At 64.1% G+C, this 57,671-nt stretch carries 47 protein-coding genes and 1 pseudogene (2 of these 48 only partly in view); 35 read left to right on the top strand and 13 right to left on the bottom strand.

Translation table 11 applies throughout. The annotated features are described in order from the left end of the window. From QFZ70_RS03995 to QFZ70_RS03985, 3 genes are all read left to right on the top strand, one after another. A protein-coding gene (locus tag QFZ70_RS03995) for an iron ABC transporter permease (protein WP_307094203.1) crosses the window boundary here: on the top strand, nucleotides 1-1,135 show its 3' portion. It extends 455 nt beyond the left edge of the window; 1,135 of the gene's 1,590 nt are visible here — the last part of the coding sequence; its start codon lies off the left edge, out of view; the stop codon is at nucleotides 1,133-1,135. Beyond that, nucleotides 1,132-2,289, top strand: a complete 1,158-nt coding sequence (locus QFZ70_RS03990) for an ABC transporter ATP-binding protein (RefSeq protein WP_307094202.1) — start codon at nucleotides 1,132-1,134, stop codon at nucleotides 2,287-2,289. Before QFZ70_RS03995 ends, QFZ70_RS03990 begins: the two co-directional genes overlap by 4 nt. 85 nt (nucleotides 2,290-2,374) lie before the next feature. Further along, entirely contained in the window at nucleotides 2,375-4,432 is a 2,058-nt protein-coding gene (locus QFZ70_RS03985; RefSeq protein WP_307094201.1) for an acyltransferase family protein, read from the top strand. A 118-nt stretch (nucleotides 4,433-4,550) separates the two neighbouring features. Here QFZ70_RS03985 and QFZ70_RS03980 read toward each other — a convergent pair whose 3' ends face one another. Beyond that, nucleotides 4,551-6,572: a multicopper oxidase family protein gene (locus tag QFZ70_RS03980; RefSeq protein WP_307094200.1), complete on the bottom strand. Its 2,022-nt coding sequence runs from the start codon at nucleotides 6,570-6,572 to the stop codon at nucleotides 4,551-4,553. Nucleotides 6,573-6,754: 182 nt separating this feature from the next. Between QFZ70_RS03980 and QFZ70_RS03975 the strand changes: the two genes are divergently transcribed. The 3 genes from QFZ70_RS03975 to QFZ70_RS03965 all read left to right on the top strand — a co-directional run bounded on the left by QFZ70_RS03975 (nucleotide 6,755) and on the right by QFZ70_RS03965 (nucleotide 12,204). Further along, on the top strand, nucleotides 6,755-8,659 hold the full coding sequence (locus tag QFZ70_RS03975) for a cytochrome c oxidase assembly protein (RefSeq protein WP_307094199.1): 1,905 nt from the start codon (nucleotides 6,755-6,757) through the stop codon (nucleotides 8,657-8,659). Between the two features lie 117 nt (nucleotides 8,660-8,776). After that, the gene (locus QFZ70_RS03970; protein WP_307094198.1) at nucleotides 8,777-9,565 is read left to right on the top strand and encodes a YcnI family protein; all 789 of its coding nucleotides are present in this window, start codon (nucleotides 8,777-8,779) and stop codon (nucleotides 9,563-9,565) included. 722 nt (nucleotides 9,566-10,287) lie between these two features. Further along, nucleotides 10,288-12,204: a fibronectin type III domain-containing protein gene (locus QFZ70_RS03965; protein WP_307094197.1), complete on the top strand. Its 1,917-nt coding sequence runs from the start codon at nucleotides 10,288-10,290 to the stop codon at nucleotides 12,202-12,204. Nucleotides 12,205-12,966: 762 nt separating this feature from the next. On the opposite strand, the gene QFZ70_RS03960 is transcribed toward QFZ70_RS03965, so the two are convergent. Continuing rightward, nucleotides 12,967-14,418, bottom strand: coding sequence for a sensor histidine kinase (locus tag QFZ70_RS03960; protein WP_307094196.1), 1,452 nt, complete (start codon nucleotides 14,416-14,418; stop codon nucleotides 12,967-12,969). Further along, nucleotides 14,415-15,596 (bottom strand): BTAD domain-containing putative transcriptional regulator, encoded by a 1,182-nt coding sequence (locus QFZ70_RS03955; protein WP_373461525.1) that lies wholly within the window; start codon nucleotides 15,594-15,596, stop codon nucleotides 14,415-14,417. The genes QFZ70_RS03960 and QFZ70_RS03955 overlap by 4 nt, the downstream gene beginning before the upstream one ends. Before the next feature lie 539 nt (nucleotides 15,597-16,135). Here QFZ70_RS03955 and QFZ70_RS03950 point away from each other — a divergent pair. From QFZ70_RS03950 to QFZ70_RS03940, 3 genes are all read left to right on the top strand, one after another. Next, nucleotides 16,136-17,671 carry a cell wall metabolism sensor histidine kinase WalK gene (locus tag QFZ70_RS03950; protein WP_307094195.1) on the top strand — a complete coding sequence of 512 codons (1,536 nt, stop codon included), beginning with the start codon at nucleotides 16,136-16,138 and terminating at the stop codon, nucleotides 17,669-17,671. After that, nucleotides 17,668-18,366, top strand: a complete 699-nt coding sequence (locus QFZ70_RS03945) for a response regulator transcription factor (protein ID WP_307094194.1) — start codon at nucleotides 17,668-17,670, stop codon at nucleotides 18,364-18,366. The genes QFZ70_RS03950 and QFZ70_RS03945 overlap by 4 nt, the downstream gene beginning before the upstream one ends. A gap of 79 nt (nucleotides 18,367-18,445) precedes the next feature. Then, nucleotides 18,446-18,925, top strand: a complete 480-nt coding sequence (locus tag QFZ70_RS03940; protein ID WP_307094193.1) for a hypothetical protein — start codon at nucleotides 18,446-18,448, stop codon at nucleotides 18,923-18,925. A gap of 75 nt (nucleotides 18,926-19,000) precedes the next feature. On the opposite strand, the gene lepB is transcribed toward QFZ70_RS03940, so the two are convergent. Beyond that, nucleotides 19,001-19,492 carry a signal peptidase I gene (lepB, locus tag QFZ70_RS03935; protein ID WP_307094192.1) on the bottom strand — a complete coding sequence of 164 codons (492 nt, stop codon included), beginning with the start codon at nucleotides 19,490-19,492 and terminating at the stop codon, nucleotides 19,001-19,003. Between the two features lie 878 nt (nucleotides 19,493-20,370). Between lepB and QFZ70_RS03930 the strand changes: the two genes are divergently transcribed. The 11 genes and pseudogenes from QFZ70_RS03930 (at nucleotide 20,371) to QFZ70_RS03880 (ending at nucleotide 28,562) form a co-directional block, all read left to right on the top strand. Further along, nucleotides 20,371-20,784: an Hpt domain-containing protein gene (locus QFZ70_RS03930; protein WP_307094191.1), complete on the top strand. Its 414-nt coding sequence runs from the start codon at nucleotides 20,371-20,373 to the stop codon at nucleotides 20,782-20,784. A 183-nt stretch (nucleotides 20,785-20,967) separates the two neighbouring features. Further along, nucleotides 20,968-21,324 carry a hypothetical protein gene (locus tag QFZ70_RS03925; RefSeq protein ID WP_307094190.1) on the top strand — a complete coding sequence of 119 codons (357 nt, stop codon included), beginning with the start codon at nucleotides 20,968-20,970 and terminating at the stop codon, nucleotides 21,322-21,324. Further along, entirely contained in the window at nucleotides 21,309-21,761 is a 453-nt protein-coding gene (locus QFZ70_RS03920) for a glutamate-cysteine ligase family protein (RefSeq protein ID WP_307094189.1), read from the top strand. Before QFZ70_RS03925 ends, QFZ70_RS03920 begins: the two co-directional genes overlap by 16 nt. Before the next feature lie 96 nt (nucleotides 21,762-21,857). Continuing rightward, a complete protein-coding gene (locus tag QFZ70_RS03915; protein ID WP_307094188.1) occupies nucleotides 21,858-22,589 on the top strand; it encodes a GAF and ANTAR domain-containing protein in 732 nt (243 codons plus the stop codon). A 3-nt stretch (nucleotides 22,590-22,592) separates the two neighbouring features. Continuing rightward, nucleotides 22,593-22,889 (top strand): hypothetical protein, encoded by a 297-nt coding sequence (locus QFZ70_RS03910; RefSeq protein WP_307094187.1) that lies wholly within the window; start codon nucleotides 22,593-22,595, stop codon nucleotides 22,887-22,889. A 51-nt stretch (nucleotides 22,890-22,940) separates the two neighbouring features. Next, on the top strand, nucleotides 22,941-23,687 hold the full coding sequence (locus QFZ70_RS03905; protein WP_307094186.1) for a GAF and ANTAR domain-containing protein: 747 nt from the start codon (nucleotides 22,941-22,943) through the stop codon (nucleotides 23,685-23,687). A gap of 105 nt (nucleotides 23,688-23,792) precedes the next feature. Continuing rightward, nucleotides 23,793-24,473 (top strand): annotated as a pseudogene (locus QFZ70_RS03900) (ABC transporter ATP-binding protein); the annotation flags it as partial. Beyond that, a complete protein-coding gene (locus QFZ70_RS03895) occupies nucleotides 24,470-25,441 on the top strand; it encodes an iron-siderophore ABC transporter substrate-binding protein (protein ID WP_307094185.1) in 972 nt (323 codons plus the stop codon). The pseudogene QFZ70_RS03900 and the gene QFZ70_RS03895, both read left to right, overlap by 4 nt. A gap of 12 nt (nucleotides 25,442-25,453) precedes the next feature. Beyond that, nucleotides 25,454-27,601, top strand: a complete 2,148-nt coding sequence (locus QFZ70_RS03890) for an iron ABC transporter permease (RefSeq protein ID WP_307094184.1) — start codon at nucleotides 25,454-25,456, stop codon at nucleotides 27,599-27,601. An 88-nt stretch (nucleotides 27,602-27,689) separates the two neighbouring features. Beyond that, a complete protein-coding gene (locus tag QFZ70_RS03885; protein ID WP_307094183.1) occupies nucleotides 27,690-27,857 on the top strand; it encodes a hypothetical protein in 168 nt (55 codons plus the stop codon). A gap of 54 nt (nucleotides 27,858-27,911) precedes the next feature. Next, nucleotides 27,912-28,562, top strand: coding sequence for a metalloregulator ArsR/SmtB family transcription factor (locus QFZ70_RS03880; protein WP_307094182.1), 651 nt, complete (start codon nucleotides 27,912-27,914; stop codon nucleotides 28,560-28,562). A gap of 267 nt (nucleotides 28,563-28,829) precedes the next feature. Here the strand turns inward: QFZ70_RS03880 and QFZ70_RS03875 are convergent, their stop codons facing one another. Together QFZ70_RS03875 and QFZ70_RS03870 are read right to left on the bottom strand one after the other, a co-directional pair. Then, entirely contained in the window at nucleotides 28,830-29,567 is a 738-nt protein-coding gene (locus QFZ70_RS03875; protein ID WP_307094181.1) for a hypothetical protein, read from the bottom strand. A gap of 579 nt (nucleotides 29,568-30,146) precedes the next feature. Continuing rightward, on the bottom strand, nucleotides 30,147-33,323 hold the full coding sequence (locus QFZ70_RS03870) for a chitobiase/beta-hexosaminidase C-terminal domain-containing protein (RefSeq protein ID WP_307094180.1): 3,177 nt from the start codon (nucleotides 33,321-33,323) through the stop codon (nucleotides 30,147-30,149). 444 nt (nucleotides 33,324-33,767) lie between these two features. Here QFZ70_RS03870 and QFZ70_RS03865 point away from each other — a divergent pair, with 444 nt between their 5' ends. Next, nucleotides 33,768-34,949: an acyltransferase gene (locus tag QFZ70_RS03865; protein ID WP_307094179.1), complete on the top strand. Its 1,182-nt coding sequence runs from the start codon at nucleotides 33,768-33,770 to the stop codon at nucleotides 34,947-34,949. 209 nt (nucleotides 34,950-35,158) lie between these two features. Further along, on the top strand, nucleotides 35,159-37,315 hold the full coding sequence (locus tag QFZ70_RS03860; protein ID WP_307094178.1) for a VCBS repeat-containing protein: 2,157 nt from the start codon (nucleotides 35,159-35,161) through the stop codon (nucleotides 37,313-37,315). Nucleotides 37,316-37,394: 79 nt separating this feature from the next. Here the strand turns inward: QFZ70_RS03860 and QFZ70_RS03855 are convergent, their stop codons facing one another. Next, nucleotides 37,395-38,126: a GAF domain-containing protein gene (locus tag QFZ70_RS03855; RefSeq protein WP_307094177.1), complete on the bottom strand. Its 732-nt coding sequence runs from the start codon at nucleotides 38,124-38,126 to the stop codon at nucleotides 37,395-37,397. 176 nt (nucleotides 38,127-38,302) lie between these two features. On the opposite strand from QFZ70_RS03855, the gene QFZ70_RS03850 reads away from it, so the two are divergent. Next, nucleotides 38,303-39,052, top strand: coding sequence for an SDR family oxidoreductase (locus QFZ70_RS03850; protein ID WP_307094176.1), 750 nt, complete (start codon nucleotides 38,303-38,305; stop codon nucleotides 39,050-39,052). 123 nt (nucleotides 39,053-39,175) lie between these two features. Beyond that, nucleotides 39,176-39,988: a GAF and ANTAR domain-containing protein gene (locus tag QFZ70_RS03845; protein WP_307094175.1), complete on the top strand. Its 813-nt coding sequence runs from the start codon at nucleotides 39,176-39,178 to the stop codon at nucleotides 39,986-39,988. 63 nt (nucleotides 39,989-40,051) lie between these two features. Here the strand turns inward: QFZ70_RS03845 and QFZ70_RS03840 are convergent, their stop codons facing one another. Next, a complete protein-coding gene (locus QFZ70_RS03840) occupies nucleotides 40,052-40,543 on the bottom strand; it encodes an Hpt domain-containing protein (RefSeq protein WP_307094174.1) in 492 nt (163 codons plus the stop codon). 199 nt (nucleotides 40,544-40,742) lie between these two features. On the opposite strand from QFZ70_RS03840, the gene QFZ70_RS03835 reads away from it, so the two are divergent. The 7 genes from QFZ70_RS03835 to QFZ70_RS03805 all read left to right on the top strand — a co-directional run bounded on the left by QFZ70_RS03835 (nucleotide 40,743) and on the right by QFZ70_RS03805 (nucleotide 49,629). After that, nucleotides 40,743-40,994, top strand: coding sequence for a hypothetical protein (locus QFZ70_RS03835; protein ID WP_307094173.1), 252 nt, complete (start codon nucleotides 40,743-40,745; stop codon nucleotides 40,992-40,994). A 269-nt stretch (nucleotides 40,995-41,263) separates the two neighbouring features. Then, nucleotides 41,264-41,413 (top strand): hypothetical protein, encoded by a 150-nt coding sequence (locus QFZ70_RS03830; RefSeq protein ID WP_307094172.1) that lies wholly within the window; start codon nucleotides 41,264-41,266, stop codon nucleotides 41,411-41,413. A 493-nt stretch (nucleotides 41,414-41,906) separates the two neighbouring features. Further along, nucleotides 41,907-42,584: a spherulation-specific family 4 protein gene (locus tag QFZ70_RS03825; protein WP_307094171.1), complete on the top strand. Its 678-nt coding sequence runs from the start codon at nucleotides 41,907-41,909 to the stop codon at nucleotides 42,582-42,584. A 105-nt stretch (nucleotides 42,585-42,689) separates the two neighbouring features. After that, entirely contained in the window at nucleotides 42,690-43,541 is an 852-nt protein-coding gene (locus QFZ70_RS03820) for a CAP domain-containing protein (protein ID WP_307094170.1), read from the top strand. Nucleotides 43,542-43,993: 452 nt separating this feature from the next. Continuing rightward, nucleotides 43,994-46,477, top strand: coding sequence for an OpgC domain-containing protein (opgC, locus tag QFZ70_RS03815; RefSeq protein WP_307094169.1), 2,484 nt, complete (start codon nucleotides 43,994-43,996; stop codon nucleotides 46,475-46,477). A gap of 331 nt (nucleotides 46,478-46,808) precedes the next feature. Further along, nucleotides 46,809-48,116 carry a glycoside hydrolase family 26 protein gene (locus QFZ70_RS03810; protein WP_307094168.1) on the top strand — a complete coding sequence of 436 codons (1,308 nt, stop codon included), beginning with the start codon at nucleotides 46,809-46,811 and terminating at the stop codon, nucleotides 48,114-48,116. Between the two features lie 250 nt (nucleotides 48,117-48,366). Next, nucleotides 48,367-49,629, top strand: coding sequence for a PP2C family protein-serine/threonine phosphatase (locus tag QFZ70_RS03805; RefSeq protein WP_307094167.1), 1,263 nt, complete (start codon nucleotides 48,367-48,369; stop codon nucleotides 49,627-49,629). A gap of 56 nt (nucleotides 49,630-49,685) precedes the next feature. On the opposite strand, the gene ppk2 is transcribed toward QFZ70_RS03805, so the two are convergent. Both ppk2 and QFZ70_RS03795 read right to left on the bottom strand, forming a co-directional pair. Further along, nucleotides 49,686-50,618, bottom strand: a complete 933-nt coding sequence (gene ppk2, locus QFZ70_RS03800; RefSeq protein ID WP_307094166.1) for a polyphosphate kinase 2 — start codon at nucleotides 50,616-50,618, stop codon at nucleotides 49,686-49,688. Between the two features lie 84 nt (nucleotides 50,619-50,702). Continuing rightward, the gene (locus QFZ70_RS03795; protein ID WP_307094165.1) at nucleotides 50,703-51,821 is read right to left on the bottom strand and encodes a glutamate--cysteine ligase; all 1,119 of its coding nucleotides are present in this window, start codon (nucleotides 51,819-51,821) and stop codon (nucleotides 50,703-50,705) included. Nucleotides 51,822-51,992: 171 nt separating this feature from the next. Between QFZ70_RS03795 and QFZ70_RS03790 the strand changes: the two genes are divergently transcribed. The 4 genes from QFZ70_RS03790 (at nucleotide 51,993) to QFZ70_RS03775 (ending at nucleotide 55,097) form a co-directional block, all read left to right on the top strand. Beyond that, complete coding sequence (locus QFZ70_RS03790; protein ID WP_307094164.1) at nucleotides 51,993-52,844, top strand: SGNH/GDSL hydrolase family protein; 852 nt, start codon at nucleotides 51,993-51,995, stop codon at nucleotides 52,842-52,844. Between the two features lie 255 nt (nucleotides 52,845-53,099). Next, complete coding sequence (locus QFZ70_RS03785; RefSeq protein WP_307094163.1) at nucleotides 53,100-53,669, top strand: TetR/AcrR family transcriptional regulator; 570 nt, start codon at nucleotides 53,100-53,102, stop codon at nucleotides 53,667-53,669. Nucleotides 53,670-53,772: 103 nt separating this feature from the next. Further along, a complete protein-coding gene (locus QFZ70_RS03780; RefSeq protein WP_307094162.1) occupies nucleotides 53,773-54,294 on the top strand; it encodes a carboxymuconolactone decarboxylase family protein in 522 nt (173 codons plus the stop codon). Between the two features lie 197 nt (nucleotides 54,295-54,491). Next, entirely contained in the window at nucleotides 54,492-55,097 is a 606-nt protein-coding gene (locus QFZ70_RS03775) for a hypothetical protein (RefSeq protein ID WP_307094161.1), read from the top strand. A 370-nt stretch (nucleotides 55,098-55,467) separates the two neighbouring features. Here QFZ70_RS03775 and QFZ70_RS03770 read toward each other — a convergent pair whose 3' ends face one another. From QFZ70_RS03770 to QFZ70_RS03760, 3 genes are all read right to left on the bottom strand, one after another. Next, nucleotides 55,468-56,310 (bottom strand): SGNH/GDSL hydrolase family protein, encoded by an 843-nt coding sequence (locus QFZ70_RS03770; protein WP_307094160.1) that lies wholly within the window; start codon nucleotides 56,308-56,310, stop codon nucleotides 55,468-55,470. Nucleotides 56,311-56,320: 10 nt separating this feature from the next. Beyond that, nucleotides 56,321-57,553 carry an acyltransferase gene (locus QFZ70_RS03765; RefSeq protein ID WP_307094159.1) on the bottom strand — a complete coding sequence of 411 codons (1,233 nt, stop codon included), beginning with the start codon at nucleotides 57,551-57,553 and terminating at the stop codon, nucleotides 56,321-56,323. Between the two features lie 95 nt (nucleotides 57,554-57,648). Beyond that, nucleotides 57,649-57,671: the 3' portion of an MBL fold metallo-hydrolase gene (locus QFZ70_RS03760; RefSeq protein WP_307094158.1), read on the bottom strand. 793 nt of this gene lie beyond the right edge of the window; the window shows 23 of its 816 coding nt (coding positions 794-816); the start codon falls outside the window, past its right edge; it ends in the stop codon at nucleotides 57,649-57,651.

Raw genomic sequence — 57,671 nt, 5'->3', positions numbered from 1 at the left:
GCTCGTGTACATCCCGGCCGCCGCCACCCTCAGCCGGCTGGACCCGGCCATTGAGCAGTCGGCAGCGGCGCTGGGTCTGGGCGCCTGGCGGACGTTTTTCCGGGTGGTGCTCCCCCAGCTGCGGATCGCCATGACAGGCGGCGCCCTGCTGGTGGGCCTTCATCTGTTGGCCGAGTACGGGGCGTTCGCAATGATCCGCTTCGACACTTTCACCACCGCGATCATGGTCCAGTACCAGTCCACGTTCAACGGCGCCGCCGGGAACATGCTGGCCAGCGTCCTGGTGTTCTTCTGCCTCCTCCTGCTCCTCGCCGAAGTCCGCAGCCGCGGGAACGCCAGGTACGCCCGCATCGGATCAGGCGCACAGGCCAAGGCGCTGCGGCTGCCGCTGCGCGGTTATCAGGTACCGGCGCAGCTCTTCCTGCTGGCGCTCACGGCGCTGGCCTTCGGGCTGCCCCTGTTCTTCGTGCTGCGCTGGACAGCGGCAGGCGGGGCGGACGTATGGGCTGGGGATGAATTCCTGCCCGCCCTCCTGACCACCCTCGGCTACGGCATGGCAGGAGCCGTGGCCACTACTGTGGTGGCTTTCCCCCTGGCCTACCTAGCCGTCCGCCATCCCGGCTGGTTCAGCAAGTCCCTGGAACTTTCCAACTACGTCACCAGCTCACTGCCTGGCATCGTGGTGGGCCTGGCCTTCGTAACTGTCAGCATCCGGGTGGTCCCGGGGATCTACCAGACGGCGGGGGTGCTGGTGGCTGCCTACGTCCTGCTGTTCCTCCCCAGGGCCCTGGTAAACCTGCGGGCAGGGCTTGCCCAGGCGCCAAAGGAACTCGATGAGGCCGCGCAGGCACTCGGCAAGCCGCCGCTGCTCTCCTTCATCCGGGTCACCCTGCGGCTCACGGCGCCCGCGGCTGCGGGCGGAGCTGCCCTGGTGTTCCTGGCCATCGCCAACGAACTCACTGCCACCCTGCTGTTGTCCCCCAACGGAACCCGCACGCTGGCCACCGAGTTCTGGAGCAAGAGCAGCGAAATCGACTATGCGGGAGCCGCCCCCTACGCACTCCTGATGATCCTGCTCTCGGCCCCCATGACCTACCTCCTCTTCCAGCAGTCCAAGAAAGTAGCCGGCCAGTGACCGAACAATCCCCTCCCCGGCTGCCGGAACCGCGGATCGCCCCGTCCGTGGCGACGTCCACCAACAGCCACCTGGAGATCACCGAGCTCACAAGGAATTTCGGCACGCAGGCTGTGCTGAAGGGCGTCAACCTCTCCGTCGCCAAGGGCGGAACCACCGCCATCGTTGGTCCCTCCGGCTCGGGCAAAACCACCTTGCTCCGACTGATTGCCGGGTTTGAGCACCCGGCTACCGGCAGCATCTCACTCAGCGGAAAAAAGGTGGCGGGCGATGGGGCTTGGGTTCCGGCCCATAAACGGCATATCGGGTACGTGGCCCAGGACGGCGCCTTGTTCCCGCATCTCACTGTGGCAAAAAACGTGGCATTCGGACTTGACCAGGCCAAGCTGGACGGCGGCCGGCGGGCGGTGGCGGACCGGGTCCGCGAGCTCCTGGAGATGGTGTCGCTGGATCCGGCCATGGCCAAGAGGCGTCCCCACCAGCTTTCCGGGGGCCAGCAACAGCGCGTTGCCCTTGCCCGCGCCCTGGCCCGTGAACCGGAATTGATGCTCCTGGATGAGCCGTTCTCCGCGCTCGATGCCGGACTCCGCGTAGCCACCCGCAGGGCGGTGGCCAAGGTCCTGAACCAGGCGGGTGTTACCACCATCCTGGTGACCCACGACCAGGCCGAAGCGCTCTCCTTCGCCGACCAGGTAGCGGTGATGCGCGGCGGAAAGCTTGCACAGATCGGCAACCCGTTTGTGGTGTACACCCGCCCCGCGGACCGCGCTACCGCCGAATTCCTGGGCGACGCCGTAATCCTGGACGCCTGGATGGAAGGGTCCTTGGCGACGTGTTCCCTTGGCGGGATCCCCGTCCGCCGGCCACCCGCGCAGGGCCGGGTGCAGCTGATGCTCCGGCCCGAACAGATCCGGATCGCCGAGGACGGCCCCATTCGCGGGGTGGTGGTGGAGACCGACTACTTCGGCCCTGAAACCACTGTGCGGCTAAAACTTGCGGTTCCGCCCGAACTGGCCAGCAGAGCCGACCACCGCTATCCGGGCGGCGGCGAGGTCATCACCATCCGGCACTGGAACGCCTCCCTCGCCCGGCCAGGGATGGAGCTTTGCCTGCGCGTTGTGGGCGAAGGCGTGGCGTTTCCATCTGAATCCTGACCGGCCGGAGGGCGTTCCAGCTTCGTAACGGCGGTATCATCGAGGGTTGCCCCGATCCAGCGGCGCCCGCCCCGAGAGGTATGTAGTGTCAGTCGAGATAGTCTCTTCATCACCCCGCCGCGCCTACCGGGCTGCCCGAACACCGGCAAAAACACCGTTCAGGCCAGAGATCCAGGGACTCCGTGCGCTGGCGGTGCTTATGGTGGTGGCCTACCACGTGTGGCTGGGCCGCGTTTCGGGTGGCGTGGACGTTTTCCTGATGATTTCGGCGTTCCTGATGACCCTGCAGTTCACAAACAAATTCGACCGGGACCAGTCGATGGACCTCATCCGTCACTGGCTGCATCTCTTCAGGCGCCTGTTGCCGGCCTCGGCGGTGGTCATTGCGGCGACCTTGTTGGCCACGTTCCTTTTCGTGCCAAGGATCCGCTGGCTCGGCATTGTGGAACAGGGTTGGGCTTCGCTGCTGTACTTCCAAAACTGGCTGTTGAAGGCCCAGTCAGTGGACTACTACGCCGAGGACCGCGGCCTGGCCAGCCCGTTCCAGCACTTCTGGTCGCTTTCCATTCAGGGGCAGGTCTTCATCCTTTGGCCCCTGATCTTTGCCGCTGCTGCGGTAGCCGCTAAGGCCTTCCGGTTAAGGTACCGGGTTCTTCTGACCTATCTGTTCGGCGGCATCTTCGTGGGCTCGTTGATCAATTCGGTCTTTTACACGTACTCCAACCAGGCGCAGGCCTACTTTGACACCGGGGCACGGCTCTGGGAGTTCGCGCTCGGCTCGCTGGTGGCGTTGGTTCTGCCCGGCCTGGCTCTCTCGCGGATGGTTCGCGTGGTGCTGGGTTGGGTAGGTGTGCTGGCGATGCTCGGCTGCGGTTTGGTCCTGCAGGTCCAGACCGCGTTTCCCGGATTCATCGCGCTGTGGCCGACGCTGGCCGCCGCTGCCGTCGTCGTGGCCGGCCAAAGTGGAAGCCGCTTCGGAGTGGACAGGATCCTCAGCTCGCGGTTCCTCATCCGGTTGGGCAATAATTCCTTTGCGTTGTATCTCTGGCATTGGCCTGTTCTTGTCATTTACCTCATCTGGTCCGGAAAGGACCACGCCGGTTGGCTCTCAGGCAGTGCTGTTGTCGCCGCCTCCCTGGTCCTTGCCTTTCTGACATCGCGGTTTGTGGACGCGCCGGGGCGCCAGTGGAAGTGGCCGGAGGTCAGGCGCCGCCGGGCTGCCATCGCCATCGTGGCGATAACAGCAGTGGCGGCCGTCCCGCTCGCCGGGTGGCGGTATGCCCTGGACGAGGAAAACCGGGTCCTGCTCAGTGAAGCGCAAAGGAACAACCCGGGTGCGAAAGCCCTTCTCCCCGCCTATATCGACACGACAGATCCCGACGCCGGAATCCTCCCGACCGCAGCAAAACTCTCCAAAGACTGGGCGAACCTTGATATTCGCTGCAAGGGCGAGATGGCACCTGGGCCGGGAGCACTCGAAAAAAACTGCATGCAAACACTGGAGATCGAGCAGCCGGACAAGAAAGTACTGGTTGTAGGCAATTCCCATGCCCAACAGTGGACGGGGGCGCTGAAACCCATTGCCGAGCGGCACCATTGGCAGCTGTATTCACTGCTCAGGGGTGGCTGTGTTTATGCGGCTCCCGGGGCCGATGTCAGCGAGGTGTGTGCCGCCTTCAACGCAGAGGTTGACCAGTACCTTAAAAAGCACAAACCGGATGCAATCTTCACAGTAGCCACGTCAGCAAGTCCATCCTCGCCCAACGAAAGGCTGACTTCCGGTTTCGAAGCGATGGCCCGTGCGGCCACCGCCCAGGGGATCGACGTCATTGGCATTCGTGACAACCCGCGGTTTCGCAGCAGCATGTCAAACTGCGTTGTGACCAAGGGCCCCCATGACCCCGCCTGCAACCCACCCAGACAAAGCGTCCTGCCGGACCAGCCCCCTTTCACCCCACTGGTGAACCAGATTCCGGGGCTCTCGCTACTGGATATGTCTGACAGCATCTGCACCCAAACCACATGCCCGGGCCAGATCGGCAACATGTTCGTCTACCTGGACAACAACCACCTCAGCGCGACTTATGCCGCAAGCATGTCCGAAGAGTTGGAAAGGAAGCTGATGGCCGCGACAGGCTGGTGACCGACCAGCTGATTCCAGCTCAACCGGCCATCCCGGCCACTGTTGTTTGAAGGCGACTATGCCAATACCCTCCGGCGAGTGCCGGAGGGTATTGGGCTGTAGCGGGTTCCTGTGTCCGTCAGTCCGTGCGCACCTGGGAGGTGGCCGTGCCGCCGCGGCTGGATTCGACCGTCACTGCGGTGATCTGGTAGGTCGGGCCGGGCTTGGCCGTCAGGGACCAGTTACCGAGCGAGTTGATCATGACTGTTCCCAGCTTGGTCTTGGCACGTCCGAAAGACACATCGTAAATGGTGACCGACGCCGAACCGGACGGGACGGCCCCGCCGACCCTGGAGGTGCCCGCAATGGCCAGGTCCTTCCGGAGGCGGTGCCGTGCGGTGGTGATGCTAAGGACTTCGGTCTGCGCGGCCGGGGCTTCAGCCGTTGCGGTCGGGGTGGGCGTTGCGCTTTGGGTGGGGGTTGCGGTGTCCGTTGGCTCAGGCGAATCGCTTGAGTCATTACCATCAGCAAGTTCAGTATTTACGGGTGCCGGTTCCTCCGCCACCACCGGGGTGATCGGGTGCGGCCGCGACGCCTCGATGGGATCGTTGGGGTCGGGGTCGTTCTCGTCCATGCCAACGCTGAACTGGGCCATCATGTCGTGATCCTCGTGCGGGAGGTTGTGGCAGTGGATCATGTACCGGCCACGGTGGTGCTCAAACTTCATGAGCAGCCGGACTGTCTCGCCCTCGCCGACGTAGACAACGTCCTTTGGCCCGCGCTCGTAGTTGAAGGGTGCTTGCCCGTTGCGGCTGAGAATCTGGAAGTCCACCAGGTGAATGTGGACCGGATGGAACCAACCACCCGAACTGTTTTCGATTTCCCAGATTTCCACGTCATTCAGGTCAGGGTCTGCCAGGACTTTCCGGTAGCCGCTCTCCACTACCTCGTCCCATGTCATGCCGCCGATGGTCCATACGTCGCCGTCCCGCTTCACGCGCATACGCCGGGTCTTCACCGACTCGGAAGTCTTCAAGCTCATGGTGGTGCTTGACGTGAGCAGTTTCGGCATCACCTTTGCGGCCGGTCCGGACGTGTCCACCGGTTCATCCGTCACATCAAAGGCCATGACCCTGCCGGTGTAGTCGTAGTCAATGTTGTTCTTGTTGGACGCGTTGCGCAGTTCCACGCGCTTTCCTGCGGGGTACTTGGAGAAGTCGATGAGGATCTCATAGCGCTCCGCGCTACTGTGCCGCCATGACGTCACCTGCTGGGCCGAGGGCATCAGGCCACCATCCGTGGCGACCATTGTCACGGGATCCCCGGTGCTCAAGGAGAAACGGTAGGAACGTGAAATGGAGGCGTTAAGGACGCGGAAGCGGTAAATCCGCCGCTGGACCTTCATGACCGGCCAGGGAGCGCCGTTGACCAGGATGACGTCACCCCAAAGGCCGGAGTGGGTGTTGTCGTCGTAGCCCAGGGAGCCGTCAGCGGCGAACATGGCATCGGAAACGGTCAACGGTACATCGAACTTTCCTTGCGGGAGCAGGCTCCGTTCCACCTCGTCGTGCAGGTGGTAATGGCCCGCCAGCCCGGAATAGACACTTTGTGCTGTGTTGTGGACGGCATGGTCGTGGTACCAGAGAGTCCGCGCCGGCTGGAAATTGGGGTACTCGTAGTCCTTGCAGTAGCCGAGGCCGGTCAGATCGTTGGCGTACCCGTCGAATTGGGGCAGTGAAGCGGAACCGTGCAGGTGGGTGGAGGTATCGAGCCGGTACCCCCACTGGGGATGGAGCAGCGGCAGCACGTTGTCCATCATGAGAGTGATGCGGTCGCCCTGATTCACCTTGATCGTGGGGCCCGGGAACGTCCCGTTGTAGCCAAGGATGGGCGTGCTCAGCCCCGGCACAATGTTGGCCGAGCTGAGCTTCTGCTGAATGCGGTAGTGGTGCCTGTTATGGCCGTCGGCATCCACCGTTGTTTTTGAGGGCACAAGCACCTTGGGGACGGTCAAATAACGCTGGTAGGGCTTGGGCATGTTGCCGAAAGCCAGCCGGCTTGCTGACTTTGCCTCGACTGATCCCAGTGGGACGGCAAGCCCAAAGGCGCCGATAATTCCGATACCACCTATTTGCATTGCCTGCCGGCGTGAAATGGACATGCACACAGAGTGGGGGGAGGACATTGCGAAAACATTGGGGAAATCCGGGGACCCGTGATGCCAAGGATTTCCCAAGCGGGTTACACCAAGCTGGCATGACGTAAAGGGCCGCATTGCCGTGAAAACGGGATCAGGGCCAGTAGAGCGGCGGAAGGGGCGCAATGTCGCTAAGAACTCGGGTAATGGCATGTCTGGCCCTGCTGGTGGGCGGGACGCTGTCGCTGGTCTGGGCCTACACGTACGGCAGCAGCGCGAACCCTGGCTTACTGGACAGGACGGGCCCGGCCGTGACCTGGGGCTTGCCCACCGCCAAGCTGGTGTTCAACCTCGCCAGTGCCGGCACTATTGGCGCCTTGGTGCTGGCAATCTTCGCACTCCCCCACAGTGGAACCCCGTATCAGCGGGCACTCCGGCTTGCTGGTTGCTCGGCGGCGGTCTGGGCCGTGGCCGCTGCGGTACACACATCCGCAAGCTTCCTGCTCCTTGCCAACCGGGCACTTACGGAGGGCTTCGGTGATGAATTCCTGACGTACCTGACCAGGATTGACGCCGGCCGTGCCGGCGCACTCAGCACTCTCATAGCCGCGGCCGTGACACTGATGTGCTTCCGGCTCAAGAGCCGGCGCACTCTTGCCGTCACCGCCGTCGCGGCTTTCGCCGGACTGTTGCCGCTGGTCATGAAATCCCACGCGGCCGGCGGCATCGACCACGCGGACAGCACCACCGCCCTGTTCGTCCACGCGGCCACCGCGGCGGTCTGGCTCGGCGGCCTCCTTGCGCTGGTAGTGCTGCGACCAGTGCTGCCGGCCGGCCAGCTGGGCGTCACGGTACGCCGGTACTCGACCCTGGCGCTGATCAGCTTCATCGCCCTCGCAGTCTCAGGATTCCTGGGCGCCCTCACCAGAATCAGCACGGTGGAGTCCCTGCTGAGCCCCTATGGTGTGATCGTCCTGGCCAAGGCCGGAGTCTTCGTCATCCTCGGGCTGATCGGTGCACTCCACCGGCGCTGGTCGGTGGGACGGATTGAAAAGAACCCGGACCGGGGCGGCAGGCACTTCACCGGCCTCGCCGTCGTCGAACTCGCAGTCATGGGCGCCGCCTCCGGGATGGCTGCGGCACTGGCCCGAACAGAACCCCCGCCGGCCGCCGGATCCGGAAAGACGTCCGCCGGGGACTTCGCCGCAGGGCTGCCCGAGCCCGGCCTTTGGGAATACCTATCCCGCTGGGCCCCTGACCCGTTATGGATCCTGGCCTGCGGCTTCGCCGTGGTTGCGTACCTGGCCGGCGTGCGGCGCCTCCGGGCCGGGGGCCGTTCCTGGCCCCTGCACCGCACGGTGGCGTGGCTTGCGGGAATGGCTGTCCTGTTCGTGGTTACGAACGGGGGCGTGCACATCTACCAGGGCTACCTGTTCAACGCCCACGTACTGACCCAGATGATGCTCACTGCCGTGGTGCCGTTACTGCTCGTCCCGGCTGCCCCGCTGACTTTGGCCAAAATGGCCATCACGGCCAGGACTGACGGCAGTACCGGAGTCAGAGAATTCCTGGATCGGTCCGTGGAACCGGTACTGGGAGCGCTGCGCAGGGATCCAATCCTGACCATATTTATCCTCGCCGCGTCCTTGCTCGTCATCTACTACACCCCTCTGCTCGAATGGGCGGCCGTGGGACAAATTGGCTACAGCACCATGACCCTGCTCGCCCTGCTCACCGGCTCCCTCGCCACCGCCGCGCTCACCACGGCCCCGGACCAAGGCACCAGCAGCTCCCGCAGCCGGCTGATCGTCCTGGCAGGCATGGCCGGCGTCTACGCATTCGGCGGGTTGAAACTTCTGGAGCAGGCTCCTGCAATGGAGATGCCCTGGTTCACATTGGTAGGCCAACCCTGGGGGTTCTCTCCGGCTGCTGCCGCGGAACTGGGCGGCCCCATCATGTGGTCCATCGCCGCCGTAGCACTCGCCATTACAGCCGCCATGATCATCGTTCGCCGCGGCCAGAGCCTGCAGAACCAGGATCCGGGGCCCGCGGACAGCACGGCCCGGGAGTCCGCGGCTGTACATGAAGAACTCGCCACTCCCTCTGCCTGAGCGGGAGCGGCTCGCCGGTTCCCTAACACAGCCCGGGCTGCAAGGTATTTTCCGGGATAGTCCCGGCAGGCCATGCGGCGTCCGTTCCTGACCGATGCACTTTGAAAGGCACCCACCGTGAAGACCTCCATCCGCCGTACCCTCAAAATCACCGGGGCCGCCGCGCTCACTGCTGTCCTCCTGGCCGCCGGCGCGGCCGCAGCTACTGCCCACGTAACCGTCGATCCCTCCGTAACAAAAGAGGGCGGGTTTACCAAGCTGACGTTCAGCGTTCCTAACGAATCCGCCACAGCCAAAACCAGTCGGCTCGAAGTGAAGCTGCCCACCGAGACCCCGCTGACATCCGTCTCAGTCAAGCCCATCGACGGCTGGAAAGCCCAAGTCATCACCACAGACCTGCCCAAACCTGTGGAGGTCCAGGGCACGACGGTCACAAAAGCCCCTACCAGCGTGGTCTGGACCGCGGATTCCGCCCATCAGATCGGGCAAAACGAGTTCCAAACCTTCACCATTTCCGTAGGCCGCCTCCCTGTTGCCGGCACCACGGTGGTCCTGCCCGCAGCGCAGGGCTATACGGACGGGACAACGGTCAACTGGGCCGACACGGAGGTTGCCGACCACGACCATTCAGCAGCAACGTCCTCCGCAACGGCATCAACAGCACCCACTGGAGCTGAGCCGTCCCACCCGGCACCGTCCTTCTTGACGACGGCAGCAGAATCGGATGCGGCCCACACCAGGACGGCCGCCGCAGCCGCAGAGGCGGCGCCCGCCGCGCCGGTTGCCGCTGCTTCTTCATCAAACGGTGGGGACACTGCCGGCTGGTTTGGGCTCGCCGCAGGCCTGATCGGCCTCGCCACCGGTGGGACGGCACTGGCACGCAGCCGCCCCGTCAGAAACAACTAGGTAGCCGCTTCCCGCGGAAATACCGCCGGGACTTACACGCGCGGGTTCCTCCGCTCCGCCCCACCGGTGGTGCTGCCGCTTGGCACGTCATACGCAGCAGCGCCAGCCGCAAAAAACAAAACCCTGGCTTTAGTAGCCAAACCCCTAAGATCCGCCAAGGCCGCCCCTGACGGCTTCCGACCGGAGACCACCGGGCCCAAAGCCACGGCTGGTTGAGGTAGAGACCTCAAGGTTGTCTGGGTCAACGTAAGCCGCCTGTCTGGTCCAACATTCCTTGGGCACCCTGCCCTTATCCGAGGTTTCCACAAGGTGCCCCCCAAGACGCTGGTGTTGTTCGGAATGAGCTGTGACTCATGAACCACTGATCCTGGATGTCAGCCGCTGATTGAACAACCGCCGGGTCCGGCGTCGGGGGACGTCGCCGCGGTATAAGCGGCACAAGGCCGCCCGCCCTCGTGAAAGTTTTTCCTGCACCCCACTTATGGGAAGGCCTCGCGTTTTTGCCCCGAACCAGCCTTCGACAAGGTTTTTGCAACAAGGGTTCTAACGTTTCTCCAACTCGGGTTCATGAAAGTGGTTGTTATCTCGCAGGCGTCAGTCCTGCAGCTGAACTATTCCGGGGCCTGAGAGCTCCGTTAAGGAAAGGACCCGTAATGAGCTTTCGAAAGCTTGTTTCTCCCGGTTCGCCTGGTAACTCGTCCTCACGCAGACTTGTCACTGGCTTGCTCGCAGGAACCACCACGCTGGCACTTGTGGGAGCTGGTGCGTCCGTTGTGATGGCGGCGAACCCCCCGGTCGGCCCTGGCAACATTGAAATCTTCACCAAGCGCGACATGGTAGCTATCGAGGGATACGCTGCACAGGCGGGACAGGACGCAACCATCCGCGTGTCCCGGGGCGGTAGCCTCATCGGCGTCGCACGCGGCGTAGTGGATAGCACAGGCTTCCTTGAGGTCAATCACCCCGGAGGTGTCTGCTGGGATCTGGTCACACCCAACATCTCAGGAGGCGACGACGTCACGGTCGAGTTTGAGGACGGCAGCTCAGACGGAGCGATAGCAGGCACGGCGGTCATCACGAACGTCGACTCTGTTGACGGGTCTCCCACTCCGGACGCCGGTGATGTCGAGGGCAAGGTTGTAGTCAAGGGCACGTACGGCGCGGACGTCGACATCGCCCGCATGGCCGTGGAAATCGTCAACCCTGACATGAGGGACATGGGCATCGGCGAGCGGGCAATCGGCTGGCCCGACGATGAGACACCTGCCGGCTACACGGTCGAGGGCAGCGCTGGGAACGGCGAGTTCACCGTGACGTACGGTTTCTTCTCCGAAGCCGAGCGGGATGCCGCTCTTGCTGGTGACCCGTCCGTCGCCAGCTGGCAGGCAGAGCCGGTTGGCGTCGAGGCCCAGCTCGGCCTGACCATCTCCGAGTTCAAGGAGATCGACGGCCCAGGCTTCGGCGGATGCCCCGCGGGGCCCTCCGGGCAAGCACCCAACCAACCAACTGAGGTTTTCGCCAGCACGGCAGGCAACAACAGCATTACCGCCACATGGGCAGCCGCCACCGTTCCCGCGGACGCTCCTGCCATCACCGGCTACGAGGTAATCGCAGAGGATACTGTTCTCGACCAGGAAGTGAGCATCAAGGTCGGAGCCGAAGCAACAAGCGCAACCATCCGCGGTTTGGTGGACGGTCAGGCGTACCCGGTCAAGGTAGTGGCCTTGAACGGACAGTCGAGTAACCCCGCGGCGGCCGGCACGGTTAGCGTGACGTCTGCCGAGCAGCCCCCAGCGGCCTCCGCACCCGCGGCTCCGGGCAACGTGGCCGTGAAAGACGGTTCCCTGCTCGGTTCAGCGGATGTCACGTGGACCGCGGCCGCCGCCAACGGCTCGGCTGTAACCGGGTACACAGTTCAAGCGCTGTCCGGGAATGAGGTAGCCGCTACGGCTGATGCCGGCAGCGGTGCCACTTCAGCCAAGCTCGAAGGGCTCACACCAGGAACGGAGTACAGCTTCGTCGTCACTGCTAACAGCGTTGCGGGCAACACTGCAGCTGAACGTGTGGCCTTCTCCGTGAAGGCAGGGGCACTGACTGCACCTGCCGCTCCCAACGTGGTTAGGGTAACCACCGGCAACGGCGGCGCGACTGTCGAATGGCAGGCTGCAGCCGCCGGCAATACACCGGTTACCGGTTACGTCCTGACGGCTACCCCGGCATCCGGAACAGCTGTCACGGTGAAGACGGACGCGGCAGCGCGTAACGCCGCGCTGAGCGGGCTTACCAACGGCACCACCTACACCCTCAAGCTGGTCGCGACCAGCGCAGCAGGCGAGAGCGCTCCGGCAACCTTTGGTACCGGCGCTTCGGCAACCCTGACTCCCGCGGACCAGCTCACGGCCACGGCCGAGTTCCGCGCTGACAAGCGGGAATGGCGGATTGGTGGAAGCGCCAGCATCACCACCGGCAACACAATCACGGCAACCAACTCCAGCGGTGCGCGGATCGGCACTGCGACGGTCGCTGCTGATGGTAGCTGGACGATCCGCGCTCGTAACTCGACCGCGGCAGTGACGCCAACCATCAAGGTGACGTCCTCCGCGGGCGGATCCATCACGGTAGCCGCCACGACAAGGTAGCCGAATTCACTGAAGAAGGCGGATCTTTGAACTGCTCCCCGAAAGTTGGACTGAAATTTCAGGTCTGACTTACGGGGAGCAGTTTCATGAGTGAAGCAGTTGCACGGCGGCAGTCGCTCCGCTACCGGCGGCACCTGAAGCCTGCGGCGGCGTCATACCGCCGCCGGCACCACCACCCCGGCTCTCTGTAGATCGAATTCCACCTGGGAGGCACCGCCGGACCGCAGGCCACCACGAATACGTAATTCCACCCATAAATGAATAGCCCCACCGTAGCCCGGTGGCTCCCGGTAAACACCCGGAAGCCACCGGGCTTCGGCTTGTGCCGCGATGATTACATCGCCGGCGGGGCCCGCGGAACTTACGACGGCGGCAGGTTGCCCTTTCTCAGCAAGGTAACCGGCCGCCGTCGGACCTTCAACGAAGTGAACGTCGAGAGTCGCTGGCAGTGCTCCTGATGGTCCTTCGTGCGGCTGAAGGAAGGACCACTAAGCGCCGGACTGCGCTCAGTGACCTCCCGCAATGATGCTGCTGGACGGGAGCGCTGGGACCCAAGCAGCGGCATCTCCAACTCATGGGCAGGATCGATCGCTGAGTGGCCGATGCTGGTACGGGATCAGCTGCGGCTGACCCTGTCAGGGGTGCGGCGTTCTTCCCAGGGGTTAACGCACGAACGAGGGCCTCCTGGCCTTGAGGTGAGTATGGTGACTCAAACCAATGCCCGGGGGCCCCCGCGCTACGTATCTGACCTATAGATCGAACCTAGGTGGCCTTCAACACCGCTGTGTCCCGGCTGGAAGATTTGGCAACAAGGTGCCGCCCGGCGAAACGGAGGGCGGGAGCGGCCACGCCGAACGCTGCGGTGACAGAAGTTCCGGCTCCCGGTGCTGAGCGGACTTCAAAGGTGCCGCCGGCCTGCCGGATCGTGTCCCCGAGTATCCTCAGACCAAAATGACCTTCGGTGCGGGGTTCGCTCGGGTTGAAGCCCACGCCATCATCGGAAACTGTGAGCTGTGTCCTCTGGCCGGTTTGCCAGATCCGGATTCCCACCGATTGCGCGGAGGAATGCTTGCTGACATTAACCAGGGCCTCCCGCGCCACCCGGTAGAGCAGAACTGCCCGGTCCCGGTCGAGCACGAGCTTGTCCGGGATCTCAACCGTAAGGTCAATTCCGCGCTCAACCAGGGGTGCCTCCAGCCTTGTCAGGGAAGCCTGGAGCCCGAGCTCCTCGAGGTCAGGGGGATAAAGTTCACTGGTCATGGCCCGCAGGGTGCGGATATTGTCCTGGAGCATCGTCCGGGCGTTGACAAACACGGGCTGCAGTTCCAGCGGACCGCGGCGCTCCTCCGATTCCAAGGCGTAGGCGAGCCCGGACAAGTCCTGGATCACCTCGTCATGGAGTTCGCTGGCAATCTGACGGCGCTCCTGGTCCGATGCCTCGATGGCGCAGCGCAGCATTGCGTTGCGCGCCGCCTGATGGACCTGCATCCTCCGTGCCAGGCGGACGGCCGGAATCAGTTGTGTCAGCTGGAGGACCGCCAATGACAGCGCCATGGGCGGAACCATTCCCATCAGGACTGCTTGCTGTTCGCGGCGGACTCCCTCCCCCGTGCTGTACGTCTCGAAGATCATCGGCGCCCCATTCGCGGAAGCGGAGCGGGCATAGACTTCCACGAGCTCGCCGGAGTCCGCCTCAAACTCATTCTCTGCTTCAGTCTGGGATTCAAAGGTCGCCGTCGCCGGCCCGCCTTCAAGGAGCTCGCGTGCCCATTCCTCCTCTTCGAAGTCCTGCCCGATGAGCGACTCAACGTCGGAGTAGACCACGCGGAAGTGCTCGTCCCATACCTTAATCCTGGTCACGCCGCTCTCAGCCAGCCACGGCGCCAGTCTCCGGTCGAGCAGTTCTATCGCGGCGGGGTCTTGGGCCAGGAGCTGGTCCGTTATCAAGGGCCCCACCACGTTATCGGCCAGGCGCTGGGTGATGTCCCTGGCGTTGGCCAGGGCGTGCCGTTCCGCTTCGGCACCCACCCAGAAGGAGATGGGGACGGCAACCAGGACGAGGGCCGCGAAACCGGCAGTGAGGAATCTGGCAACGGCTGCCCTGACCTCGCGCCGCTCGGCGGCGTCGCGGCTAACGGTGGCGGCGTGGCCAACGGTGGCGGCGTGGGTGGACTTCCCCGCAAAAAGTTTGCGCACGGTGATTCTGCCGGTCACTTCCCCAAAGGTCCCGATGCGGAGGGGACGGTGCTGCCCCACCTTGCCACCAGGGACGGATTCACGATCATGTTGCCGGCATGGGCGTGCCTCAGGGTGTCCAGCATGACTCCCAAAGCGCCGTCCTTCGGAAGGAACCCGCAGATGCCCATGCGCGCGGCCTCACGCAGCGCCTCCTGCGACGGGTTGCCCGTCAGCATTACGATCCGGGTTTCCGGCGCTTCGGCGAGGATACGCTCGGCAGCGTTGAGCCCGGAGCCGTCAGGAAGGTACAGGTCCATGATGACGACGTCGGGCCCAAGGTCCCGGAACATCGTCACCGCGGATGCCACGGACTTCGCCGCTCCCACACTTTGCAGGTCCGGCTCGCGGTCCAGCGCACCGGCCAGCAGGTCGGAAAACGTGGTGTGGTCATCAACGATCAGGATCCGCAGGCGTCCCGTTTCCTGCCGGGTGACCACATCCGGGTCTGTCATCAGGGCAATGGAACCACCATCCGTGAACCCGTGGCTGGGGCGATGGGGTTCCGCTGGCCTGGAAGTTGCCGCGGTGCTCCTCAGAAGCCTGGTCTGCGCCTCCCGCAGCGCCGGACCCGGGGCACAGCCCAGTTCCTGGTCAATGGTCCTGCGGCAACGGTCATAAGCCCGCAGGGCTTCAGTGTTCTCGCCGTTCTGCTCAAGGCCAAGAATCAACGCGGTCCAAGCCCGTTCGTTGAGGGGATCCTCCTTTGCCGCGGCACCGCCCCACGCAATTGCCTTGCCGACTTCCCCTACCGAGAGCGCGGTTTCTGCGGCCATGACGCGGGCCAGGCTGACCTGGGCTGCGTGGGTAGCCCGCTCCTCCTCTGCCCAAGCGGGCAGCAGTTCGTCCCCCAGCAGCGGAGCGGATGCCAGGTCAAGTGCTTCTGTCAGCAGTTCCAGCGCCGCACCTGGCTCCGCCTGGCTGGCCATTTTGGTCAGTGTCTCGAACCGGTCCAGGTCCAGTTCCACCAATGACCGGTCGATGGTATAGCCCCCCGTGACGGTTCGCAGGGGGCCTGTTCGTCCGGTGCCGGGCTGCAGGTGGCGCCGGAGGACGCTGACGTAACTTTCAAGGGTAGGCAGGGCAACGGCCGGGTGGTTCCCGCCCCACAGCAAATCCATAAGCCGGGTCTTCGACACTGCAGTGCCAAAATTCATCAGCAGAATTTCGAGTACCTGGCGGGGCTTGGGTCCGCCAAGGTCGTTGGCGCTCAGCTCGATGTCGCCGCGGCGGATGGTCAGGGGGCCGAAAACTGAAATCTGAAGCGCCGGCGCCTGCTGGCGACACTTCGCTTACAAGTCCTGCCGGCCCGGTGCTATCTGCCAGTTCCAAGGTAATCACGAAGGTTCCCCCCAAAGTAGTTCGGTGGTGCGTGGTTCTCATTGAAGGGGGCGGGCTATTACCGAACAACAGTGGTCAGTACTCACATCTGAAACCGCGCTGCACTTGGTCCCACGTGGGGTACGTGGGACCCCTGCCGCGGAAACCTCAGCGGTTCCCCGCGGGCAACAAGCGGCGGGAGACGTTTCCGCAGGTGAACCCGTGGAACAGGGATTCGAGGCAAACGTTGGGAAAAGCCTAGGTGGCACAACGTAAGGGTTGATTCCGCCACCAAAGCTTTCCCCAAGCAGGCCTACGTAATTTTGTAGAAAACAGGTACCGCCGTGGTGATGGCACCAATATGACGGGATTCAGGATGAGACCGCCGATCGCAATGACGGACAGAGTTTCCGCCGGCATGCGCGCTTCGCCGCTGGCCCAGGGCTGGCACGGCTTCCGCGCAGAACTGCGCACCGTGCGCTTTCGGGTACTGGCCACGGTCCTGGCTTTCCTGGCGGCCGGCCTAATGGTTACCGGCATTACCACCCTCATCCTGGACCTGCGCACCCTCAACAGCCGTGTCAACGAAGAGCTCCTGCTGCAGTCCGCCCGGCTTCAAAACGTTGCGGCGCAGGGCGCCCCGGGCGGCGGGCCGTACACGTCACTCGACCAGCTGTTCACCGTTTTCCTTCAGGGTGACGCTCCCGGCAGGTACGAATCGGTGATGGCGACGGTAAACGGCGGCAATACATTCCTGCCCGCCGGAGGGCAGCCCACCGATCTCGCTGATCCTGAATTGCTCGAGGCAGCCCGCGCCCAGCACGTTGAAAATCAGACTGTCTTCCATGACTTGCCGCTGGAAGCGCGGACGGTGCGCTTGGCTATAACCTCCGTATCGCTTGGAGACGGAGACGGAGGCCCCGGCGGGTTGCTGGTCGCAGCAAGCGAAGTCGGCTGGCAGCGGGAGCAGATGATCGGGTCCTTCGGCACCTTTGCAATCGCGTCGCTGGCCACGCTGCTGCTGGCTGGCGCGGTGGGCTTCGCAGTGACAGGCCGCCTGTTTGTTCCCATCAGGCGGCTTCGCCAGGCCACCGGATCCATCACGTTTGAGGACCTGAGCACCCGAGTGCTGGTCCCAGCCGGTGACGACGACGTTTCGCAACTGGCAACTGACTTTAACCGGATGCTGGACAGGCTGGAAAAGGGCATCGCGGACCAGCGCCAGTTTGTGGACGACGCCAGCCATGAACTCCGAACACCACTGACCATCATCGGCGGCCATCTCCAACTGCTGCAGGCGGAAGATCCCAAGGACGTCAGCGAGACCCAGGTGCTGCTCCTGGAGGAACTGGACCGCATGCAGTCCCTCGTGGATGAGCTCCTGATGCTGGCCCGCAGCGGCCGTCCGGGCTTCGTCCGGCTGGAATGGATCGACGCCGACGCCTTCCTTCAAGCGGCGATGGACAGGATCAGGGTCCTGGCAGATCGACGGTGGAAGATCGAAAGCATGCCCGGCGGCCACGTTCGCGCAGACCGCAACCGCCTCACCCAGGCCATCGAACAGTTGGCCGCCAACGCGGTGCAGTCCACGCGGCGCCATGACGTTATCTCCCTTGGTGCAGCCTGGACCGCGACAGCCGGCGGCACGGCGCCGCACGGACCCCGGGATCCTTCGCTTGCCGGTTTCGAAATTTGGGTGGCTGACACGGGGTGCGGAATCAGCCCCGCGGACCAGGAACGGATCTTCGAACGCTTCGCCAGAGCCGACGTCTCCCGCGGCAGCGAAGGGTCGGGCCTAGGCCTGCCAATCGTCAAGGCCATCGCCGAAGCCCACAGCGGAACGCTGCGGGTGACTTCGCGGGTCAATGAAGGCAGCCGGTTTGTGCTCTCACTTCCAGGAGGAACCCCATGACCCGGATACTGATCGCCGACGACGAGCCAAGGATCGCGAGCTTCATCACCAAGGGGCTCACCGCGGCCGGCTACACCACCTCATCAGTGGAGGACGGCATCCGCGCCCTGGACTACGGCAGCTCCGGGGAGTTCGACCTGCTCATCTTGGACATCGGCATGCCCAGGATGGACGGCCTCGCTGTGCTCTCAGCTTTGCGCGCCATGAAGTGCACCATTCCGGTGATTGTGCTGACGGCCAAGGATTCGCTGCAGGACACCCTGGCCGCGCTCGACGGCGGTGCTGACGACTACATGACCAAACCCTTCCGGTTCGAGGAACTCCTCTCGAGGATCCGCCTGCGGTTGCGCGATAACCCGGGAGTCCAGGCGGTGCCCCACCCCGAGCAAGGGGACGTCACGCTCGATGCCGACCTTCGCAGCGCAAAAGTCCAGGGCCGGACGGTACCGTTGTCCGCCCGGGAATTTGCCATGGCCCGGGCCTTCGTAGAGAACGCGGGCAAGGTGCTCACCAGGGAACAGCTGCTGAGCCGGGTGTGGGGATACGACTTTGACGGGTCCTCCAACGTGGTGGACGTCTACGTGGGCTACCTGCGTAACAAACTCGGGCCCGAACGAATCCTGGCTGTCCGGGGCGCGGGTTACCGCTTTGTAGTTGCGCCTGCAGCCCAGCCCCAGCTCCAGACCCGTACATGAGAGGTCTCTCATACAAGTCTCATTCCCCTCTCACCCCGGCCCGGCAGAGTGGGAACACAAACCAAGAAAGGCGAGTTCGATGAAGAATTACTGGTATCTCCCCATCGCAGCTGTAGTCGGTGTCACGAGCCTTACCGTCTGGGGCCAGGCAAACGCCGGCCCTCCCCCTGAAGTTGCTCCCGGGGTGGTGGTTACGGCTGATGTGACGCCCAGCAGCGGCACCATGGAAACCGAAGACAGCGCAGCCCTGCTTCCCACATCGACCCCAACAGCCAGCATCACCGCAATCCCTGACCATGCAGCCCCGAAAACGCGACTCGTCCCCGCGGAACCGCAGACCTACGCACCGCCACAAACAGTGATTCCCACCCAAGAGGCTTTCGACGATAAAGGCGGGCTCAGGGCCCCGAACGTTTCCGATGATCCGCCCGGCGACGACAAGGGTGGCCTGAGGGATGACAGCATCTCCGATGACCCGCCGGGTGACGACAAAGGCGGATTGAGGGACGAGGACGCTTCGGACGACGCCCCCGGCGACGACAAAGGCGGTGACCGGTAGGGCCATTAGGCCGGGCCAGGTTTTCCACCGTGCAGGCTTTACCGTCAGACCAGGGCGGCACCATAGCGGGTGATGTTATTTCTGACCCGTCAGCAGCGTGCCTTGGACCGCCGTCAAAGGCACGGCCCCGAAGTCCCGGGAATCGATGGACACACCGCGGTTGTCCCCCATTACAAAGACACTTCCGGCGGGCACTTCTTCCGGTCCGAAGTACGTTGCGTCGATGCGGCTGTGATCGATGAAAGGCTCTGGGACGAGGACGTCGTCCACGTACAGCACGGAGTCCCGGATGGCAACGGTCTGCCCTTCCTTTGCAATGACCCGCTTGATCGCCGATTGGCCGTCAACAGGGCTGGTGAAAGCCACCACTACGCCATTCTGGATCCAGTCTGCCGCAGCTGCCGGCTTGTACAAAAGAACCACGGCGCCCTGTGGAATGGTGGGCTCCATGCTGTCTGACGACACGCTGAAAGGCTCCACCACCCACGCGCGGACGGCAAGGATGGCCAAGGCAGGAATCAGCGCCACAACCAGGAGGCGGGGCCAGCGGCCGACAAAGAACTGCATCTTTGGCAACGGCAGCAGGCGGCCCGGGAGCCGCCGTCTGCCGCGACGCTTTACCTGTGACGTGTTCAATCTTCTTCGTTGTCCCATCCGGCTTTGAGTCCACGGACCAACAGAACCTGGCGGCGTGAAACCGTCATGGTTGGTCTCCTTGTTTCCTTGCGAAGACTGTCCCGCACCCAGCTTGCAGATTTCCTGCACAGGATCCCCATTACTTGGAGAAACCCTGAATACCCGCCGCGGCGGCCTGCAGTGCCGAGAGAAACTTGAGCGACTCTTGAGGCATCCTTGCCCATATCTGCCAAGGCTCTTGAGCCTGGCCGTGCACAGTAGTTCGTATAGGCCCCGAACCGCAGAGCAGTAACTGGGATCTGGGCCCAGTAGCCGAGGCCTTTCTTGGGGGAATTTCTGAGGTCTTATCGCTTGGCGGTGTTGAGAAGCCGGCACCGCCAAGCAGGCCACTCATACGATTTGCACCGCAGTACCGGCTGAACCGCCGGAAGCAGGTAGTCGTTCCAAAAATGCGAGTACTTACTACTCGTGTACTCCCCAACCCCTCCACGTAACGTCCTGAAGAGCGTCACAGAAGAAATTCTTCAAACGTTTCGACTGTTCAGGGGGGACAGATCTTGGGGAAACATCTTAGGGTGCGAACGTTGCACCATCAGGCCGGGGCCGATGACGGAGGCGGCGGGACAACGTGGTTCCGCAAAGAGTCATCGGTCCCTACTTCATCCGGGCTACTCCCCCATTTCCGGGCTGAGAAGGACCAGGATTCCCTTGACCTGGTAGCCGACAGCGTCTGGAGCGGTCTGCCGGCCGTGGCCCCTTCCATCCATTTCAAAGTGTGAGGCTGTGGACCTCGTGTCGGGACGGCAGCCGTGACTCAGCACGACGGCGATGCTCTGCCCCTGCTGGACAGTTCAGTGTTGGACAGGTTGCACTTGGAACTCGACCACGACGAAGGAGTCTGGAAGGTCTTCATCCAGGACTTCGTCGCCCTTCTGCCTACCAGGTTGGAAAGGCTTCGGTCGGCTCTGACCACCGGCGACGCTGTCGCGGCCAAAGACGCAACTCTTAGCCTGAAGACCTCAAGCCAGATGGTGGGCGCGGAACGGCTGGCGGGCCTTGCCCTTGACCTGGAGGGGGCCCTGCGCTTTGACTCCAGTGAGGGGGACCCGTCCGTTGTCCTGCCCCGGATTGCAACAACCCATCTGACGAGGATCAGGCAATGCGCGGAACAAACAAGCTACCTCTTGAAACGGCACCTGCTTGGATTCCCTGGCCGGGTTTAGTTGCCGGGGTGGAAGGACTATCCCCGCGCCCTTCCAGCAGCCAACATACGGAGTAGTCTTGAAAGATCAGCAGTCCACTACCTTTCCCGGGGCTGGTGAGGAGCTCCTGCAGGAGGGCTGTAAGTTTCACCGCCGTCCGGACACTGTGCCACCGGTCCGGGTGCCTTCCTCATTGGAAATCTCATGAAACCTCTTCAACTGCAGCCTGACCTCCCTCCCGACGGGGGCTTCCAACGGACTTTCGGGGTTGAGGAAGAGTTCCTGCTCGTGGATCCCAGCACGGGACTGCCGGTGCCGGTGGCGGAGCAGGCCCTGCGGCACGGAATGAAGAGTCCCGGTGCAGCCACGGGTCCGGTCCTGGCTCTGGAGGTCAAGCAGGAGCAGCTCAAGGCGGTTGGGCCTGCCTGTTTCACCCTGCAGCAGATGGCGGAGGCCATCCGGCAGGGCCGGGCCATGGCTGATTTCATGTCGCCTCAGGGGAGGAAGGGGTTGCGGTCCTGCACCGTATCCGCCGCTGGTTGCCCGTGCTCCTGGCACTGAGCGCCAACTCCCCGTTCTGGCAGGGAACCAACAGCGGCTATGCGAGCTACCGCTACCAGGCGTGGAGCAGGTGGCCGACGGCGGGACCTACCGAACAGTTCGGATCCTTGCGTGAGTACCGGCGCCACGTTGAGACGTTGCTGGCTTCCGGCGTGCTTCTGGACGAGGGCATGGTGTACTTCGATGCCCGCCTGTCCCATATCCACCCCACCGTTGAGGTGCGTGCAAGGCGCAGCTGCGCGGCCGACACCCGAGGCGCCGGGACGCCTGCCCGCCACTCCTGGACCGAGCGCTCCACCAGTGCCCGCACAAGGGCTGCGATGACCACGGCGTGCGCCGCTTCCATGCAGACATCGGCAATGCTGGACGCCGTTGAACGCACCCACGGAACAGCCGCAGATCATCACCGGCTGCCCCGGCATCTTCACGCCACATGAGCCCATATCGAGTGGATTGTGGAGGCTATGTGTGCTGAGATGAGAGGAGAAAGCAGTTGGTTCACCAAGGGCCAAAACGCTGGGAATGGAGCGGTCATGGACACTGAATTGCCGCTGGCTGACGAGCTGGCCGCCGTCTTTGCCCGCTTCTCCAACGTGCTCCTTACCGAGGAGACAGTTGCCCACGCCCTGAAGCTCATCACCGAGGCAGCGGTAATGGCAGTGGGTGACGCTGCGGGTGCGGGTGTCTCCCTGATGGACCCCAGCGGGCGCCGCGACAGCGCCGCTTCCACAAACGAGGTTGTGGAACAGGCGGACAACCTTCAATACGAGCTTGGGCAGGGACCCTGCCTGAGCGCGTGGGCCTCCGGACACCCGGTGGATATTGCGGACGTACGGACGGACCTGCGCTGGCCGGAATGGGGCCAGGCAGCAAACGACTTGGGGCTGCGCTCCTGCGTCAGCGTTCCCCTTCTTTCCGGCGACCTGGCTTTTGGGGCCATCAAGATCTACTGGGCAAACCCGAAGGCGGCGTCGCACAGGCTGATCCGGCTGCTGGAATTGTTCGCAGCCCAGGCCTCGATTTTCCTGGTCAATATCCAGGCCCGTGAAAGAGGCCGGATGTTGAGCGCGCAACTGAAGTCTACGCTAACGCAGCGCGACATCATCAGCACCGCCAAGGGCATTATTATGGCCAGCCGCGGCCTGGGAAACCATGACGCGATGCTGCACCTAATGACCATGGCCCTGAAAGAGAACAGCACGCTGCAGGAAGTAGCAGAAAAGATCATCGAGTCCATGCCGGGACTCGATCATGACCGGGGGTGAACTATGGCCGTCCCTGGGGACGAGGACGAACAGCGCCAAGGTTTCCGGTTAGCATTCGAGGCCGCACCACTGACTCTTGAGCAGATTTGGATCAAATACTTCGGAATTGGAGGGAAAGCCGGGCTGACGGAGGTCCAGGCTTACGTTTATGGTGCCCTCAGCCTTCCTCCCATTGAGCGCGATATCTTGGCGCACGCGCTGAATGAAACACTCAACGGCATGGGCGTCAACGGGCGGCGCGCCGGCTACAGCCAGGCGATCTACCCCAAGGCAGACGAGGGCGAGCGGGACACAAACTAAAGTCCCCGGGCCCAGCACAAACCCTGTTGATCGCCCTACCATGCTCCTAGCATGAAGAGTGTGGACACGGACCGGCAGTACGAGGACTTCCAGCAGCTCCACCAGCTCATTGTGGAGAGCGAGGACATTAGAGCCTTCCTGGACGGAATGACCACGCATGCTGCTGCAACCCTGAGCCGCACCACGGGAGCCGACATTGCGTGTGCCGTCACCCTGCGCCGTTACAAGAGGACACTCACGGTGGCCGGCAGCAGCGAAACGGCGGTGATCCTGGACCGCATCGAACAGGACCTCGGACACGGGCCTTGCCTGGAAGCTTTTCGCACCTTCACCACTGTGCTGCTGGACGATACCCGGAACGACCCCCGGTGGCCTCTGTATTCCCGGAGCCTGGAGGCCGCGGGTTACAAAAGCGTCTTGGGTATACCCGTCGATGTGGGCGAAACCGCCTCAGCGTGCCTGAACTTCTTCGCCCCTGCTACCGGACAGTTCACGGCGGAAGCCATCCGCGAGGCGACGGTGTTTACCGGGACTGCAGGACAGGCCCTGCGGCTGATCCTGCGGATCATTACTGCGGAACTGCTCGCAGATGACCTCAAGGCGGCAATGGAAAGCAGAACCGCCATAGACCTCGCCTGCGGCATGATCATGACGCAGAACCGCTGCACCCAGGAGCAGGCCTACAAGTTTCTTCTGCGGGCATCGAACAACCGCAACATGAAAGTCCATGTGGTAGCCAACGAGATCATCCGGCGGCTATCGGGCACCAAGCAGACGGCCACCCACTTCGAGGACTAGGACCTTTCGGGCACCACAGTTGTCATCCCGTTAAGGGAAGTGAGCCAGGGTTCCCCGGATTACCGCACATTTCGGTGACGTATTAGTTGAATTAGGACAGCCTAACGGCTGCACGTGGCGGCCTCCGGAACCATAGAGGTCGGCTCCGCCAGCGGGGCCGCTGATGCCCTGATGATGAAGCGCAGCGACTTCGCCCGGCACGTGACGCTGCTGTCGCAAAGCCGTCCGGTGCCGCACGGGCTGAGTGTCCGTGAAGTGGTGGAGTTCGGCCGCCATCCCTACCGTGGCCGCTGGCGCTCAGCTGATCCGGACGGACCCGAAGCCGTTGACCGCGCCATGCACCTCACCGGCACCTCCGAGTTGGCCGGCCGCGGGGTTCATGAACTCTCCGGCGGGCAGCTGCAGCGGGTCTGGCTGGCCAGCTGCCTGGCGCAGGACACCTCGGTGCTGCTGCTCGATGAGCCAACCAACCACCTGGACCTGCGCTACAAAGTGGAGATTTTCGACCTGCTGTACGACCTCGCCCGGGTGCACTGCGTGGCCATCGGGGTGGTGCTGCATGACCTGGACGAGGCAGCGGCACTGGCCGACCACGTGGTGGTGCTTTCCGAAGGCCGCATAGCGGCGGCAGGCCCCGCCCACGAAGCGCTCGACGCCGACCTGCTCACCGATGTCTATTCCATCCCCATCGTTACCCATACCGACCCGCTCACCGGACGGCTCCGCACCCGCGCCGTCGGACGCCACAGCGACAGTCACCAACCCGAAAGGACTGCACGTCCATGAAGATCCACAAGGTCCTTGCGGCCACCGCCGCACTGGCGATCCTGATGACAGGCTGCGGCACGACCGAAGAACCCGCTGCCTCCCCTTCCGGCGCGGGCGCCGGAGAGGCCATCACCCTGACCGATTCACGCGGCGCCGAGGTCAAGCTCGACGGCCCGGCCAAGCGCGTGGTGGGCACCGAATGGAACGTGGTGGAAAACCTGACCACCCTCGGCGTCCAGCCCGTCGGCGTCACGGACATCAAGGGCTACAGCGCCTGGGTCAAGGCCGGCACCCTGGACGGCAGCGCCACCGATATCGGCACCCGCGGCGAACCCAGCTTCGACACCATCGCGTCGCTGGACCCGGACCTGATCGTGGCCACGGCTGACTTGCCCGAAGCCGTCATCACCCAGCTCGACGACCTCGCCCCCGTCGTCGTCCTGAAGTCCGCTGACGCCAGCCGGCAGATTGACCAGGCCAAGGACAACCTGAAGCTCGTGGCCAAGGCAACGGGCACGGAGGCCAAGGCCGATGAGGCCGTGGCCGCATTCGACGCCGCCGTCGCCAAGGGCAAGGCCGCCCTTGAGACGGCCGGTCTTGCCGGCTCCCGCGTGGCGTTCGCCGACGGCTGGGTGGCGGACGGCAAAGTCTCCATCCGTCCGTTCGCCAAGGGCTCGCTGCTGACCGACATCAACACCGAACTGGGCCTCGTCACGCCATGGACCATGAAAGGCGACCCGGCGTACGGCCTGGCCTCCACCGATGTCGAAGGCCTCACCTCCCTCGACGCAGACAGCTTCGTCTACATCACCAACAGCGTCGACGGCGACTTCACCGAGGAACTGGCCGGCAACGCCGTGTGGAAGTCGCTGCCGTTCGTGAAATCCGGCAAGGTACACCGCCTCGAGGACGGCATCTGGATGTTCGGCGGCCCTGCCTCGATGACCCAGTACGTCGACGCCATCGTCGCGGCCCTGACGAAGTAGCACCGCCGCGTCATGACCAAAACTCTGAAGAGGGGCGCTCCGGCTGCCCCGCCTGCCACGGCCGCCCCCGCGGCCGTGGCAGGCGGCCCTGCACCGTCGCCGGCGGGGTCCCGCGCCTGGCCCGGGGCAGCTCTGGCTGCAGCCTGCGGGCTGGTGGTCCTGGCCCTCTTCTCGGTAATCCACCTGACCCAGGGAACTGCCGACGTCGGCCCCTCCGAACTGCTCGGGCTGCTGACCGGCGCCGGCACCGGCCAGGAGAACGCCGTCCTGGTCGCATCGCGCGTCCCGCGGTTGATGGCAGGCCTGCTGGTGGGTGTGGCGCTGGGCGTGGCGGGCGCCGCGCTGCAGTCGGCAACCCGCAATGTCCTGGCGGCACCGGACACCCTGGCCGTCAACGCTGGCGCCCACTTTGTGATTGTTGCCGTCGCAGCGTTCGGGGTGCAACTTCCGGCGCTGCTGTCCGGAGGCCTGGCCTTTGCCGGCGGACTCGCCGCCGCGCTACTGGTTCTTGCCTTGTCCGGGGGTGGGGCCAATGGAAACGGCGGGCCCATCCGCCTGGTGCTTGCCGGCACCGCACTGGCCCTGGGACTGCACTCTGCCACCAGCGCGCTGCTGCTGCTGTTCAGCCAGGAAACCACCGGCCTCTACGCCTGGGGCCAGGGCAGCCTCGCGCAGTCCCGCCCGGACGAACTGCTGCAGTTCACCCCAGTGGTTGTGGCGGCCACCGCCGGGCTGCTGCTCATTGCCCGCCGCCTTGATCTCCTCGGGCTCGGCGACGACGCCTCCCGGCTGGCAGGGGCGGATCCGCGCCTTGCCCGCCTGGCCGCCGTCGTCCTCGCCGTGGTCCTCTCCGCATCAGCGGTAACCATCGCGGGGCCCATCGGCTTTGTGGGTTTGTGTGCCCCGGCCATCGTGCGCCTCCTTGCTTCCCGCGTCCGCGGCCTGGGCAGGCACCGGGCGCTGCTGCCCGTCTCCGGCCTGGCCGGTGCGGTGGTGGTGATCGGGGCCGACGTGCTGGTCCGCATGGTCTTCGGCGCACAGGCCGGAGTGGAAGTGCCCACAGGCGCGGTCACCACCGTCTTTGGCGCGGTGTTCCTCGTGATCCTGGCGCTGCGAATGTCCGACGCCGGCATGAGCGTCGCCGGGGACGCGCTGGCACGCCTGCGCTCCCGCAGGTTCTTCCTGGCCGTGCTGGTAAGCCTTGTGGTCCTCCTTGCGGGGCTGCTGGTGGCAGGAGCACTCCTGGGGGACGCAAAACTCCTGCTCGGCGACCTTGCCAACTGGCTGACCGGCCAGTCCGGCGACCGTGTGAGCGCTGTGCTGGGCACCCGGATGCCGCGAGTTACGGCCGCAGTTTTGGCTGGAGCCGCACTCGCGATCGCCGGCGCCCTGATCCAGGCAGTCTCCAGGAACTCACTGGCCGAACCGGGCATCCTTGGGGTCTCCGGCGGCGGCGGCCTCGCCGCGATCATCGTCATCACCACCGTCCCCGTGGCAAGCTCCTGGCTGGTCACCGGCTCGGCGCTGCTGGGTGCCGCGCTTGCCGCACTGCTGGTCTTTGGGCTTGCGTTCCGGGGAGGACTGCAGCAAAACCGCCTTGTGTTAATCGGCATCGGCGTCAGTGCAGGGCTCGCTGCGCTCATCACCGTCCTTCTGGTGACCACCGACCCGTACAACCAGACCAAGGCCTTGACCTGGCTGTCCGGCTCCACCTACGGGCGGACTTTCGCATCGGTCCTGCCGCCGCTGGCGGCCCTGGTTCTGGCGCTGCCTGTGCTGTCCGGCCTGCGGCGGGACCTTGACCTGATAGCCGTCGACGACGATTCACCCCGTGTGCTGGGCATCGGTTTGTCCGGTTCCCGGCTGTTGCTGCTCTCCGTGGCAGTGCTGCTGACCGCCGGTGCCGTCTCGTCCGTGGGCGTGATCGCTTTTGTGGGACTGGTGGCACCGCACGCGGCCCGGACACTGGTGGGCGCGCGGCACGTCCGGGTTCTGCCCGTGGCGGCCCTCATCGGCGCCTGCACAGTTGTCCTCGCGGACGTGATCGGCCGGACGGTGATCGCCCCGGCCCAGATCCCTGCAGGCATCATGACGGCGCTGGTGGGTGCCCCGTACTTCGTCTACCTCCTGTGGCGTTCGCGGGTGGACCGGACAACTTAGTAGCCCGTGCAGCCGCGAAACGGCGTACGCTGGGGAAACCTCTTTGCTGTCCTGGCTCGTTAAACCGTGTGGTCGAAGGGTGTAATTGATGAAAGCGCTAGTCCTGGTGATTGTCGCCGTCGCCGTGGTCCTCCTCATTGTGGGCTTGGCCGTCGAAGCGCTGGGCTTCCTCATGGGGGTGGCTCCGGTGCTGTTGATCGTAGCTGTTGTCCTTCTGCTACTGACCCGCTTCAGGGGACGCCGCATCCCCCGCTGATGGGAAAAAACCAACAACCTAAGGTTGTGCATGCCGGCTGAAGGGAAGGCAGGGATGAAGAGCCAACGCATTTCGGAGAGTCCGGCGCTTCCCCAGGGCGCGGCCGGGCCGTCGATGTCTGCTGCGGCTGAGTTGTTCAAAGCCATTGCCCATCCGGTCAGGGCGCAGATCCTGGAGCTGCTCAGCCGCGGCGAGTCATCAATTCCCGAGCTCTGCGAGGGCACCGGGGTAAAGCCTTCGCACCTGTCCCGGCACCTGACGCAAATGCGGGGGCAGCACCTGATTCAGTGCCTGCGTTCGGACGGCCGGCTTGTCTATCGGCTCGAACACCCGGAAGCGGCAGACCTGTTAGCCGTTGCCCGGTCCCTGCTGCAAGCCAGGGCGGTTGCGTCCGTGGCCAGCGTCGGCCGAGCTGGCGTCTCCTCCTGGTCCAACCCGCGCCGCACGCCCGGGGCTGACCCCGTCTCCCGGTCGGACGGGCCGTCCCAGACTGCCTTTTCAAACGAGCAGGTCTCGGCTTTGGAGGCCACCTTGGCATCGCGTTCCCTGATAGAGGATGCATGTGAAGCGATAGCTGCACGAAGCGGCTGCAGCAGGGACGCAGCCGCCTGGCAGCTCATCATGACCGCAAACGAGCGTAACCTGACACTTCGTGAGGCGGCCGACGCGGAACTTCGCAAACCGCAGGAACCGCGCCGGGCCTGACCTTTGCTTGTCACCCCAGCGCCTGCCCGGCCGCTCTGAACGGGCGTCTTATTCCGCCAACTGCTTGACCTCTCCCCGTGGCAGGGATCACACTCGAACGTACGGAATTGACGAAAACGTCTATCCGTCAACAGACTTCTCCGCGGTGTGGACTTCGGAGAAGTCGCACCAGGGGTCAAGGGTTTCCCTTGGCATGGGGGCTTCTGGTGCGGAGTAGGTGCGGAGGGGACAGCGTGGTCCCCTCCGCTCCCCTTTGCTTGATAGGCGTTATTGGGCCGGGACGAAGCCCGAGACGAGTGTGCCGAGGCGGGCAGCTGCGGCCAGCTCAAGGCCAGTTTCCGCGAACGTCAGGTTGTCGCCGCTGATGACCAGGACACGCCCTGTGCCGGCGGCCTGCAGCCAGGCGGCATCATTGGGGTTCTTTCTGTCCAGCTGCTGGGAACACATCAGGAGTCCGTCAACATGCAGTTGGACTGCTCCCCCGTCGGCCACGGTGCAGATGCAGGTGTTCCCGGCAGGGACAGCCCGCTCCAGGATGTCGCTGTAGCGGGCACTGGAAGACATCTGAAATCCGTGGTTCAGCAGGAGCGACACCAGCGCGGATGTCATCTCCCCGCCCGGTTCCCCAATAACAACGTTGGGTACCAGGGTGTAGGCCAGCACGGGAATGGTGGCCGTCCCCGCCCCTCCCCGGCTAAGGACCAACCGTGCACCCACGGAGATCACGCCTTCCACCAGTCCAATGGCCTCACGCATACTCAGCCCGGGTGCCTGGCACTGCAGATGACAGACAACAGGATCGAAAGTCAGCGACGACATGCCGTCCGAACCGGATCCTTCGGTGATGAAGACCATCAGTGACAACGCCGCTCCGGGGCCAAGGGGTAGCCGGCAGGCTGCGCAGCGGCTGGCAGTGGCCTTGACCGTCTCGACGTACTGAGCTGTGTCCCTGCCCTTGAAGGCCTCGAGTCGTTCGTCCCAAGCGACGTTGCTGGTGATGGGCATTTCCGCAATCCAATCCGTGAGCGCTCCATCGACGCGCGGCACGGGGTGGGCTATTCACGTCTTGGAGCGGGAGACCTGGCCGGGCTTGGCATCGCATCTGGGGTCCGACGCCAAGCCCGGCGCTGACCGGAATGAGTTATGGGGGCCTAACTCCCCAGCCAGCTAAGGACAGATTGACGCCTCGGCCTTAAGGAAATCTTGAGAAGCTTTACCGCGAGGCCCACAAGGAAATTCCTAGCTGCCCTGATGGATGTAACTTCCTCCATGCGCAGTGCCCGCTTATCTCCTGATCCCTTTCAGGGAGCACCACACGGTGTTGAACGGGCTAGCCTCGACCAGCTGGAGGCCACCGCCCACGCCGGTTGCGCCCCGGCTGAAGGGCGTATAGACCGGGTGAGCGGGCGTTGAGCCCGGACCAGGTTGCGACCGTGGCGGCAGAGAGCAGGCCGCGTTTGGACGCAAACGCCAGAATTCATTTCGCAGCGTGAACAAGGTTCCACAGGGAAGGCCTCCCACGCCGGCTGGCGTGGGAGGCCTCTCTGCGTGTGTTGGAGCAGGATCGCTCCATAGTGGGAGGGGTTAGAGGATGCTGGTCATGACGTTCCAACCGGCACCGAGGTAAACCCTGGGCAGCCACTTGCCTGCACCGTTTCCGGGGTACAGCCACAGCTTGCCGGAACCATCCCGGGCCAACACGTCGACGTTGCCGTCACCGTTGAAGTCACCCGGACCAACAATGCTGGTCATGACGTTCCAACCGGCACCGAGGTAAACCCTGGGCAGCCACTTGCCTGCACCGTTTCCGGGGTACAGCCACTGCTTGCCCAAACCATCCCGGGCCAGCACATCGACGTTGCCGTCACCGTTGAAGTCACCCGGACCAACAATGCTGGTCATGACGTTCCAACCCGCACCGAGGTAAACCCTGGGCAGCCACTTGCCTGCACCGTTTCCGGGGTACAGCCACTGCTTGCCCGAACCATCCCGGGCCAGCACATCGACGTTGCCGTCACCGTTGAAGTCACCCGGACCAACAATGCTGGTCATGACGTTCCAACCCGCACCGAGGTAAACCCTGGGCAGCCACTTGCCTGCACCGTTGCCGGGGTACAGCCACTGCTTGCCCGAACCATCCCGGGCCAGCACATCGGCCTTGCCGTCACCGTTGAAGTCACCCGGGCCAACAATGCTGGTCATGACGTTCCAACCCGCACCGAGGTACACCCTGGGCAGCCACTTCCCTGCACCGTCCCCGGGGTACAGCCACAGCTTGCCCGAACCATCCCGGGCCAGCGCATCAGGGTTCCCGTCACCGCTGAAGTCGTGCCTGTCGAGGCCGGCCGGTGCGTTGATGACAAACTCCCACTGTCCCAGCGGGCTGATGTTGCCGGCAGCGTCCACCGCGATCGCACGAAGCGTCGTGGTCTGAGCGATGGCAATGGGTTCGGTGTACAGCGTGCTGCTTACCGTGGGATCGGTGCCGTCGGTGGTGAACCGGATGGCTGCGCCCTCGCTGGCGGAGAGGGCCGCCGTCGTGGCTGCCGTGAAGGTACCGCCCGGGGTGGTTGTGGTCAGCTCCGGAGCTATCGAGTCCACTGTGTACACCTCAGTGACGACCGCCGAGGGCACACCCTCATTCACCGCGATGAATTTCAGGGTGGTGGTTCCCTCTTCAACGGCGATCTCGCCGGTGTAGGGGGTTCCGTCCTCCGCGGTGGGTTCTGAACCGTCCGTGGTGAAGAAGATCTGTGCACCGGCGGGAGTGGCGCTAAGCGTAACGGCCTGGGTTTCATTGAACGTACCGCCCGCAGTGCTTGCCACGACTGTCGGGGCTTCCGGAGGCGTGGCACCGACTGTGCGGCCCTGAACCACGAAGTCCGTGGTTGTGCCCAGGCTTCTGTTGACCGGTTCGCCCGCCGGGTCCTTCACATGCCGGATCTCGAAGGAGTTGGTGTTGTACGGGCTGCCCGTAACTGCGTGAGGTGTGGAACCGTCACCGAGGTAACCCTCAGGCGCTCCCTCAGTCCACCTCAGGAACGGTCCGACCTTCTGCTCGAGCAACGGCGTGAAGTTGCCGTTGCCGTTCATGCTGCCGAGGTCCTCCGTGTAGCGAAGGCTGCCGGTGTCATCGGCGATTACCTCAAAGGTCCCGTAGGGATGGATGATCTGGTAGGTCGAGCCAACCTCAAACACGTCGTTACCGCGGACACGGATACGCCCGAAGGCAACCTCGTCTCCGGGGACAACCGCCTCACCGCTGAAGGCGGCCTCAAGCGCGAGGGTCAGTCGCACCTCTTCCCCGTCGACGGGCAGGAAGGCCTCAGCGGCCCACCAGAACGATTCACCAGGGAAATTGTCAGGGAACGATGGGTCGTTTTCCGGTAATGGCAGTTCCTCGATGATCGGGCACAGCGGGTCGTCGAGGCACAGGTCCAGTTGAACTCCGGTGTTATCTTCCAGCCACGAGGGATATCCGTGGCCCCCTTGGACTACCGGACCGATGGCTTTCAGGTTGTGGATGGCGTACCGGAAGTTCCGAATTTCTCCGGCAGTGCCTTCCCCGTTGACGGACATAGCCCGGATGAGCGTGGTGCTGCCCACCGTGATGGGAGTGCCGTCGTACTTTTTGGTTGAACCGGTGGCATCCCCGTTGTCGTAGGTCGGTTCGGAACCATCGAGCGTGTAGTACACAGTTGCCGGTCCCGCACCGTCCGCGGTGGTTCCGGTGAGGGTTACTTCCTGTGGACCCGCGTAATTGGGCGCCGTGGCGTCAGGTGTTGCGTCGATCCAGGGGCTTGTCGCATCGAGGTTGTAGGTCTCGCTGCGGATTTCCGTGCGCTGGGACGGTTCGGTGAGGCTGACGGCCATGTACTTCAGTACCGTCGTACCCGGGGTAGCGAGCGACACTGGAGCAACGTCGGTGTCATTTGCTGAAGGCTCCCACACTTCTCCGTGGCCGACGGAGCCGTCCTCGGCGACCACCGGGTCTGAGCCGTCGGTTGTGTACACAATCTTCGCCTCGTCGGGGAAGGACGCCTGGATGTTGACCGTCAATGCCTGGTTGTAAGTGCCACCGGGCTTGTCCACTCCGGCGCGGACGGTGGCGATCTTGCCCTGCACCGCAAAAAGATCCGTTTCGGCCGGTGTTGGGATGCCGGGGCCCTCAATGCGGAAGAAGTTCGTATCGAAAGGGCTGCCGGTAACAGTGTGCGCAACGTTGGGGTCAGCAATGGATCCTGCATTGGCCTCGGGCACGGGCGTATCCCACCGGAGGAACGGACCCCAGCTGCCGGAAAGTGGCTCATCCCAGGTGCAGGGCTGCTGCAGGCAGCCGATGTCCTCGGTGAAGCGCACCCTTCCGCGATCATCCGCAGTGACTTCGTAGACGCCGTATGGCGTGGTCGCCTTGTAGGTCGCGTTTGGGGTCATATCGTCCATCCGGATCCGCATCCGGGCGAAAGCAGCCTGTTGTCCTTGAATAATTTCCCCTGCCCCTCCGAACGCCGCTTCCTGGGCCATGATGAGGCGGGCGTCCTGACCGTTAGGCAACGTCAGCGATGCCTCGGCGGACCACCAGAAGGACTCGTCCGGGAAGTTTCCGGGAATCGCCGGCGGCAGGGTCGGGTCGTAGCCTGCCCCGACAACGGGGCACGCATTGACGTCGTCGAGGCACAATTCCAGTCGAAGGCCGTTCTTGTCCCCGTACCAGTACGGGTAGCCGGTTTCGGGGTTGACTGGTCCGACGCTTCCCTCCATTCCCGATACAGCGGCTGGAAGTAGTGCGGGTTGGGGCGCGGCCCCGGCAGGCAGTGGACTGAATGTGGACAAGAGCACAACCGCCGAGGCAGCAATTCCGGTCCCCCTCCACATCCTGCTCGTGCGGGGGGTGCCCCCCGCTGCAGTGCGTGTACCGTCCAAATTCATGATTGTCTCCCCCGTTAATTCCTGATCCCCCGACGAGCGAGACTGCTGCCGGGCGGGGCAGAGAATGAGACCTGCCCCGGAGCCACTGTGCCGAGGGGACCTTACGAATACCTTGAGGAGGTACCCGAGTAGCACGTAGGCCTGGCTCCCAACATTCGAGTACTCGGTACTGGCGCCGTCGGAAGCGGCAGCTGCTAACGTCGAGCACGGTTGACGGTAGGGTCTCCTGCGCGCCGCCGTTCACGGGTTGCAGGCAACAGCAAAGGGACCAGGTGCATGCAGAAACCGACAATCAGCCCCAGTCCCGCACCGCCGGCAGCCACAGCTGGACGTGTTCCAGGACCGAACCATGCCACCCCGGACCATTCCGGGCGCGACCGGTACCTTGACCTGCTGCGCGCGATCGCCCTGGTCCGGATTGTCGCCTACCATACGTTTTCCGGCGTGGCCTGGCTGACTCTGGTTTTCCCTTCCATGGGCGTCATGTTCGCCCTCGCGGGATCCCTGATGGCCCGCTCCCTCCAGCGGCCTGCCATGAGTGTCCTGAAAAGCCGGACCCGGCGCCTGTTGCTGCCCCTGTGGATCTACAGCGCCACAGTTCTGGTTCTTCTGTTCTGGCAAGGCTGGAGCCCGGACCAGGAAGAGGGCCGCTCCTGGCCCGAAACCCTGCTGTGGTTCTTCCCGCTCGGTGACCCGCCCTTCCCGGCGAGCATTGGCTCCGAGGAAGGCCTGGTTGACAGCCTGTGGGCCCACGAAGCTGGAGTCATCCTCTGGTACATCCGTGCCTATTTCTGGTTCATGCTTTTGTCTCCCCTGCTGCTCGCGGCGTTCCGCCGGCGGCCATGGATTACGCTGGCGGCGCCGCTCGGAATCATGGTGCCCGTCGCCGCTGAGTGGGTGACGCTGCCCGACTGGGCGGACAGCGGCGTCACCGACTTTGCCACCTACGGCTCCTGCTGGATTCTTGGCTTCGCCCTCCACTCCGGAGCGCTGCGCAGTATCCCCCGATGGATCGTGTTCTCAGCCGGAGCAGTGATGATGGTCCTCGGTTTCCTTTGGGCCGCACCCCACCTTGAGGAGGCGGGCTGGGACCTGAACAACATTCCCGGGGCTGATGGCCTGTGGGCCCTGGGGTTCTGTGCGATGCTCCTGCGGGTCTCCCCGTCCTGGAAGTCGTTGCCCCGGCCGGTCAGGATCCTCGACAAGCCAGTCACGCTGATCAACAACAGGGCCGTCACCATCTATCTCTGGCATACCCTGCTGCTCTCGGTCTGTTACGCAATTGTCGACAGGCTCTACAACAACGAGCAGATTGCCGAGGCCCTACCCTGGCTGCTGGAGAGCGAGTGGACCCTGTTCGCCGGCATCTGGCTGCTCCTCGCCGTCGTGTTCCTCACTGTGGGCTGGGCCGAGGACGTGGCCGCTAAACGGAGCCCGCGGCTCTGGCCGGACAGATAACGTCCACTGCCACGGGCATGGTTCGGCAGTTCTTGTAAAAACCTGGGGTTGCGCGGCCCTCTGACCAGGGCCGGAACCAGGAATGCAGGGTTTTTGCCGAGATATACCCAAGGTGGATCCGCCACTCTGACGGTGGCGGGGATTCCATTCTCGGCCTGGCCTTGAAGCTACTGGGGGCCACCAATCGAGTGTCCATCTGAGGAGTCACGATGTTTTCCAATTCTGTTGACCGGCCCGAGATGCCAGACGGAGCGCGCCGCGCCCGCCGGACAGCCCGCCAGCCAATGACCACAACCGCCCGCCGTCTTGCCGCCGTGGTCTCCGGCGCGCTGCTGGCCGCATCGCTTGCACCGCTCGCTGCCCTGCCAGGCAGCGCTGCCACAGCCGGCATGGGGCCCGTGGATCCGACAAACGGGTTTCCCACCTGGTATTCGGACGGGAACGTCCGGCTGCAGCTCTGCTACGAAGCAGGGAAGGGATGCCTTGTGGAGCCGCCCAACCCAGACCTGCCTGCTTCCTACCCGGACAACTTCCCTGACGAAGCCTTCTGGTTCGCAGCTGAGGCCTCCAGCGGCAACCTGGCCCTGTATGAAGCCGCTCTCGAAGCAGCACATGCCAACGAAGCCGTGATCAACGGCGATCAGATGGGCTTCGGCCGGCTGCGGTTCCGGCTGGACGGGCTTCAGGCCGGACAGACCTACACCATCACCCACCCGTACGGGGTCCACACCTTCGCGGCCGACAACCTCGGGGAAATCAACCAGACCCTCGACCAGGGCGCTTGCGCCCCCAACGAGACGACGGCCTGCGACTGGGCAGGCGTCGGCGCCGGCTTCCTGGGAGATTACCGCGCCGGTTCAACAGCCACGTTCCTTACGCAGGTCGGTGCAGCTGCCGGCACCATCGGCGACATCAACACCGCGCGGCCCGTCACTGGCGCTCCCTCGGGCAATAACTTCGTCCGGGTTGACGGACCCGACGCCGGTGGACCAGGCGTTGACACGATGACGGTCAGCACCTTTACCGTCCAGGGCCTCATCGCCACGGACACCGAAGGCGGTCCCTCGACGCCGGACCTGGCCGCAGCCAGCGACAGTGGCCGCTCCTCAGCGGACAACGTCACCAACGTGACCGCCCCGACCCTGTCCGGCACCCTGCCGGCGGGTGTGACAGGGCCGGTTGAGGTAGTGGTCAACGGCGGCGCAGCCCAGGCAGCAACGGTTACCGGTTCCACGTACTCCGTGAAGCTGGCACCGCTTGCCCAGGGACGCCACACCGTCCAGGCCCGCGCCGGAGCCCTGACCTCCGGCACACTCACCTTCACCGTGGACACGACGGCGCCTGCGGCGTCAGTGACGGCTCCGTTCCCGTCCACGCCCAGCGCGGACAACACTCCGACGCTGTACTTCAGCAGCCCTGATCCGCAGGCACGGTACGAATGCAGGTTGCTGCCCACCAACGCCGACTGGGACCCCACCTGCTCGTCACCGAAGACCTGGGACGCCCAGTTCAACGGCTTCTTCACCTTCAGCGTCCGCGCGACGGACACGGCCGGAAACACTGGCCTTGTCGCCAACCGGAACGTCCAAATCGGTACGGGCACAGGCGTCACCAGCGTCATGAAGGACTTCAACGGTGACGGGCGCGCTGATCTCGTGGCACGCGACTCCAGCGGAGTGCTGTGGACCTACCTCGGAAACGGCGCAGGCAGCTTCCCCAACCGGATCAGGGTCGGCGCCGGCTGGAACGTCATGAACTCCATCAGCGCAACCGGCGACCTCACCGGTGACGGCCGTGCTGACATCGTGGCCCGGGACTCCAGCGGAGTGTTGTGGACCTACCGCGGCACCGGCTCTGGCACCTTCCCCACCAGGGTTCGCGTTGGGGCAGGCTGGAACACCATGAAGAACATCAGCGCAGCCAATGATGTTACGGGTGACGGACGGAATGACTTGCTGGCCACCGACTCCCAGGGTGTCCTGTGGAGCTACGCCGGCAACAACAACGGCACCTTCCCGTCCCGCCTCAGCGCCGGCGCAGGTTGGGGCGCCTTGGCGGTCAGCGCCGCCGGTGACCTCAACCGGGACGGCAAGGCCGACCTGGTTGCACGGGACGCCAGCGGAGTCCTCTGGTCCTACATGGGCAGCGGCGCCGGCACCTTCCCCACCCGGGTCAGTGCAGGCGCAGGCTGGAACACCATGAACGCCATTAGCGGCGCTGCAGACCTCAACGGCGACGGACGTGACGACCTCGTGGCCCGCGACACCAGCGGAGTTCTCTGGTCCTACCTGGGCAACGGCGCCGGCACGTTCCCCAACCGGCTCCGGGTGGGCGGCGGCTGGAACGTCATGAACGCACTCAGCTAAGGCAACTGCCTCAGCCTGACCACTGCAACTACCGCCCGCGTACATCAGTACGCGGGCGGTAGTTGTGTCTGCTCTCTGGCTATGAGATCTGTGCGTCGATATAGCTCTGCACGATGGCCGCGAGGGTACGGAGTACCTGCTGCTCGGATGGCGGGAAGGCCCGGGGTTTGTGGTCGATAATGCACAGGGTTCCGATGTTCCAGCCGCGCGGCCCGTGCAAGGGGTACCCGGCGTAAAAGCGGATATGGGGCTCCCCCACAACCAGCGGATTGGACGCGAAACGGCGGTCCTTGAATGTGTCGTTGATGATCAGCATGGAGTTGCGTTCCACAGTTGCCGTGCAGAGCGCAATCTGCCGGGGAGTCTCTTCGCGGAGAGGCCCGAAGACCGATTTGAAGTACTGGGCGTCTTCGGCGATCAGTGACATCGACGCAGCACCAACGTTGAAGTATTTCCGGGCGGCAGCCACGATCCGGTCAAAACTTTCCTCCGCGCCGCTGTGAAGAAGGTCCGTCTCCCGCAGTGACTCCAGGCGTTCCGCCTCTGCACGTTCAGGAGTCAGCAGGAAGCTCCCCGCCGCCCCCAGTGCTGAGACCGCACGCTCACGGGTCTTTTTCGGGCTGGCAGGCTTGTCTGCACCCTGGAAGGGTTCAAGCTTCGGCCGGGCCAGGGCCCCATGAAGGTAGGCGTCCAACTCGAACTCCGACCACTGGGAACGGCCGCGATTAGCAGGCAATAGTTTCCGGGGATCTAAACCAATCGTGGCAGCGAGCTCAAGCCGCCGCTCCGTCTCTTCATCCACACCGTCCATCTCCAACCAAATTGCGCTTCACGAACCAAGCTTTCCGCAGCTGCGGAAGCCACTTACTAAGGCTACTTATTACTTCACCCCCAAGGCTACCCCGCCCTCCCGAAAAGCCCGCGTTTCGGAAACTTGCAATGGAGTCATTGCCCACTTTGTCCTCAACTCCTCATAGGATTTCTTGCATGAGGATTGCCGTTGCAGGGGGAACCGGTACCGTGGGGCGCCACGTCGTCGAGATAGCGCGCCAGCGCGGTCACCACGCCGTCAGCCTGAGCCGTTCGGAGGGTGTGGACCTGGTGAACGGCCGCGGCCTGGACCAGGCACTCGAGGGCACGGAGACTGTGATTGACGTTTCCGGCGTCGAGACCATGTCCACCAAAAAGGCAGTGGATTTCTACACCAACGCCACCCAGAACCTGCTGGCGGCGGAGAAGAAGGCGGGCGTCCGCCACCATGTGGCGCTATCCATCGTGGGGATCGACAAAGCCACCTCGGGACTGTACGCGGGCAAGCTGGTGCAGGAGGACGAAGTCAGGCACGGCGGCATTCCCTGGTCCCTCCTGCGGTCCACGCAGTTCCACGAGTTTGTACCGATGGTGGTCAAAGCCGCCTCGGCCGGGCCGCTGGTTCTGGTCCCCAACATGTTCACCCAGCCGGTGGCTGCCCGGGAAGTCGCCGAGGCCCTGGTCAACGCCGCAGAGGCAGGACCCAAGGGGCGCCTCCCCGATCTCGGCGGGCCCCGCGCCGAAAAACTTGCCGACCTGGTCCGCGCCTACCTGCAGAAGACGGGCAAGCGGAAGCGCATCGTGCAGTTGAATGTTCCCGGCCGCATGGGCAAGGCCATGCGGAAGGGCGGGCTGATTCCCAAGGCGGGTGCCGACGTCGGACGCCAGACGTTCCAGGAGTGGCTGGAAACGCACCACAACAAGTAGCCCCAGCAGGGGGCGGGGGAAATTCGAGTACCCGCTACTCGTGCCCTCCCCGGCGGCCCCACCCTAGATTCGAAGTGCAGTTCGCGAATTCTTGCGCGGGCGAGGTTCGAAAGGGGCGTGACGGTGACGGTAGATGTGGCGGACACCAGCAGCACGGCCCTGAAGGCCGACGGCGGAAGGCGGGCGACGCCGGGCTCCGCCGGCTTGGAGCCGTGGCATGAGCCGTCCGGGTTCCTGCTGGACCTGGTCACGGGCGCAGCGACCGACGTTGACTCCTTGCGGCGGCTGGCCGAGACCGCGGCAGTGGCCCTCACGGGGTACATCGGGGTCCAGATCGACTGCGCCGCTACCCTCACCCCGCCGCAGGGCGCTCCGATCCGGGCGGCCAACAACGGCCGGGCAGCTGCCCTTGCGGGAGTTGAGGAGGATCTCGACGACGGTCCCCTTGCCCAGGCGATGGAGGCAGGCAGTCCCGTTGTTGTGGAGGCCGACGGCGGCACTCCCCTGTGGTGGCAGGATTACCGGCGGCGGTGCCTCGACGCCGGCTACGGCGAGGTCCTCGCCGCTCCGGTCCGGCTCGACGCCGGAATGTCCTGCGCGCTGGCGTTCTTTGCCCCGCCGGAGGTCCGGTTCGTACCCGAAGCGGTCATCCAGGCAACGTGGTTGGCGGGTGTGGCGGGGAAAAGCCTGAGGGTGGCCCTTGAGGTCCGGAGCGCCCGTGCAGCCGGGGACAATTTGAAGGCCGTCCTGGAAAGCCGGACCTCCATCGACGTGGCCTGCGGCGTGATCATGGGCCGGAACCGCTGTTCCTATCCGGACGCGTTCAACATGCTGGCCGGCGCCTCAACCCGCCGGGGCCTGCAGGTGCGCGAGGTGGCCGAGGGATTCCTGGCCAATCTTCCAAGCGGCGCCCCGGGGACCCGGTTCGAGGTCTGATCACGGCGGGCGACGTGCCCGCGCACTACGCGAAGCACGGCAGCGGCATGCCAGTTCCCACAGCTAGGGCTGGCTGTTGATGGTCCGCGGTTGCCGGGCTGTATCCAGGTGCGTCCGCAGGGCGTAGGACGTTTGTCCGGCACGTTGCTTGATCCGGTGCAGGTAGTCCACGGCGAGCCGGGGAAGGGCAACAGCCGGATCGGCAACCCGGATCCCCTCACGCTGGGCCGCCTCAAGGTCAGCGGCCAGGGCCGCGAGCCGTTCGGCGCCCACCATCTGGCTGGCCGTCTTGAGGCTGAGGACAGCATCCATGGCCCCATCGGCATCGCCGGTAGTCAACGCGACACGAACCTTTTCGATCCTCAGCGGCAGGGCCGTGATGAAGTTCTGGACAAACACCCTCCAGACATCGTACTCACTGAGGTCCTCGCGCAATCTCTCCAGCACCGCGTGGTCCAAGAGGGGCGTGGGGGAACTTGGGGCGCTTATCCAGCCTGACGTCGCGCCCGGCTGGGGGCAGCTGGCCTTGTGCAGTGAAGTGGTGGTGGTGGTCATGCTTGGACGGTACGGAATGGATGCTGGGGGAACCCTGCGACCGAACCTTGAGGTTTCCTAACGGTCCAAGGTCTCTTTTGGTCCGGAAGAGCGCGAGGGCCCTGATAAGCTGGTGGTTCGCTTGTTGTCCCGTGCAGGACATCGAGCTTGGCTGCTGTAGCCCACGGCGGATTACTGCACCCTGCTGAGAAGAGCCGCAATGGCGCAATCACAGTTCGATCGATTCCTCACCGAAGCCACCTACCAAGACCCCGAAACCGGCACTACGCTCAGCCGGGACGCCTTCTATGGCCTGTACACCAGCTGGTGCAACGTACCCCAGGAAACACCACAGGCGGAGCACGCCTTCTGGGACGCGATGGCAAAACTGGTAGATCCGGGAAACCCGCTGCGCATGACCGGACCGGCTGCTGCGGATTACATCCTGACCAGCTACCCGGCCCTGGTCTGAGCATATTGACGACGCCAACGGACACGTACGTTCCCTGGGACGTCCACCAGCCCCGCGGGAAACGCCCGTGGTGCGCAAGCTGTGACACCGACCTGCACCTCGTGGCTGAATTCCCGGCCGTCAGAGGCAGGCAAAGCGGGACACTCGCCGTCGCCGTCCGCTGTTCGCAGTGCCGCTTCTCACGCGTTATGGACACCACCGCGGATCACGTCGCAGCCCTACCCGGGCTATTATTCGAACCCAGGACAGAGCAAAGGAATACCCAGAACATGACTTTCATCAACAACACCACCGGGCCCAAAGACGGGCACATCCACCTGGCCGGGCTTGAGGACCTTGACCTCACACCCGCCGGCCTCGCAGACGCCCCCGCAAGTGAACAAGACAGCGACAGCATCGTGCACACCGGCAACAGCTAAACATGCTGCAAAATCCCGGGTGGGCAAAAACCCCGGGACAAAGGAAAGCCCCTCCTAGGAGGGGCTTTCTGCGTAGTGGTCAATTGTCTTCTGGTATAGGTCAGCGGTGATGCACTCCCCCTTCCCGGACGCCCCCTAGCGCCCATCCGGACTATGACAAGAACAGACTTTAGTAAATTGCCCCGGGGCTCGTAAAGGGGTTCTACTGAGAAATTTTTCGTACGACGGCGGACGCCGCTTCACCGCTTGTTAACCGGCGGGTTCAGCTTCACAAGTTTTTCTCAGGGCGGCGGGGTTATGCTGCTCGCCTATCTGCCAGCAGACAGACGAGACGGATTGGACCGCGAAGATGCCCAACACCAGCACTACTGCCGGCAACGTACGGCTCACGGCATGTCGATCGGGTGCCGCCCTTTTGGCCTCTGCCGTGCTTTGCCTAGTGGCTGGCTGCGGCGTGGTAGGCCCTAATCCACCGCCGGCCCCGACCATCGAATTGGACAATCTGAGCGTCGCCGTCCCCGGCTACGTCGATCCGAGCGACTCCAGATACTGGCAGTCCATCATCGAGGCCGCTCCGCGGGTCCGCGATGTCATCGTCAATGCCGACAGCGGACCCGGGGAGGTAGTGCACGAACCGTACGTACAGCTGATCGGGACCCTGCGCGATGCCGGTGTCAGGGTCCTGGGCTATGTCTCTACAGGCTGGGGCGAACGTGACGCCAAGGAGGTCTACTCTGAAATCGACCGGTGGCGTGAGTGGTACGGCGTCGACAACATCTTCCTGGACGAAGCAGCAGCCGTTCCAGAGGAGGTGGGCACCTATGCCGACTACTCCGCCGCGATCCACGGAGCCGGCGGCAAGGTGGTGCTCAACCCTGGGCTCATCCCCGACCGTGGCTACTTCGAGTACGCGGATGCCATCGTGACGTTCGAGGATTCAGCGGATCATTACTTCAGCACGCGGACACCCCAGGACTGGCTTCAGGCGGAGACAGACACCGAGGTGTGGCACATTGTCATTGATGCCCCGCAGGACCAGTTCGGCGGCGTGGTGGACCGCGCCCGCCAGCAGGGAGCTGACAAGATTTACGTGACCGACGACGACGCCCCGAATCCATATGACCGCCTCCCCCGGTACTGGTCCGGCCAGCTGGACGCAGCCACGAAGTAGGAGTTGCTTTTGCCGGAGTGAGCAACATCACTCAATGTGCAGTGTGGCGTGAACGTCAGTACTGTTCTTCGAGTGCTAAAAGACAAGAGACCTATCCTTGCCCCCATGCTCACCCTCGCTCTGGCCGGCGGGCTGCTCGTCGGCGCTTCCGCTCCCGCCGGCGCCACTTCCTGGCCCCTCGGCTGGTGGAACTGGATCACCGCCAACGCCCAAGCCCCGTCTTCTGCGAAGCCTTCCGCAACTGCCACGGCCCGGACGGCTGCACCGTCTCCGTCAAAATCCGCTCCTGCAGCCGCTCCGACGACGTCGTCTCCCGCTGCTGTTCCCGCAAAGTCTGCCCCGGCCCCAGCCAAGGCTCCCGCTCCCGCGACCCCGGCTCAGGCGCCGGCTCCCGCAAAGCCTACCCCCGCCCCGGCTAAAGTTCCCGCTCCCGCCGCGCCCGCCCCCGCAGTGGCAGCCCCCTCGGCTCCGGCCCCGGTACGCGCTGCGCCGGCTGCGCCCGCCCCGGCTCCGGCGGCACCGGCTCCCGCGGCTCCCGCCGTCGGCGACACGCCGTCCAACGCCGTGGCCCTGCGGTCCTTCGAGCTCATCAATCAATACCGGGTGGCCAACGGCCGCACCGCGCTGCGCTACAACACCGGGCTCGAAACCGTGGCACAGAACTGGTCGACCACCATGATGAGGGACATCAACTCCCAGGGCCGCGCCGGCTTCCGGCACAACCCGGACGCGAGCGCGCAGATCCCGTCCGGCTGGACCCGTGCCGCGGAGAACATCGCCGTGAACGCCGACGCCGATGCGCTCTTTGCCGCGTGGAAGGCCTCCCCGGGCCACAACGCCAACATGCTCAACGCCGAGCTGACCGACTTTGGCTTCGGTTCGGCCCGGCTCTCCGCCGGTTCCCCGTACGGTGCGCAGTTGGTTGCCACCCAAAACTTCGCCACCTACGCGAAGTAAGCAAAGGAACGACGGCGGCTGACCGCCGTCGTTCCTTGTCTCCAGCGAGCTGCACGCGTCGCAGCGTCCCACGAACTGATGAGGACAATCGGAGTGCTGGCCGTCGGCGGCCGGCAGCGTTACATGCATCGGCTTGGCCGTCTGCGTCACCCGTGCTTACGGGCTAAAACCTGCGCCATGCTTCACTGTAGCCAGGTTCAAACCCGTTCACCCGCGTATTGCGGTACTTGTCTCTAGGAAACGGAATACTTGGCTTGGGTGATTGGCAGCAGCTTGGACGGCTCCTCACAAACGTCGCAACCCGGGATGAAGTGGTGTTGATTCATGCCGCAGTTCAACGCGCCGATCGACCAGCAAAACAGCCTGGCACTGGGTGCCTTATCCGGCGATGATCTGCAGGGGCCCAGGACAGGGCAGGATAGTACTTACTGAGACCGATCCTTAGGGAGAACATGAGGCCCACCCTCCGGCGGTTCCCGCCCCCAGCAATGCTGGCCGTGCTCGTTCCGTTGCTGATGGCGCTGCTCCTCATGGTGCCGGCGCCCGCCGGAGCTGCAGAACAGACCGAAACCACCCCGCCGTCGGACCGGGAGCCTTATCTAGGGGCGTTGTTGGACTGGGCAACAGATTCCGCTGCCGGACACGCGGAGCGCTTCGGGGTGCCGGCAGCGCTCTACGGGCAATCAGTGCCTCTACCGATGAGTGAGCAGGAGCAGGGCCACCTGCGCGGCTATTTTGGTCAGGTCGCAGCCGAGGGCGTTCACGCTTTGCTCACCATCCGTCCCGAAGTCCCGCTGACGGACGTAGACACCTCTCGGGCCGCTGCCCTCGCAGCCCAGTTAGCCGATGCCGCTAAGGGTTACGAGGGCAAAGTGTTCGTGCGCTTCGGCCCCCAGATGAACGCCCCCTGGGTGCCGTGGGGACAACAGCCCGAAGCCTACCGGGAGGCGTTCCGGGTGCTCGCGGCTGCGTTGGACGACAAGCTCGAGGATGCGGTGCTGGTGTGGTCCCCAACCTCAGCTGAGGACTACCCCTTCCGGGACCCGTCTGCCACCGCACCCACCGGCGGGGCCCTCGGGGCCCTGGACACCGACGGCAACGGGGTGTGGAACTTCGACGACGACGCCTACACCCCCTACTATCCCGGGGACGACGTCGTGGATTGGGTTGGTCTGTCCGCGTACCACGATGACACCGACGGTACCGACGGGACTTCGGTGCGTAACACGGTGCCCGCGCCTGGGGAGTTCGAGACACTGCTCGGCCCCACGTCCTCAACAGGCCCCCCTGCCGCAGAGGACTTCTACACCGCCTACGCAACCGGCCGTGACAAGCCGCTGATGGTGGAGACAGCCGCCTTCTACAGCCCCGATATTCAGGGCGCGTCTGAGGAGGACATCAAGTCTTCCTGGTGGAACCAGGTCCTTGCCGCGCCCGGCAATGGTTATGACCATATTGGGGCCGTGGTGTGGAACGAAACCATCGAACACCGCCAGGACGGTGCGGTCAGCGTGGACTGGAGGGCCACGGCCCAGCCGGAGCTGACTGCTGCTTTCACCGAACAGGTGCAAGCCAGTGCCCTACTGACCGGTCCCGTCATCAAGCAGTCCACCTTGGACGGGGTGGCGCCGTCCGCTACGGGCACTGTGCTGGGTGGATCCGCCGCGTGGACCGCTGCTGTGAGTGTGCTAGTCGCAGCACTGGCCTTGTGCCTGTTGCCCCTGTGGCGGCCAGTGCGGCGGTGGGCCTACCCGGGTACTTCCCCGCGCGACACGCGCATCGACATGCTTCGAGGGGTCGCGATCATCTTCGTCGTCATCAACCACGTCGGGCTCACCTCGTTGTTCCAGCTGCTAACCCAGGAAACCATCGGAGTTGTTTCAGGCGCTGAGCTGTTTGTACTGCTATCCGGGGCCGTCTTGGGCCTGGTGTACGGCCCACGGACCAAGGACCGTGTGGGGGAGGTGGTATCCCGCACCAGTGCACGGGCGTGGAAGCTTTACCTCACCGCCCTTACCGTGGTGCTGCTCGTTCTTGTCCTAAGCCGCCTGCCGTTCCTCAACGCCACGGCTGTCACCACATTCACGGATCAGGGCACAGGAGCAGCCGGTGCAGGGGGCGCCGGCACCGTCTATGACCTCTACGCCGGCATGGAGGCGTTGTTCCAGTTCCCGTTCCCCGCCCAGCTCGTCCCAGCGTTGTTTCTCTTGCAGGTGGGGCCTTGGCAGTTCAACGTCATGGGGCTGTACGTAATCCTGCTGGCACTGAGTCCACTGGTGCTGATGGCCCTCAGCCGTGGCTTCGCTTGGCTGGTGCTCGTTGTAAGCGTCGGGTTCTACGCCGTAGGCACCGTCACCCGGTTCCGGTTGGTGCCCGCCCAGTTCGAGGACTCCTTTCCCCTGCTGGTCTGGCAAATATTGTTCGTCCTGGGCATGATCGCCGGCTACTACCGCCGCCAAATCGTCGCCTGGCTCTCCCACCCACGCCGCCGGGCGCTGCTGTGGGCGTGCGTGCTCCTGACAGTGACCCTCGCGGTTTTTTCCTGGAGCAGCCCGTACTTTTCCAACGCCTATGACGTGAGACTGGCACTGCTTCCCGAGCACACCTTCCGTACCGTCTATGACAGCTTTTTCGGCCGCACCTACCTGGGACCGGGCCGGCTGCTGAACGTGCTGCTGGTAATCATCACCGGATACGCCCTGCTAAGCGCCTACTGGAAACCCCTGGAGCGGGCCTTGGGCTGGTTCCTCGTTCCCCTAGGCCAGGCCACCCTTTACGTCTTCATCCTCCACGTGTTCCTCATCCTCGCCGCTGCCAACATCCCGGCTCTCCGGCAGGGAGATATCTGGCTCAACACCGCCGTCTACGTGCTGCTTCTGGGCCTGTTGTGGACCATGGTCAGGACCCGGTTCCTGTTCCGTATAATCCCCCGCTAGACCCGCATAACAGGAGTCCCTCCCAAACCGGGCGCACGGCGAAGCGGTAGGCCCTGTGGCCCGCTCCAGCCCGGCGGCTAAGCCAAGGGAGCTTGCGCAGGAACTGCGCAGGACTTGTCGAGGTTCTCCGCTGGAATCGTCGTTTGGCTGGGCCTCTTTGGAACCATGGGTTTGGCAGCCCCTTTGACCGTTGCATCCGTAACCGGAAGGACGGGACACGGGGGCCTTGGTGGCCTTCGTAGGACGCCGCCATCAAAGCGGTCCCGGCAGCCATCAGGACCGCAACCACGCGCCCCTTGTTGGGGCGCATCGCTGATGCTAGGGAGTGTTTGTGCTTAGGAAACGTTTTGTCCGGCTGGTCGTGTCAGGCCTGGTCGCGTCTGTGGCCGTGATGTCCGGGGTGACTATACCCGCGGAGGCCGCTGGCCAGGCGGGTATCAAGCTAAGTGCTGCTGCCGGCCCGGCCGGAGCATCTGTCACGGTGACCGGTTCTGGTTTCACCCGCCAGGCCTCCGGTACCGTGACAGCCGGATCCGCGAGTGTTCCCTTCAGCGTTGACGCCAAGGGCTCCTTCAGCACAGCAGTGACTATTGCACCGACGTCCTCAGCAACGGTTGCGGTGACCGCGAAGGCCGGGAAGTCGTCCGCATCGGCGCCGTACGCCGTGACGTACAGCCCAGCCTCCCTCACCGCCGGTCAAGAAACCTCCGACGGCGCTGTTCCCCTGACCATGGCGGCTCAAACCCAGACCGCGACAAGAACGGCGACGCCCCCGATCAGTACCGACCAGCTGCGCTTCGGCGTCTCAACACCGGGTGGTCCCCAGGCGGCAAGCGAGCTCAACGCCGTCGCCACCATGGTCAACGAGAACCCGTCGATCGTTATGTCGTACAAGGACTTCGGCCAGGCCGCACCGATTGCTGACCTGAACGCGGTCCACGCGCGCGGCGCGACCAGCCTCATCACGTGGGAGCCATGGCTTTGGAGTGGCAACGGCGCTAACCAGCCGGCATACGCCCTGGACCGGATTACCGCCGGAGACTTCGATCCCTACATCAAGCAGTGGGGCAGCGCGCTGGCCACCTGGGGCAAACCGGTGATGCTGAGGTTCGCCCACGAGATGAACGGAAACTGGTACCCCTGGGCCGAAGCCAGCAACGGAAACGGCGCCGGAGATTACGCCGCGGCGTGGCGCCACGTCCATGACGTGGTGGCCGCGACCGGTGCCACGAATGTCTCCTGGGTCTGGAGCCCCAACGTCCCGTACTGGGGATCCACCCCCCTTACCGGGCTCTATCCCGGCGCTGGCTATGTCGACGTCGTTGCCCTTGACGGGTATAACTGGGGAACCGCAGTTTCCTGGAGCTCCTGGACCTCACCGTCGGCATTGTTCGGTGAAGGCCTGACAGCTCTTCGCAGCCTCGCCCCGGGCAAGCCAATCATCATCGCTGAAACAGCGTCCGCCGAAGCCGGAGGGTCCAAGGCCAACTGGAACACCGCCTTGGTCTCATATCTCGCAGCCCAGCCCGACGTCACCGGCTTCGTCTGGTTCCACCACAACAAGGAAGTCGACTGGCGGATCAACAGCACCACCACGTCGACAAACGCACTGGCCACCGCCCTGGCCGCCAGAAACTAAAACTGCTGGGTCGTGTCCGTCGGCTCAACCATTACCAGCGGGTGGACACGACCCGACCAGAACTAAGAAGCACTCTTCATCCTGTCTCACTTTGCTCTAAAGCATCGCAGTTCCCTCATGCTTGGGTAGGATCGCGGAGGAACCCCAGCACGCACCTGCGCACATCAGCGGGGCCACAGTGCAGTTCCACCCGCAGACAGGCGCGCAGGCAGTTTCACGCTGCAGCAAACCAAGGAGAGATGACACCGCGATGATTTCCAGTCCCGTGGAGAAGCTGGCAGGACTGGATGAACTCTCACCGGCCCTGAAGCAGGCCCCGATTGTCGTTCTGTTCGTGCTGGCCGCGGCGATGAGCGCCTCGATCAGCACGCTGACCGTCAGCAGTTGGCCCGCTCTGACAGCGGGAACGGCTCTGGTCACCTTGGCAACGGTGCTGGCCGTGGCCTTTGCCCGGCCAGCTCTTACCCGTTTCGCCACGATCGTACCGGCACTGGACTTCCTTGCTGCCGGCGCCCTGCGCCACGGCACCGGGGATAGTCAATCCATCTATGCCTCCCTGGTGCTCCTGCCCCTGCTCTGGTTCGCCTCACTGAACGGGCGGCGCTACGTGGGCTACGCGGTAGCGGGAGCAGTAATCGCCATCCTCGTCCCGTTCGCGATGGGCTCAAGCATCGGCGAGAACCCTAACGAGCTGTTGCGGGGCCTTTACAGTACGCTGGTCTTCGCCTTGGCCGCCGCGGTCGTGAACGACCTCGCCCGCAGGGCCCGCCTGAGACTTGCGACCGCCCGCGAGCAAGCCGCGGCCGCGGACCAGGAACTCAGCCGGGCAGCGCAAATCCAGCGATTCCTTCTACCCCGAGGCACCGCTCCGCTGCCCGGCTATGAAATCGCCGGGGCATGCCTTCCCTCCAGAGCCGTCGGCGGGGACTTCTTCGACTGGTACGTTATCGACGGGGGCCTGGCCTTCACCCTGGGTGATGTGATGGGAAAAGGCGCCGGAGCCGGCATGATCGCGGCGACCACCAGGGCCGTCATCCGCAGCGCCAAAAACAGCCACGACCCCGTCACAGCGCTGGCCCTCACCGCGGACTGCTTCGCCACCGACCTGGACCAGGCTTCATCCTTCGCGACCCTGTTCCATGCAAGGCTCCGAGCCGAGGACGGCCGGATACTGTACTCCGACGCCGGTCACGGGTTAACACTCCTGATCCGGGCAAATCGGACCTGGGAACGCCTCGCCTCCAAGGACCTCCCTGTCGGCTTGATGCCGGACACCCAATGGGAATCCCACGAAATCCTGCTCAACCCCGGAGACATGATCGTCAGTTTCAGCGATGGAGTCCTGGATCTGTACGACGGCACCCTTGCCGCGGTCAACGACGTCGCCCAACTGGCCCTTTCCGCCTCCTCCGCCCAAGACCTTGTGGACTTCGTTACCGCCAAGGCCACCGAAAACAGCAACCCCGACGACGTGACCGTCCTCGCCGTCCGCAGGAAATCACTGGCCACGTAGGCAGGAAAACTCCCTGTGATCCATGTGCCCTGCGGATTGAGCCGCTCATTTGATGGTTAGTCGCCGACAGCTTCGCGTCCCCGCCGGACAATAAGCGGATCGGGATCGTGTACAACGGAGGTGTCCTTTCCGTCGTACTCGAACTGATTGAGGAAGTAACGCATGGCATTGATCCGGCCGCGTTTCTTATCGTTGGATTTTATTGTCATCCATGGCGCGTGGTCGGTGTCGGTGCGCAGAAATGTTTCCTCCTTGGCCGCGGTGTAATCCTCCCATCGGTCGAGGGAGGCAAGGTCCACGGGCGAGAGCTTCCAGCGCCGGACCGGGTCGATCTGCCTAATGGCGAAGCGGGTACGCTGCTCGTGCCGGGTGACCGAAAACCAAAACTTATTCAGCTGGATTCCGGACTCAACGAGCATTTTTTCGAACAGCGGCGCCTGCCACATGAACGTGCCGTACTCCTCCTCAGTACAGAAGCCCATGACCCGCTCCACGTTGGCACGGTTGTACCAGGACCGGTCGAACATCACGATTTCACCGGCCGTAGGCAGGTGTTGGATATAACGCTGGAAGTACCACTGGCCCTGTTCCCGGTCCGAGGGTCTGCCCAGCGCTACGGTCCTGGCCGATCGGGGATCCAGGTGTTCGGTGAAGCGCTTGATAGTCCCGCCCTTACCGGCGGCATCGCGGCCCTCGAATACGATGACGCTCTTTAGTCCGTGGTCCTGGCCCCAGTACTGAAACTTCAGCAACTCGATCTGCAGCCGATATTTCTCGGCCTCGTATTCCTCGCGGGACATCCGCTGATCGTAGGGATAGTCTTCCCGCCAGGTCTGCACCGCCGATCCGCCCGGGTCAATCAGTTCCGGGTCCTCACCCTGTCCCCCGCGGACCGTGTACCCCAAATCAACGAGACGGTCGATGGCTTCGCGCAGGTTGTCCCGCACCCACCATGGGTCATGGGGCGTCCAGGGCGTGGCTGCCTCCACCGTCCGGCCCTCCTCAAGGTAGCGCCGCTTACGGACGACAGTTTAGCAACGCGGGTCGGCTGCGGGCCTGTACCTCCTATGGGTTCAGGAGGTAGTACGTTCTGCAGCATCCAGAACTACTTTGCGTAGGTTTCCGGCACCGTTCATTACGGTTCTCTGCCGAACCGAGCCTGTCCCGTCGGCAAGGATCTGCCGAATGGTTTCCTCCACCAGTGACCTGTCTCCGGTTTCCGACAGGGCCGGCCCGATGTGCTCCAACAGAGCTGCCACACTTTCTTCTGCCGGACGGGGCCGGTTCAACTCGGGATGAATGAGGTCATCCTCGAGGCCGTACCTGCTGGCTCGCCATGAGGCCAGACGCAGCATTTCGGCAGGAACTGCAGGGGGCGGTTTCCCCTCGGCCCAGTCCTTGGCCGCCGTCTCAACCAGGGCTCGTACGACGGCGGCTAGGGCTACGGCATGGGCCGCTTCCGTGCAGACATCGGGGACACGGATTTCGATTGTCGGATAGTTTGCCGAAAGGCGGGCATCGAAGTAGATCTGGCCACGGTCCAAGAGGACGTCGCAGGAGAGCAGCATCTCAACCAGGTCCTGATAAGCCCGGGCCGAACCGAATACCTCGGTAGGCCCTGCTGTTGGCCAACGTCTCCAGACCTGATAGCGGAAACTTGCATAACCGGTGTCCTTGCCCTGCCAAAAGGGTGAATTCGCGGACAGGGCGATCAGCGTCGGAAGCCAGATCCTGATCCGGTCAAGGACAGCCACCCCCTCATCGGGAGAATTGACGGAGACGTGCACGTGGAAACCACACATCAGCTGTTCCCGGAGCGGCAGCCCAAAGCGCGCTTCCATGGCGCGATAGCGGGAGGTTTGGACCAGATGAGGCAACGCGGAAAGCGGTGAAGTTCCCAAAGCCGCGATCCTCGCTCCGAAGACCAGAGCCTGGCGATTGGCTTCAGCCCGGCCTTCTTTGAGGGCAGCAGCAAGATCAGACAGGCAAGTGAAAGGGGCGGAAACCGCTTCGACCTGCTCGCGCTGCACCTCAGTGGTCAAGGTGTTGCCTTGCGTTGCCGTTGAGCGGCCGTCGCTTCCTGTGGCGTTCCTGGCGGACGCGGCGGCAACGAGGCTTTCACCGACCGCTGCGTGGTTCCCGATTTGGACATCAACGAGCAAAAACTCCTCTTCCACCCCGAAGCTTCGCATAACGCAAGTCTGCCCGGTCCCTGAAAATTCGCCAACAGCCGGTTAAATGCCAGCTGTTTGAGCGTAGATCCTCGCGTGCCACACGTCCTCGAAACGATGCTGGACACGGGCAAGAAAGAGGACATAACGTCGGCTTGTACGGGTCGGCCAGGCTGACAGAGCCGGTTGCCGATGAGCGCACCACCGGCCCCAAAGGAGGTGGCCGTGCCGAAAGTTGCGCGCTTACTGCTCCTGCCGTTTGTCGTGCTCGCAGCATCCATGGCCGCGCAGCCGACACCGATTCCGCTCCCGTCAACCTCCTCGGCGCCGCCCACCTCCATGGCAGCCTTGGGCGACTCCATTACCCGGGCCTTGGCAGTGTGTTGTTCCAACGGTGACAACTCGCTCCACTCATGGTCCACTGGGCACGTTCCCGGCGATGGAGTCAGCAGCCACTATGAGCGGTTGACAGGGCTGGACCCTGCTATCACTGGCCGCAACCACAACAACGCCATCAGCGGGTCCAGAGCCAGGGATCTTCCAGACCAGGCCGAACTGGCCGTCAAGCAGAACGTGGAATATGTGACCATCCTGATCGGAGCAAACGACCTTTGCGCCTCATCTGCAGCCACGATGACATCCGAGGAAGAATTCTCTTTTCACATCAAGACCGCCTTGGCGACGCTCAATAGCGGCCTGCCGAGGGCACGCATCTTCGTCAGCAGCATCCCGGACCTCCACCAGCTCTGGAAAACTTTGGAAAACAACGCCGAAGCACGCAAGGCATGGTCCAGCGGCACCTGCCCATCGATGCTTTCTGCCGACAACACCGAGGAGCAGCGGCAGTCGGTCATCAAGCGGGAGCTCGCGTTCAACCAGATCCTTGCCCGGGCGTGCTCCCAGTACAGGAACTGCCGCTGGGACAACAACGCTGTGTATAACTTCAAGTTCTCGGCAAGCGACGTGAGCGTGCTCGATTATTTCCACCCAAGCCTGGAAGGCCAAGCCAGTCTGGCGGAGCTCACCTGGCGGGCGTCATGGTGATCCACATCCCGGCCAGCAGGTCACTGGCTTCCGTCAAGACAAGGGTGAAGAACACCGCCAATCCAGGCCGGGGAAGAGGGAAGATCCAGGAGTAGGCTCAGACAGCGAAACAGGAAAGGGCGAAGGAGTCGGTCGATGCACCCAGGTCATGACAGGGGCTCTGCACCTTCCACGCGCCCAGACCTCGCGGCCCGTGGGTCACAGCGGCGGAGCGCCGATCCTGCCCACCCACCGCCTTTCTCCCGTGAAGCGGAAGTGCGCCTGCGAGTGCTGCGGGCTGCAAGCAACCTGATTGACCGGCTCCAGTACGAAGCGGTGACCATCGACGCCGTGGCCCGCGCCTCGGGGGTAAGCAAATCGACCCTCTACCGCTATTGGACCTCGCGTCAGGTGCTGGTACTGGAAGCATTCACCTACAAAACCAACCTGCTGACAGACATTGAGGACACGGGCGATGTGGCACGTGACCTGCACGCCTACCTGGTCGCACTGACCTACTGCCTAAAGGTCGGCGGAGCGGCCTCCACCGTGGCCAACCTGCTGGCGGAAGCTATCCGGGATGAAGAATTTGCAGGCCAGTTCCGGCAGACAATGCTGCGGGAGCGCCGGCAAGGCTTCCTTATGATCCTCGAACGGGGCCGGCGCTGCGGGCAGGTCCGGGACGATGTGGACCTGGTCATGGTGACCGACGCCCTGTACGGTGCCATCCATCACCGGCTGATCGCCACGGGCCAGGACATTGGGGGTATGTTCTTGCGGAACCTGGCCGACTTCGCGGTGACCGCCGTGGCAACACGGGAATACCGGGACCAGCCCAAGAAGTAGGGCTGCCAGCCCCGTTCCCCGGCTGATGGAACGTTTGGTACCAGTTCGTCCCATTCGTGCGGCCCGCGGCCCGCCCCGGAGGCATGGTGGAACCAGCGCAAGTATGCGCCACGCCACCACCATCAATCAGAAGAACCAGGACGCCATGACCACTGCCACATCCGCAACAAAGACCCGCAGAACCGACGTCGGCGCCGTGCATCCGGAGCTCTACAAGGCATTGAATACAGCGGCGGGAGCAGCGCACAGGACGGCACTGGCAGAAGGGCTTTCTCCTTTGCTCATCGAGCTGGTCAAGATCCGCGCCTCTCAGATCAATGGGTGCGCCTACTGCTTGCGGATCCACACAAAGGACGCGCTGACTAAAGGTGAGAGCCCCGAGCGGCTGAGCGTGCTTCCCGCCTGGCGGGAAAGCATGTACTTCGACGACCAGGAGCGCTCTGCGCTGGACCTCTGCGAATACATCACGCTCATCCAGGACTCCCACACGAACACCGGAGGGTACAACTCTGCAGCCGCGCACCTGACGCCCGGACAAGTCTCCGCCGTAACCTGGCTGACGATGACGATCAACATGTACAACCGGATAGCGATCAGCAGCGCCTACGCGGTCAAACCCGAATAGTCAGCCACGGACGTGGATCGCGGGGAGCTTTCCAAGCCGGATCCGGACCCGGGCGGCACGTGGTTGTTTTGAACTGCGTGCGTGCGCACCATGGAAGGGTGGGAACGAAGGACAGGTGGCACCGGCCAGCATGCGCCCTTTGCCTGCTGATACCTCTTTTCGGAACAGCGGGATGCAGCTACGACTATCCCGAACCCGTGCAGACAACAGCTAGTTCCGGCACCGTCCGGACGCCAGCAGCCAGCCCCTCCCCCGGCTCACGGTCCTCCCAGCCGTACAGTGATCCGCAGATTCTGGAGCAGGAAGCCAAGAACTACGCTGAGCTGTACCGGCTCCTCAGGACAGTGCCGGGGCCTGTCCTCCTCTTCGAAGTGGGGCCACTGGATGGCCCGGTCAGGGGCTTTGGCACAACAGCAAAGGTGCCGGCATCCGGGCAGTACACCATCACTGCAGCCTGCGTTGGTGCTTCCGGTGCGAGGATCTCCGTGGGCCAGGAGCATCCCGGCGCCCCTTTTCGGCCGGTCGAACTCGCGCCGGATTGCGCCGGAACCACTTCACAGGTCATCGCACTTCAGGAGGGGGACGTTTTCGCCCATCTAATCCTGCCCGGCCCGGGCGATACGCCCTGGACAGGAGCCGTGGGCGGGGTACGAGTGACCGGCCCGGCGGAGCAAAGTCACACCGCGCCGGGATCCCCTTCGTCTGAAAGCTCGCCGGCGGCAATGCGCTCGACCGCGCGCCGCAGCCAACCGGACCTACCAAAACCGGCACAGCCACACCGGTCCGTGACCTTGAACTGGTGAACATCATCGGCAGATAACAACCGGCAGCCACACCACTGAATAACGTGTCAATAACCCTTGGGATCCGGCAGGAACGCACGTGCGCGGCGCGCCTAAACTAAGCCATGCGAATGATCCCGTCGTTGGTCCTGGTTTTCGGTGCAGCGTTCGCCTGGCTGGGCGTGACGGTATTCGTGATCCTGCGGCTGCGACGCCGTCGCAATGGGTCGACTCTGGTGGCTTCCGCTTCGGCACCCCCTGAGCGCGCCGGCGGGCACAGCCCCCACAGGCCTTGGCGCCGCGTCCGCCCAGTAACAGGTCAGACCCCGGCTCGACGCCGACTGCGGCTCAGGAAGATCCGCAGCTAGACCACGCCAACACCGCCGGGTCCTCATTGGGTCAGGCGGGCCCAGGACTCCAGGAACTTCTCAGCAATGTAGGCGTGGCCGGCGGTGTTTGGGTGAATGCCGTCGAAGTTCAAGTCCGGGCTGTTGGCACTCGTAAACCAGCCGGCCTCGAGGGCGTTAACAAATGGAGCGCCGGCAGCTGCGGCACCAGCGCGGATGGCACTGTTGGCGCCGCGAAGTTCCTCCGCAGCGGGCTGGGGCGCCGACGGCCCAAGCACCACCACCTGGACGCCCGGCCAGAACCTGCGGGCCGCCTCGATGGTCTGTGCGGTGGCAGCTTCAACCTCAGCGGGATCGGGGACCAGGGAATCGTTCTGTCCGCCTTGAAGAATGAGCAGGTTGGGCACGAAGGCCGGGTTGGCAGCAATCTCCCGCAACCGGACCTCGTACTCCCCACCCTGCTCGTCCTGCTCCCCGCCGCCCCAGGCGAACCCGGTTCCGGGCACGCCGTCGATGTTGGTGGGGTATCCGAGCTGCCCGGCAACGAGATTCGCCCACCCCTGGTCCGGCTGATCTGCACCGACACCGGCAGTGTACGAGTCGCCAACAATAAGGAGGACGGGCTCCGCAGGCAGCTCAATACTGAGCTGCCGGACCGTAGCCGCAGCCGTTGCCGTAGGCGTGGGTGTGGGAGTCGGAGACGCAGTAGCTCCTGTCGGCGTGGCAGCAAGCGTGGTTGCCGGCACAGGGAGTGCTTCACCTGCGCCTCGTGGACCCATCAGGGCGATGGCTGCTACCCCGAAGGCGGCCACTGCCAGCACAAAAAGTGCAGCGTACTTGACCCACTCCTGCTTGGTTATCCTGGGACGCCCGCCGCTTCTGATCACTCGGCATATCTTACCGGCCGCGGATAGCCCGGAACCCTCCTCCGCCAGTGGACGCCAGGTGGCGCCCCTCTACCGGTGCCGGCTCGTGTTCCGGCGCGGGTCCAGGGACAGAACGGACGACGGCGGGCTGGAACCTTTTGTTGGCCCAGCGGCGGACTGGCGTTTCCACCAGGCGGTGGGACGCGCCGGCGAGCAGCACGGTCAGCACTGCAGCCAACACGACGCGCAGCCACAGCGGGGAGACGAGCGGCATGAGCAGCAGGTAGACGGGCAGGTGCCAGAGGTAGAACGCGTAGGACAGGTCGCGGCCGGGGCCAGCGAGCCAGGGGTGGCTCAGGATACGGGCAGTGAAACCGGCCGGGGAAAGGACCAGCCAGCCGATGGACAGTGCTGCCAGCAAAGCCAGCACAGTAGGCCCGGCTGCCCAGAAGGCGGTAAACCAGGGGCCGGGGGTGTCCGGTTCCTTCAGCAGGAACACGGCGGCCAGCAGGGTGAGCGCCGCGGGCGGTCCGGCGCGGCGGGCAGCAGCCTCAAGGGACGCGTGGAAGCGAGAGCCGGAGCGGACTGTCGTGAAGATGAGGGCCAGGGTGCACCCGATCAGCAGCTCGTCAGCCCTGGTGTCCGGCCCGTTGTAGATGCGGTTCAGCGGTGCTCCCAGTGCCACCAGGACGGAACGCTCCAGCAGGAATGCCGCCGCCAGGCCGGCGGTGATCCAGGCGACCGTCCGGACTTTCCAGAACCGCAGCAGTACCAGGAGGAGCAGCGGCCACACCAGGTAGAACTGCTCCTCGACGGCGAGGGTCCAGGTGGGGCCGAATGCCTCCCCGGCAATGGACTCGCCGAACATCCCGAAGCGGGCCAGGTTCATCGCATACGCAGCGGCGGGCAAGACAAATTCCTCATGGCCGGCCCACTTCGATGCAGGAAAGACCACGCCAACGAAGACAACCACCGCACACAGGGCAAGCAGCGCCGGCCACAGCCGGGCGAGCCGCCTGGCGTAGAAGATCCCCAGGTGAAGCCTGCCGGTGGCGAGGTACTCCTTCATGATCAGGAGGGTGATCACAAAGCCGCTGAGCGTGAAGAAGACGTCCACCCCGATGGATCCGCCCGGGACCAGGGCAGTTGCCGTGTGGAAGAAGAAGACCCCTGCCACGGCAACGGTCCGGAGCCCGTCGAGAGCATGCTTACGCCCGGAGATGAGCCCCGGTTCGGGCACCGCCGGACGTTCCGGAGCTGACAAATTTCCACTGCTTAACGAAAAAACCACTCAGCAAGGATATATAACGTTTCTATAACTGGGCTGAATGGCGGCTGGGCGCAGCCTTCGCGAAGCAGCTAGTGCTCCCGGCGGGTCTCCT

This window comes from Arthrobacter sp. V1I9 (assembly GCF_030817075.1).
Lineage (GTDB): Bacteria > Actinomycetota > Actinomycetes > Actinomycetales > Micrococcaceae > Arthrobacter.
The sequence above is the reverse complement of the archived record's forward strand: the minus strand, read 5'-3'. Positions and strand labels throughout refer to the sequence as shown.

What these genes read in the sequence shown, in the direction of transcription:
- QFZ70_RS03980 (WP_307094200.1), bottom strand. Translation starts at nt 6,572, where the DNA reads ATGTCCATTTCACGCCGGCAGGCAATGCAAATAGGTGGTATCGGAATT.
- QFZ70_RS03975 (WP_307094199.1), top strand. Translation starts at nt 6,755, where the DNA reads ATGGCATGTCTGGCCCTGCTGGTGGGCGGGACGCTGTCGCTGGTCTGG.
- QFZ70_RS03955 (WP_373461525.1), bottom strand. Translation starts at nt 15,596, where the DNA reads ATGAATTTTGGCACTGCAGTGTCGAAGACCCGGCTTATGGATTTGCTG.
- QFZ70_RS03950 (WP_307094195.1), top strand. Translation starts at nt 16,136, where the DNA reads ATGAGACCGCCGATCGCAATGACGGACAGAGTTTCCGCCGGCATGCGC.
- QFZ70_RS03945 (WP_307094194.1), top strand. Translation starts at nt 17,668, where the DNA reads ATGACCCGGATACTGATCGCCGACGACGAGCCAAGGATCGCGAGCTTC.
- QFZ70_RS03940 (WP_307094193.1), top strand. Translation starts at nt 18,446, where the DNA reads ATGAAGAATTACTGGTATCTCCCCATCGCAGCTGTAGTCGGTGTCACG.
- lepB (WP_307094192.1), bottom strand. Translation starts at nt 19,492, where the DNA reads ATGCAGTTCTTTGTCGGCCGCTGGCCCCGCCTCCTGGTTGTGGCGCTG.
- QFZ70_RS03925 (WP_307094190.1), top strand. Translation starts at nt 20,968, where the DNA reads ATGAAACCTCTTCAACTGCAGCCTGACCTCCCTCCCGACGGGGGCTTC.
- QFZ70_RS03915 (WP_307094188.1), top strand. Translation starts at nt 21,858, where the DNA reads ATGGACACTGAATTGCCGCTGGCTGACGAGCTGGCCGCCGTCTTTGCC.
- QFZ70_RS03910 (WP_307094187.1), top strand. Translation starts at nt 22,593, where the DNA reads ATGGCCGTCCCTGGGGACGAGGACGAACAGCGCCAAGGTTTCCGGTTA.
- QFZ70_RS03905 (WP_307094186.1), top strand. Translation starts at nt 22,941, where the DNA reads ATGAAGAGTGTGGACACGGACCGGCAGTACGAGGACTTCCAGCAGCTC.
- QFZ70_RS03895 (WP_307094185.1), top strand. Translation starts at nt 24,470, where the DNA reads ATGAAGATCCACAAGGTCCTTGCGGCCACCGCCGCACTGGCGATCCTG.
- QFZ70_RS03890 (WP_307094184.1), top strand. Translation starts at nt 25,454, where the DNA reads ATGACCAAAACTCTGAAGAGGGGCGCTCCGGCTGCCCCGCCTGCCACG.
- QFZ70_RS03885 (WP_307094183.1), top strand. Translation starts at nt 27,690, where the DNA reads ATGAAAGCGCTAGTCCTGGTGATTGTCGCCGTCGCCGTGGTCCTCCTC.
- QFZ70_RS03880 (WP_307094182.1), top strand. Translation starts at nt 27,912, where the DNA reads ATGAAGAGCCAACGCATTTCGGAGAGTCCGGCGCTTCCCCAGGGCGCG.
- QFZ70_RS03875 (WP_307094181.1), bottom strand. Translation starts at nt 29,567, where the DNA reads ATGCCCATCACCAGCAACGTCGCTTGGGACGAACGACTCGAGGCCTTC.
- QFZ70_RS03870 (WP_307094180.1), bottom strand. Translation starts at nt 33,323, where the DNA reads ATGGAGGGAAGCGTCGGACCAGTCAACCCCGAAACCGGCTACCCGTAC.
- QFZ70_RS03865 (WP_307094179.1), top strand. Translation starts at nt 33,768, where the DNA reads ATGCAGAAACCGACAATCAGCCCCAGTCCCGCACCGCCGGCAGCCACA.
- QFZ70_RS03860 (WP_307094178.1), top strand. Translation starts at nt 35,159, where the DNA reads ATGTTTTCCAATTCTGTTGACCGGCCCGAGATGCCAGACGGAGCGCGC.
- QFZ70_RS03855 (WP_307094177.1), bottom strand. Translation starts at nt 38,126, where the DNA reads ATGGACGGTGTGGATGAAGAGACGGAGCGGCGGCTTGAGCTCGCTGCC.
- QFZ70_RS03850 (WP_307094176.1), top strand. Translation starts at nt 38,303, where the DNA reads ATGAGGATTGCCGTTGCAGGGGGAACCGGTACCGTGGGGCGCCACGTC.
- QFZ70_RS03840 (WP_307094174.1), bottom strand. Translation starts at nt 40,543, where the DNA reads ATGACCACCACCACCACTTCACTGCACAAGGCCAGCTGCCCCCAGCCG.
- QFZ70_RS03835 (WP_307094173.1), top strand. Translation starts at nt 40,743, where the DNA reads ATGGCGCAATCACAGTTCGATCGATTCCTCACCGAAGCCACCTACCAA.
- QFZ70_RS03830 (WP_307094172.1), top strand. Translation starts at nt 41,264, where the DNA reads ATGACTTTCATCAACAACACCACCGGGCCCAAAGACGGGCACATCCAC.
- QFZ70_RS03820 (WP_307094170.1), top strand. Translation starts at nt 42,690, where the DNA reads ATGCTCACCCTCGCTCTGGCCGGCGGGCTGCTCGTCGGCGCTTCCGCT.
- opgC (WP_307094169.1), top strand. Translation starts at nt 43,994, where the DNA reads ATGAGGCCCACCCTCCGGCGGTTCCCGCCCCCAGCAATGCTGGCCGTG.
- QFZ70_RS03805 (WP_307094167.1), top strand. Translation starts at nt 48,367, where the DNA reads ATGATTTCCAGTCCCGTGGAGAAGCTGGCAGGACTGGATGAACTCTCA.
- QFZ70_RS03795 (WP_307094165.1), bottom strand. Translation starts at nt 51,821, where the DNA reads ATGCGAAGCTTCGGGGTGGAAGAGGAGTTTTTGCTCGTTGATGTCCAA.
- QFZ70_RS03790 (WP_307094164.1), top strand. Translation starts at nt 51,993, where the DNA reads ATGAGCGCACCACCGGCCCCAAAGGAGGTGGCCGTGCCGAAAGTTGCG.
- QFZ70_RS03780 (WP_307094162.1), top strand. Translation starts at nt 53,773, where the DNA reads ATGCGCCACGCCACCACCATCAATCAGAAGAACCAGGACGCCATGACC.